At 42.8% G+C, this 45,855-nt stretch carries 40 protein-coding genes and 2 tRNA genes; 13 read left to right on the top strand and 29 right to left on the bottom strand.

Annotated elements, in window-relative coordinates; all coding sequences use genetic code 11:
* From AC37HE_RS00950 to AC37HE_RS01010, 13 genes are all read right to left on the bottom strand, one after another.
* The coding region (locus tag AC37HE_RS00950; protein WP_500780896.1) for an AMP-binding protein at positions 1 to 1,445 on the bottom strand (1,445 nt) is incomplete at its 3' end.
* Between the two features lie 27 nt (positions 1,446 to 1,472).
* A complete protein-coding gene (locus tag AC37HE_RS00955; RefSeq protein ID WP_500780897.1) occupies positions 1,473 to 2,048 on the bottom strand; it encodes a helix-turn-helix domain-containing protein in 576 nt (191 codons plus the stop codon).
* A gap of 138 nt (positions 2,049 to 2,186) precedes the next feature.
* A complete protein-coding gene (glgP, locus tag AC37HE_RS00960) occupies positions 2,187 to 4,724 on the bottom strand; it encodes an alpha-glucan family phosphorylase (protein ID WP_500780898.1) in 2,538 nt (845 codons plus the stop codon).
* Between the two features lie 136 nt (positions 4,725 to 4,860).
* A complete protein-coding gene (locus AC37HE_RS00965) occupies positions 4,861 to 6,231 on the bottom strand; it encodes a glycoside hydrolase family 57 protein (RefSeq protein ID WP_500780899.1) in 1,371 nt (456 codons plus the stop codon).
* Between the two features lie 2 nt (positions 6,232 to 6,233).
* The gene (locus AC37HE_RS00970; RefSeq protein ID WP_500780900.1) at positions 6,234 to 7,541 is read right to left on the bottom strand and encodes a glycosyltransferase family 4 protein; all 1,308 of its coding nucleotides are present in this window, start codon (positions 7,539 to 7,541) and stop codon (positions 6,234 to 6,236) included.
* A 32-nt stretch (positions 7,542 to 7,573) separates the two neighbouring features.
* Positions 7,574 to 9,520: an amylo-alpha-1,6-glucosidase gene (locus tag AC37HE_RS00975; RefSeq protein WP_500780901.1), complete on the bottom strand. Its 1,947-nt coding sequence runs from the start codon at positions 9,518 to 9,520 to the stop codon at positions 7,574 to 7,576.
* A gap of 106 nt (positions 9,521 to 9,626) precedes the next feature.
* On the bottom strand, positions 9,627 to 10,634 hold the full coding sequence (locus AC37HE_RS00980; protein WP_500780902.1) for a GSCFA domain-containing protein: 1,008 nt from the start codon (positions 10,632 to 10,634) through the stop codon (positions 9,627 to 9,629).
* A 13-nt stretch (positions 10,635 to 10,647) separates the two neighbouring features.
* Complete coding sequence (locus AC37HE_RS00985) at positions 10,648 to 12,660, bottom strand: alpha amylase C-terminal domain-containing protein (protein WP_500780903.1); 2,013 nt, start codon at positions 12,658 to 12,660, stop codon at positions 10,648 to 10,650.
* A 224-nt stretch (positions 12,661 to 12,884) separates the two neighbouring features.
* A tRNA-Gly gene (locus AC37HE_RS00990) sits at positions 12,885 to 12,956 on the bottom strand.
* Between the two features lie 113 nt (positions 12,957 to 13,069).
* Positions 13,070 to 13,519, bottom strand: a complete 450-nt coding sequence (locus AC37HE_RS00995) for a YdeI/OmpD-associated family protein (RefSeq protein WP_500780904.1) — start codon at positions 13,517 to 13,519, stop codon at positions 13,070 to 13,072.
* 37 nt (positions 13,520 to 13,556) lie between these two features.
* Positions 13,557 to 14,489, bottom strand: coding sequence for a tRNA epoxyqueuosine(34) reductase QueG (gene queG / locus AC37HE_RS01000; protein WP_500780905.1), 933 nt, complete (start codon positions 14,487 to 14,489; stop codon positions 13,557 to 13,559).
* Positions 14,490 to 14,556: 67 nt separating this feature from the next.
* On the bottom strand, positions 14,557 to 14,862 hold the full coding sequence (locus tag AC37HE_RS01005; RefSeq protein WP_500780906.1) for a metal-sulfur cluster assembly factor: 306 nt from the start codon (positions 14,860 to 14,862) through the stop codon (positions 14,557 to 14,559).
* 12 nt (positions 14,863 to 14,874) lie between these two features.
* On the bottom strand, positions 14,875 to 15,297 hold the full coding sequence (locus tag AC37HE_RS01010) for a SufE family protein (RefSeq protein WP_500780907.1): 423 nt from the start codon (positions 15,295 to 15,297) through the stop codon (positions 14,875 to 14,877).
* 216 nt (positions 15,298 to 15,513) lie between these two features.
* Between AC37HE_RS01010 and rbr the strand changes: the two genes are divergently transcribed.
* From rbr to AC37HE_RS01035, 5 genes are all read left to right on the top strand, one after another.
* The gene (rbr, locus tag AC37HE_RS01015; RefSeq protein WP_500780908.1) at positions 15,514 to 16,086 is read left to right on the top strand and encodes a rubrerythrin; all 573 of its coding nucleotides are present in this window, start codon (positions 15,514 to 15,516) and stop codon (positions 16,084 to 16,086) included.
* A gap of 211 nt (positions 16,087 to 16,297) precedes the next feature.
* Positions 16,298 to 16,951: a Crp/Fnr family transcriptional regulator gene (locus AC37HE_RS01020; protein WP_500780909.1), complete on the top strand. Its 654-nt coding sequence runs from the start codon at positions 16,298 to 16,300 to the stop codon at positions 16,949 to 16,951.
* A gap of 85 nt (positions 16,952 to 17,036) precedes the next feature.
* A complete protein-coding gene (locus AC37HE_RS01025; protein WP_500780910.1) occupies positions 17,037 to 17,267 on the top strand; it encodes a DUF6132 family protein in 231 nt (76 codons plus the stop codon).
* Positions 17,254 to 17,553 carry a thioredoxin gene (gene trxA / locus AC37HE_RS01030; protein ID WP_500780911.1) on the top strand — a complete coding sequence of 100 codons (300 nt, stop codon included), beginning with the start codon at positions 17,254 to 17,256 and terminating at the stop codon, positions 17,551 to 17,553. Before AC37HE_RS01025 ends, trxA begins: the two co-directional genes overlap by 14 nt.
* Positions 17,554 to 18,079: 526 nt before the next feature.
* Positions 18,080 to 18,727, top strand: coding sequence for a hypothetical protein (locus AC37HE_RS01035; protein WP_500780912.1), 648 nt, complete (start codon positions 18,080 to 18,082; stop codon positions 18,725 to 18,727).
* A gap of 102 nt (positions 18,728 to 18,829) precedes the next feature.
* Here the strand turns inward: AC37HE_RS01035 and AC37HE_RS01040 are convergent, their stop codons facing one another.
* From AC37HE_RS01040 to sufB, 4 genes are all read right to left on the bottom strand, one after another.
* Positions 18,830 to 20,050: an aminotransferase class V-fold PLP-dependent enzyme gene (locus AC37HE_RS01040; RefSeq protein ID WP_500780913.1), complete on the bottom strand. Its 1,221-nt coding sequence runs from the start codon at positions 20,048 to 20,050 to the stop codon at positions 18,830 to 18,832.
* A gap of 174 nt (positions 20,051 to 20,224) precedes the next feature.
* The gene (gene sufD, locus AC37HE_RS01045; protein ID WP_500780914.1) at positions 20,225 to 21,586 is read right to left on the bottom strand and encodes a Fe-S cluster assembly protein SufD; all 1,362 of its coding nucleotides are present in this window, start codon (positions 21,584 to 21,586) and stop codon (positions 20,225 to 20,227) included.
* 2 nt (positions 21,587 to 21,588) lie between these two features.
* On the bottom strand, positions 21,589 to 22,338 hold the full coding sequence (gene sufC, locus AC37HE_RS01050) for a Fe-S cluster assembly ATPase SufC (protein ID WP_500780915.1): 750 nt from the start codon (positions 22,336 to 22,338) through the stop codon (positions 21,589 to 21,591).
* A 57-nt stretch (positions 22,339 to 22,395) separates the two neighbouring features.
* Positions 22,396 to 23,841 (bottom strand): Fe-S cluster assembly protein SufB, encoded by a 1,446-nt coding sequence (sufB, locus tag AC37HE_RS01055; RefSeq protein ID WP_500780916.1) that lies wholly within the window; start codon positions 23,839 to 23,841, stop codon positions 22,396 to 22,398.
* A gap of 138 nt (positions 23,842 to 23,979) precedes the next feature.
* Here sufB and thiL point away from each other — a divergent pair, with 138 nt between their 5' ends.
* Positions 23,980 to 25,026, top strand: coding sequence for a thiamine-phosphate kinase (gene thiL / locus AC37HE_RS01060; RefSeq protein WP_500780917.1), 1,047 nt, complete (start codon positions 23,980 to 23,982; stop codon positions 25,024 to 25,026).
* 135 nt (positions 25,027 to 25,161) lie between these two features.
* Here thiL and lpxA read toward each other — a convergent pair whose 3' ends face one another.
* Genes lpxA through AC37HE_RS01080 form a run of 4 tightly spaced genes read right to left on the bottom strand, consistent with a single transcriptional unit; the run spans position 25,162 to position 29,704 of the window.
* Positions 25,162 to 25,944, bottom strand: coding sequence for an acyl-ACP--UDP-N-acetylglucosamine O-acyltransferase (gene lpxA / locus AC37HE_RS01065; protein ID WP_500780918.1), 783 nt, complete (start codon positions 25,942 to 25,944; stop codon positions 25,162 to 25,164).
* A 22-nt stretch (positions 25,945 to 25,966) separates the two neighbouring features.
* Positions 25,967 to 27,355 carry a bifunctional UDP-3-O-[3-hydroxymyristoyl] N-acetylglucosamine deacetylase/3-hydroxyacyl-ACP dehydratase gene (locus tag AC37HE_RS01070; RefSeq protein WP_500780919.1) on the bottom strand — a complete coding sequence of 463 codons (1,389 nt, stop codon included), beginning with the start codon at positions 27,353 to 27,355 and terminating at the stop codon, positions 25,967 to 25,969.
* A gap of 14 nt (positions 27,356 to 27,369) precedes the next feature.
* A complete protein-coding gene (gene lpxD / locus AC37HE_RS01075) occupies positions 27,370 to 28,416 on the bottom strand; it encodes a UDP-3-O-(3-hydroxymyristoyl)glucosamine N-acyltransferase (protein ID WP_500780920.1) in 1,047 nt (348 codons plus the stop codon).
* Positions 28,417 to 28,453: 37 nt separating this feature from the next.
* Positions 28,454 to 29,704, bottom strand: coding sequence for an HD domain-containing protein (locus AC37HE_RS01080; protein WP_500780921.1), 1,251 nt, complete (start codon positions 29,702 to 29,704; stop codon positions 28,454 to 28,456).
* A gap of 208 nt (positions 29,705 to 29,912) precedes the next feature.
* Here AC37HE_RS01080 and rimP point away from each other — a divergent pair, with 208 nt between their 5' ends.
* From rimP to infB, 3 genes are all read left to right on the top strand, one after another.
* On the top strand, positions 29,913 to 30,374 hold the full coding sequence (gene rimP, locus AC37HE_RS01085; protein ID WP_500780922.1) for a ribosome assembly cofactor RimP: 462 nt from the start codon (positions 29,913 to 29,915) through the stop codon (positions 30,372 to 30,374).
* 12 nt (positions 30,375 to 30,386) lie between these two features.
* Positions 30,387 to 31,622 (top strand): transcription termination factor NusA, encoded by a 1,236-nt coding sequence (nusA, locus tag AC37HE_RS01090; RefSeq protein WP_500780923.1) that lies wholly within the window; start codon positions 30,387 to 30,389, stop codon positions 31,620 to 31,622.
* 112 nt (positions 31,623 to 31,734) lie between these two features.
* Positions 31,735 to 34,782: a translation initiation factor IF-2 gene (infB, locus tag AC37HE_RS01095; RefSeq protein WP_500780924.1), complete on the top strand. Its 3,048-nt coding sequence runs from the start codon at positions 31,735 to 31,737 to the stop codon at positions 34,780 to 34,782.
* 143 nt (positions 34,783 to 34,925) lie between these two features.
* On the opposite strand, the gene gcvH is transcribed toward infB, so the two are convergent.
* Positions 34,926 to 35,321, bottom strand: coding sequence for a glycine cleavage system protein GcvH (gene gcvH / locus AC37HE_RS01100; RefSeq protein ID WP_500780925.1), 396 nt, complete (start codon positions 35,319 to 35,321; stop codon positions 34,926 to 34,928).
* A gap of 201 nt (positions 35,322 to 35,522) precedes the next feature.
* Between gcvH and tsaE the strand changes: the two genes are divergently transcribed.
* Together tsaE and AC37HE_RS01110 are read left to right on the top strand one after the other, a co-directional pair.
* Entirely contained in the window at positions 35,523 to 35,945 is a 423-nt protein-coding gene (gene tsaE / locus AC37HE_RS01105; RefSeq protein WP_500780926.1) for a tRNA (adenosine(37)-N6)-threonylcarbamoyltransferase complex ATPase subunit type 1 TsaE, read from the top strand.
* A gap of 54 nt (positions 35,946 to 35,999) precedes the next feature.
* On the top strand, positions 36,000 to 37,208 hold the full coding sequence (locus tag AC37HE_RS01110) for an alanine dehydrogenase (protein ID WP_500780927.1): 1,209 nt from the start codon (positions 36,000 to 36,002) through the stop codon (positions 37,206 to 37,208).
* Positions 37,209 to 37,216: 8 nt separating this feature from the next.
* Here AC37HE_RS01110 and pulA read toward each other — a convergent pair whose 3' ends face one another.
* From pulA to AC37HE_RS01145, 7 genes are all read right to left on the bottom strand, one after another.
* Complete coding sequence (pulA, locus tag AC37HE_RS01115) at positions 37,217 to 39,160, bottom strand: type I pullulanase (RefSeq protein WP_500780928.1); 1,944 nt, start codon at positions 39,158 to 39,160, stop codon at positions 37,217 to 37,219.
* A 5-nt stretch (positions 39,161 to 39,165) separates the two neighbouring features.
* Positions 39,166 to 39,684 carry a hypothetical protein gene (locus AC37HE_RS01120; protein WP_500780929.1) on the bottom strand — a complete coding sequence of 173 codons (519 nt, stop codon included), beginning with the start codon at positions 39,682 to 39,684 and terminating at the stop codon, positions 39,166 to 39,168.
* 92 nt (positions 39,685 to 39,776) lie between these two features.
* Positions 39,777 to 40,526, bottom strand: a complete 750-nt coding sequence (locus AC37HE_RS01125; protein ID WP_500780930.1) for a LytR/AlgR family response regulator transcription factor — start codon at positions 40,524 to 40,526, stop codon at positions 39,777 to 39,779.
* Between the two features lie 6 nt (positions 40,527 to 40,532).
* Positions 40,533 to 41,573 (bottom strand): sensor histidine kinase, encoded by a 1,041-nt coding sequence (locus AC37HE_RS01130; RefSeq protein ID WP_500780931.1) that lies wholly within the window; start codon positions 41,571 to 41,573, stop codon positions 40,533 to 40,535.
* Positions 41,574 to 41,578: 5 nt separating this feature from the next.
* The gene (locus AC37HE_RS01135; protein ID WP_500780932.1) at positions 41,579 to 42,280 is read right to left on the bottom strand and encodes a LiaF transmembrane domain-containing protein; all 702 of its coding nucleotides are present in this window, start codon (positions 42,278 to 42,280) and stop codon (positions 41,579 to 41,581) included.
* 44 nt (positions 42,281 to 42,324) lie between these two features.
* A complete protein-coding gene (locus AC37HE_RS01140; RefSeq protein WP_500780933.1) occupies positions 42,325 to 42,726 on the bottom strand; it encodes a hypothetical protein in 402 nt (133 codons plus the stop codon).
* A gap of 476 nt (positions 42,727 to 43,202) precedes the next feature.
* On the bottom strand, positions 43,203 to 44,900 hold the full coding sequence (locus AC37HE_RS01145; protein ID WP_500780934.1) for a glutamine--tRNA ligase/YqeY domain fusion protein: 1,698 nt from the start codon (positions 44,898 to 44,900) through the stop codon (positions 43,203 to 43,205).
* Between the two features lie 261 nt (positions 44,901 to 45,161).
* On the opposite strand from AC37HE_RS01145, the gene folB reads away from it, so the two are divergent.
* Together folB and AC37HE_RS01155 are read left to right on the top strand one after the other, a co-directional pair.
* Positions 45,162 to 45,515, top strand: a complete 354-nt coding sequence (gene folB / locus AC37HE_RS01150) for a dihydroneopterin aldolase (protein ID WP_500780935.1) — start codon at positions 45,162 to 45,164, stop codon at positions 45,513 to 45,515.
* Between the two features lie 65 nt (positions 45,516 to 45,580).
* Positions 45,581 to 45,651, top strand: a tRNA-Cys gene (locus AC37HE_RS01155).
* Positions 45,652 to 45,855: the final 204 nt, after the last annotated feature.

Below are 45,855 nucleotides of genomic sequence, written 5' to 3' on the forward strand. Positions count from 1 at the left end.
CCAACTTGCTCGCCATATTTCGGACTAGGAATGCCGGCTACCTCAACAGCTTCAATTTGCGGCATTTTAAACAAGTAGTTCTCGATTTCCCGAGGGTAAATATTCTCACCACCACGGATAATCATATCCTTGATACGCCCCGTGATCCGGAAAAAGCCATCATCACCACGTATACCCAAATCGCCCGAGTGCAGCCAGCCCTCTTTATCAATGGCATGGCGGGTAGCCTCTTCATTCTTGTAGTAGCCTTTCATAACATTGTAGCCACGGCAACACATTTCGCCTTGTACATTATCCGGACATTCTTCACCCGTTTCCGGATCAATAACAGCAACTTCAACATTCGGAAATTCGAAGCCCACTGTTGTTGCCCGAACCTCCGGCGAGTTATGGGTGCGGGTAGCCGTCATACCGGGTGACGATTCAGTCAGGCCATACACACTGATGACGTCTTTCATATGCATTTTCTCCATCACCTGTTTCATCGTCTCAATCGGACAAAGTGCTCCGGCCATAATACCGGTCCTCAGGCTCGACAGATCAAACATATCGAACATGGGGTGATGCAGCTCGGCAATAAACATGGTTGGCACTCCGTAAAGTGCTGTACACTTCTCTTTCTCGACAGAAGCCAAAACCATCAAAGGATTGAAATCCTCCGTGATAACCATCGTTGCCCCGTGGGTTACAACGGCGCACAAAGCCAGCACACATCCAAAGCAATGGAAAAACGGCACACAAATCAACAAACGCTCAGCAGCTGTATAACGCATACACTCGCCGGTTGCTTTTCCGTTATTCAGAATATTATGATGCGAGAGCATAACTCCCTTTGGGAAACCTGTTGTCCCCGATGTATACTGCATGTTCACAACATCGTGACAGTTGACACGCTCTTTTACCTCCTCGAGTTCCAAATCATCCAGGTGACCTCCCAAAAGGATTAACTCGGCCGTATTGAACATACCACGATGTTTCTCCGGCCCGATAAAAACGATGTTCTTCAGTTCAGGAAAATTCGCAGAATGTAACTCACCACGTGGTTGACTTTTCAGCTCGGGAACAAGGTCAAAGATCATATTCACATAATCGCTGTCCCGGTAATTACCAATCAGACATAGGGTATGAATATCGGCATCCTTCAGCAAATATTCCAGTTCGGAGAGTTTATAGTTCGTGTTGATTGTAACCAAAACCGCTCCAATCTTGGCAGATGCAAACATAAAGGTTAACCAATCGGGCACATTATTTGCCCAAATACCAACTTTATCGCCCTCACCTACACCAATGTACATCAAGCCTTTAGCCAACTGATCAACTCGCTGGTTAAACTCGCTGTAAGTAAATCGCAGGTTCCGATCCGGATAAACCATAAACTCCTGATCGGGTGTTTCGAATGCATATTTCTCGAGGATGCCTCCTAACGTATAATCGATTAACTGCATGCTAATAATTTGAAGATTCAGCTAATATCAAAAAGGGGTATATAAAACGACCAATACACGTGCTTTTTCCCGCGTTTTAGCATGCACATTGTGCATAACAATTGAGTCGATGTAAATACTGTCGCCCGCACTTAGTTGATACAAATCTTTCCCGTAATTAATCTCAACTTCACCCTCAAGAACATAAATAAATTCTTCGCCCTCGTGGGTCGATAGTTTGTAGTCCGACTGTTCAGAAGGCTCAATCTCCACAATGAACGGTTCCATATTTCGTCCCGCTTTATCAGCGGCCAACGAGAGAAAATTCAAGTGTTCCCGCGACCCGTTTTCTTCTGATGTAAAACGAACGCCGTCCGCAGGTTTACCATTACGCACAACAACCGGCCCCAAATGATCCGAATCATCCAGGAAAGTTCCTAAGCGTACACCTAATGCCCTTGCAATTTTAATCAGTGGGGATAAGGAAGGAATTATTGCTTCTTTTTCAATTTTTTCGATTTGCGCTGCAAGCAAGCCACTACGTTCTGCCAACTCCTCCAGACTTAAATTTTGAGTTGATCGTAGCTGTTTAATCTTCGATCCAAGGTTTTTTTCTCCAGCCATAACTTGGTTTTTCAATATAGTAAGCAACAAAATTAGCTTTATTTTGAAAGTGCCCAAACCTCACCCCTGTCTTTTCACCGGATAAAAAAAAGAGGCTACTTTTCAGCAGCCTCTTGTCCTCAATTATATTCGGTTTTATTACAACCATTTTAAATACTTGAAATCCTGACGATGGGGAAGGTCATCATTCTTCGGATACATGCGTAGTCCATAATTATAGGACCCCGGATCCATAATTGTGATATCCAACTTATAAGTTGTTTTGGAGCCTTCAGCAGGAACAGCCTCAAACTGAAGTGTTTCCACCAACTCCATCTGTCCGTTAGTGCCCGATGATGTAATCAACATCTCCAGACCAATATCATCAGAAGAAAGTCCTTTCAGATCGAGTACAACCTTGGCCGGATAGCTTTCACCAATCTTTAAAGCGTTGGTAATTCCATCAGAAAGTTGAACATTAAGCACCTGGATATCATTCCAAACTCCGGCAACTTTGTCTTTCCATGCAGCCAGTTCTTTAGCGACCTTAAAGTCACTGTCAACCAAATGAAGGTAACGACTTGCCTGCGGTTGATAAAAACGTTCCTGGTAATCCCGGATCATCCGGGTCGTTGTAAAATTAGGAGCTACCTGTCCAATCGTATTCTTCACTACTTTAACCCATTCTTCGGAATAGCCTTTTTCATTCCGGTCGTAATAAGTCGGGATAATCTCGTGATCAAAGATGTTGTAGATGGTATCAGCATCCAATTCATCCTGAAGATCCTGAACATCATAAGTGCGTTCCATCGGTAATGCCCAGCCGGCATTCTCCTTGTATCCTTCAACCCACCAACCATCAAGTACTGAGAAGTGGATTGTACCGTTCATCACACCTTTTTCACCACTGGTACCCGATGCTTCTAACGGGCGGGTTGGTGTATTTAACCAAATATCAACGCCTTGCAACAATACTTTTGCCAGGTTAATATCGTAGTTCTGAACGAAAATGATTTTCCCAAGGAACTCAGGTCTCTTCGATATTTCGATAATATACTTGATCAAGTCCTGACCTGCTTTATCCGCAGGGTGAGCTTTACCGGCAAAGATAAATTGCACCGGTCGATCCGGATCATTTACAATCTTTGATAAACGGTCGAGGTTGCGGAACAACAAGTGAGCACGCTTGTAAGTTGCAAATCGACGAGCAAAACCAATCGTCAGTGCATTAGGATTCAGCTTGCTTAACACCTCCGAAATTAACTTCGGATTTTCGTGACGTTGAATCCAGTTATCTGCAAAACGCTCCTTGATATAATCGATCATTTTCAGCTTCAGATCGCGCTTCACGTTCCAAACATCCTCATCGGGAACTTTGTAAACCTTCTCCCACAAATCGAAATCCAGTTGCTCTTCAACAAATGTATCTCCAAAATATTTCAGATGAAGTTCCTTCCATTCTTTGGCTGTCCAGGTGGGATAGTGTACCCCATTAGTTACATAGCCAATATTGAGTTCTTCCGGTAAGAACCCTTCATACAGATCTTTTAAAATATCTTTTGACACTTCACCATGCAACCAACTTACACCGTTAATTCCCTGCGACATGTTCGCTGCCAGGAAACTCATATTGAAGTGGTCCTCTTCCGGCTTGGCTTTTCCCAGCATGATAAAGTCATCCCAGTTTAAACCAATTTTCTCGGCAAAGTAATTCATATAACCGCGGAATAAATCCTGGTGAAAAGCATCGTGTCCTGCCGGAACCGGTGTATGTGTCGTAAAAAGCGTAGACGCACGAACGACCTCTTTGGCTTGTTTAAAGGTTAATCCTTTTTCATTCATGAAATCTTTCACCCGTTCCAGACCGATCATGGCTGCATGACCTTCGTTACAGTGGTACAATTGCGATTGGTATCCCAATTTACGCAGAGCACGAATACCTCCCAAGCCAAGTAACATCTCTTGTTTCAGTCGGTTTTCATTATCTCCGCCATACAGGTGATGAGTCACAAAACGATCGTCTTCACGATTGGCATCAAAGTCGGAATCAAGCAGATAAAGGCTTACGCTACCAACTTTTGCTTCCCACACGCGGGCTTTCAGCATGCGTCCCGGATATTCAACCTCAATTTCAATCCAGTTGCCATCGGCATCCAATGCCGGCTGAACCGGCACCTTATTAAACTGTTGTGCGTCATAGTTGGCCATCTGATCTCCATGAATAGAGATTGTTTGTTTGAAATATCCAAAACGATACAACAAACCAACAGCCACTAAATTCACTTTTGAGTCACTGGCTTCTTTCAGGTAGTCACCGGCCAAGATACCTAAACCTCCGGAAAAGATTTTCAAACTATCGTGTAAGCCGTATTCCATACTGAAGTAGGCAATTTCCGGGCCATCAAGATCTTCTCGCTCTGCCAGATATTTATGCAAATGCTTGAGTGCAGCTTGCATTTTACCCATAAAAAGATCATCACCTTCTAACTCCAGAAAGCGTTGATAACTGACCTTATCCAACAAATCGATTGGATTATGAGCCGTTTCTTCCCATATCTCGGGATCTATTTCTTCAAAAAGTTCACGGGCATCGGTATTCCAAGCCCACCATAAGTTTTTGCTCAACTCTTTCAGAGGAGCTAACTTTTCCGGGATGTTTGATTCAACAAACAGTTTTTTCCATTTCGGTATTTCCACAACATGTCGTTTTTAAACATTCAACACAACTCCACCAAACGTTATCCGGCGTAATAGCTTAATACAACTATACACCCCAAATAGTTCAGTGACCCCTGCCTCAGGTTTTGAGTCATGCTAAAAACGGGTTTAACATCTAATCTTTTTTAGCAGATTTAGTTGCGGTCTTCTTCTTTTTAATGGTTACCGGCTTCGTGGTCCTGTCTTTTTTCACTTTGCCGGTTGTTAAATTCTTTAATTCTAATTCATATTTCTTGAGTTTATCTTCTTTCTCCTCAAGTAATTTATTTAGAGCCGCAATTTCTTTTTCAATCTTATTTTCAGGAACAAAACTATTCAAACGAAGTTCGAAATCACTTAAAACATTCATATAATTAATAAATGCCTCATACGGACTTTCAAACGGATTATAGTTCCGTTGCGCATGTCCATCGATAAAGAATCTCGTGTTCATATAGTAAAAATGATTGCTTACCTGTAGGTACTCCCAATCTTTTACGAGTTCCGGTTCGGTTACATTGATCATCTTTTGTTGTAACCGGTATAACTTATCAAAAGCCTCTTGCTGTAACTCATTCCCCAACCAAACCGAAAGATCGCGTTCTTCATTCGACCATGATATCGGATGCGAGACACTTACCGGGGCAATTGGTTGAAGATCATCAGCCAGCTCCGAGGGTGTCGCAAACTTCATACCAGCCGTTTTCAAAACCATCTTCGGCAATTCCTCCAAAAACTTAAAAATCCCCGAGGACTCCGGTTGATAGACACCAAATACCTCGTAATCCATAAACAGGTTGATCACCTCGTTCTTTTTATCATCGTTGAGCCAATCGACAAATTTGCCAGGGGTAAGCGGATATTCGCTCCAGGCCTGATTCGAGAACCGAAAAGACAAGTCGTCGCTCAACTGAAAGTTACGCATCAGCAATTTGAGCCTTGGGTTTGACGCGCTGCAATAAAGGTAGTTTGGCGATTTCCATCCAAGGATATGTTTAGCCCCCTCTGTTAGCATTGCCTTAAAGCCCATTTCTGCTGCAATATCACCGATCTCATCCGAGTAAACTTTCTCCGAATTACACAAAACTGACGGACGTTGACCAAAGTACTTTTCAATCATGTCCATATGCTTTTCAACTTGTGATTTAAACACCTCCGGGCTTTTCAATGCCACTAAGGAATGAGCATATGGCTCGGCTACAAACTCAACCTGTCCTGTTTCGGCTAAGTCAATAAATGAATCGAGCACTTCAGGGGCATAAAGCTCAAGTTGCTCCAAAGCAATTCCAGAGATCGTAAAACTGACCTTAAATTTATCTTTGTATTTCTTAATTAAATCAAGTAATATCTGGTTTGCCGGTAAATAGGCATGATCAGCCATTTTTCGCAAGATTGTTTCATTGGAATAGTCATCGTAGTAGTAATGATCATTACCAATATCGAAAAAACGATAACGGCGAAAGCGAAAAGGTTGATGAATTTGAAAGTTTAGACAAATGGCTCTCATATTTATCTCGTTTTAATCTTTGTTAATCCAATACTCTTTTGGTAGACATCACGTACATCTTTTGCCGACTGCCGCCATTGCAGGCTGTCCACCTCTTCTTTTCCGTATTTTTTGAACGTATTCCACAAGGCCGGGTAATTCAACAAGCCATAAATGGCATCAGCCATAGCATGTGTATCCCAATAATCAATTTTAATCGCATATTTCAGGATCTCGGACACACCAGATTGATTCGAGATGATAACCGGCACATTCGACTGCATAGCCTCAAGCGGAACAATTCCAAACGGTTCAGAGACCGAAGGCATAACAAACACATCGCTCATTCTGAACATATCAAACACATCATCCCCCTTTAGGAAGCCTGTAAAATGGAACCGATCCGAGATCTTCAAAGCAGCGGCCCGTCTTACCATAGCATCCATCATATCGCCACTTCCTGCCATCACAAACCGAACATTATTCATTTTCTTCAACACCAGATTGGCTGCTTCCACAAAATATTCCGGTCCTTTCTGCATTGTAATACGTCCCAAAAAGGTAACGATCTTTTCATCGACCCCTTTTTTCAGCTTCACCTTTTCCTGCTCACTTACCGGCTCAACAGCATTATAAACGGTTGTTACTTTCTCGGGATTGATACCATACTTTTCAATCACAATCTTCCGGGTAAGGTTACTAACTGTAATAATTTGATCAGCAGCATCCATTCCCCGTTTTTCTATTTCGTACACCTGCGGGTTTACGCTCCCACCGCTACGGTCGAAGTCGGTCGCATGAACGTGAATTACCAAAGGTTTACCGCTAATTTCTTTAGCAGCAATACCAGCCGGATATGCCAACCAATCGTGTGCATGTATCAGATCAAACTCGTTATCGCGTGCAATAATTTTTGCTACCACCGAATACTTGTAAATTTCGTGTAGCAAGTCGGCTCCGTATTTCCCGGTAAACTCCAGTTTCCCTTCTTCAGAAGTCTCAACAAAGCGAGTTTTCTCGGCATATTTTTTACTGCTTAGCTTCCAAAACTCTTCCGGATCCATATAAGGAACCATTCCGGATTCTACTTCATAATAATCAATTTTCTTTTGAAGGTCTTTGAAATGCACTTTTTTACGGGTTATTGAAACATTATTTGCCCCGATCAACTCCATGCTTGATTGATCTTCATCGCCGTACGCCTTTGGAACAACAAACGTTACATCAACATCTTTCAGTTCGGCTAACCCCTTTGTTAGCCCGTAACAAGCTGTTCCTAACCCCCCGGAAATATGCGGAGGAAATTCCCAACCAAACATTAAAATTTTCATACGCCTATAAGAACTAGTAAGTTAAACATTTTCTACTCTTCAAAATCAACAAGTAACCCAATAGAACGAGTTATTGAGGCAACGCTCCATGCCTGAGAAACAGCACCTTTCGCCAAATGCGGTGGGTTTCCATTGTACATTTCAGATATTGAACCAACACAGTGTTCTGTCATATCGCTTTCAAAATCCTCCAACATCCGTTTAATAACATGGACTCCACCACGCTTATGTACATTAAGATAGGCCTCGACAAAGAACTGTACCAACCAGGGCCATGCAGCCCCCTGGTAGATAACCCGGTTACGCTGATCAACACTCCCGTTAACGATTCCCTCATATTCAGGACTCTCGGGACTTAACGACCGTAAACCACGGGGAGTCAACAATTGCTGTTTTGCAATGCTAAGTACTGACTTTTGTTTCTCCCGATCGAGCGGTGTATATTCCATTGCCGCGGCAATAACCATATTCGGACGCACAGTCCAGTCTTTATCTGTATCACTAACTGAATCGGCCAAATAACCTTTCTCGTCACTCCAAAATTCTTCGGTGAATGACTTGGCTATAAGTGCCGGCAGCTGTTCCCATTCTTTCAAAAATTCTTTATCACGTGCAACACCAGCCAGTTCTAATGCATGGCATACAGCATTATACCAAAGTGCATTAACCTCAACCGGCGAGGCTAATCGTTTCACAACGGGTTTTCCGTCCACAACCGATTCCATCCATGTCATTGGCTGGTCGGTTTGATCAGATCCAATCAACCCATTTGAATACATTTTTATTCCAAAACCAGCTCCATTCTTATAGGCCTCCAAAATATCCTTCATCACTTTTCCGTACTTCAGCCAGATAGAACTGCCACATTTATCATTTCGACAGAGTTGCTGAATTGCCCAAAAAAACCACAACGAAACATCTAATGTATCATACCCACATTCCGGTTTATTGAAGACTTTCGGAAAGAGTCCGTTTTTAATTCCTTTCAGTTGGGTATCAATAACCTGTTCAAATGTTTCTCGATCATTATTTGCGAGCGTTAATCCCGGCAATGCAATAAATGTTTGACGGGTTAGGCCGGGATACCAAGGGAAACCGGCAATAATATCTACATCTTTTTTATTTCGAACGATAAACTGTTGGGCCGAATTCTTCAAACAATTTAAAAATGAAGTTCGGGGAACACGTTTACCTGTTTCTTTCGTAAATTTTGTTTTCAACGCCCCGGTTTTCGATTCTTTTGTAGAAGCCGAAAAGATTACACTTTCTCCTTTTTTAATCGGGATCTCAAAGTAACCGGGAACATAAAGGTCTTCCTGATAATCAAAGCCTCTTTCCTTCTCCTTATAATATTCAATGTTATTATACCAGTGAGGGACTGCCACAAACTCGCCTTTCTTCGACAACTGCATATGAAGGAAAGGATAGCCTTCGTAGAGGCGAATCTTGATACCATTATCAATAGAAGAAAATTTAGTATTGGCATACAGATTCGCTTTACTCAGCTGATGAATGCTGCGGAAAGCCAAAAAAGGTTTCAACCTTAATGTTGTAGGTGAGTTCGCTTCCACCAAGGTGTAACGAATTAAAGCTTGCTCTTCATTTTCGACCAAAAGCCTTTCTTTGGTTAATACAACACCCCCAACCCGCCAGGTCGTTTTCGGCACAAACTCAGCATCAAAATCCCGAATATATTTATGTCCTTTGGGTTCATAGTGATCACCCTCGTATTTATGAATACCGAGATTAAATTCTGCACCGTGTTGAATAACCGTTTCATCAAGGGAACTTAGCAAAAGGTGCTTGTCGCCCTCGAAATCTTCAATAGGCGAGATAAGGATCCCATGGTACTTACGGGTATTACAACCAGCAATTGTTGTACTCATATACGAACCGGACCTGTTGGAGCGAATAACTTCTCTATTAAGAGAATACTCCAAATTAACCAAATTACTTTTATCAAATTTTAGATAACTCATACGTTTCAGACTTTAGGCCTAAAATAATTTCAATCATTGCTATTATCAGGAAATAACAGGGGATGATACCATACAAACATACTGAAACATTTCCTATTGAATCTGTTCATTGTTGTTCACATCCGTTCATTTCCGTTTGAAAATATTCTTTCTCTCTGTCTAGGTTAAGATTAGGAAAACTATTTGTTAACTGCTCTATCTTATTTATAATCTGTGTTAAAAATTTTGCATACTCGGGTGTATCTTTCCGAAACGGTTTATGAGCCGCAGCTTTCTTCAGTTTTTCAATTTGAGTCATCAAACCACGAGCTTCTTTATTCACTAAAACATCACAAAATTTACCCCAAATATGTTCCACGGCTACTGCCGACAAATGAACCAAATCCGGCGCATAGAAACGGTAATCGCGCAATTCGTCCATCACAATTTCATAGGATGGGAAATACGTCAAACGACTTTTCTCATTTTCAGAAGCCAACTGATCGAGTGCCAGCAAAAGCGTTGATTTGCTTAGCTGATTACCATGAGCCGTATCTTTAAGATGTCGAATCGGGCTAACCGTTGACAAAATCCTTAATTTTGGGTTAATTTCAAATAATTGCGTTAACAAATTACTAAATTCTATAACTATCTGTTCCTGGCTCAGCCGATAGCGCAAAAAATCCGAAGCCGGAAACTTATGACAGTTAGCCACTAAAGTGCCGGTTGCTTTCAAATCGTACACCCAAGCTGTTCCCAAAGTCAGAACCAGGTAGTTTGCTTCCTTCAGAAACTGATGACCAGCCTGAACTTGCTCATTCATCTTCGACAAAGCCTCATCTGCTGATGATGCTGAATAACGGCTATGAAAGTCGAAACTACCCCAAACACCGTTATGATGAAACAAATCTTGCCGTGTGTACTTCTGCTGATCCATCAACCGACGCAAGCTGGCTGCAATCGACATCGGATTGTATAATATGCCGAAAGGATTTATAAGGGTTTGAAATTTGAGTTCTTCCATCATTCCACCAATATTCTCGGTAAAACATGAACCCATAAACAAAAGCTTGTCGTCATAGCCAATCTTCCATTCATAGTCTTCAAACTCAATTTCCGTATAATACCTATTCATCCGAATCGCTTTTTTATCGAACCTTTCTAAAAGCTTGTTTTTTTAACACCAGTGCTGTTCTTGCCGGAAGATACAAGTTCAGGTAATGCTGACTTGTTAACCCACCCGAAGGTTTTGTATAATATGTTATTCCATGCTCAATTCGACCTTGTCCTCCAAAGCGTTCCTCATCCGTGTCAAAGACAATCTTCCATTTAGAGGCCTCCAATGGAATTCCATAGCCTGTAAATGAATTAACCGGATTAAAATTGAACACCAGCAAGTAGTCTCCTCTTTGAAATGCAAGAATTTCGTCTCCTCTATTATCAAATCGCCAGTAGACTTCAGGAACATTGAGTAAGCGATTATCTCTGATCCACTGAATCATCTCCCTGTCAAAATCGGCCAACCAGTGAAAACGCAGTTCCGGATTTTCAGCAATACTCCATAACCTGCGCGCATGTTTAAACGACCAATTATTTCCCTCGCGCGGGAAATCAATCCATTCGGGATGTCCAAACTCGTTTCCCATGAAGTTGAGATAAGCACCACCGGCAGAAGCCGCTGTAGCCAGCCGGATCATTTTATGCAAGGCAATACCACGATCAACGGTCATGTTTGGTTGATCTTTCCGCATGCTGAAATACATTTCTTTATCAATCAAACGGAAAATAATTGTTTTATCCCCCACCAAAGCCTGGTCATGCGACTCAGCATAACTCACCACTTTCTCATCCATCCGCTTCGAGGTCAGCTCGAAAAAAATTTGACCAACATCCCAGTTTTCATCAGAAACCTCTTTTATCAGCTTAATCCAGTAGTCTGGAACTCCCATCGCCATCCGGTAATCAAAGCCCAATCCACCATCTTCGAGCGGACTTGCCAACCCCGGCATGCCACTCATCTCCTCAGCAATAGACAAGGCATTCGGATTGATCTCATGAATAAGTTTATTCGCCAAATAGAAGTAAGTTGTTGCCTCAACATCAACGTTTCCATTATAATAATCATCATATCCTGTAAAGGCCTTACCTAACCCATGATCAAAATACAGCATGCTGGTAACGCCATCGAAGCGAAAACCGTCGAACTTAAATTCTTCAAGCCACCAGCTTATATTGGAGAGCAAAAAGTGCAGGACCGCATTTTTGCCATAATCGAAACAATAGGAATCCCATGCAGGATGTTCACCTTTACCGTCACTGTGAAAGAACTGATATCGGGTGCCATCGTAACGGCCTAAACCTTCATTTTCATTTTTGACTGCATGCGAATGCACTAAGTCCATAATGACTGAAAGTCCCATTCCATGTGCTTCATCTATCAGTGCCTTCAACTCGTCCGGAGTACCAAAGCGCGACGATGGAGCAAAAAAACTGGAGACGTGATAACCAAAGCTCCCGTAATAGGGGTGTTCCGGAACAGCCATCAGCTGCACTGTATTATACCCGGCTGCTTTAATGCGCGGCAAAACATGAATCCGAAATTCATTATAGGTATGCACCCGCTCTTCCTCGCCTGCCATTCCGACATGGCTCTCATAAATCAACGGAGCTTCTTGTCCCCTGTTAAAATCAGGATACTTCCATTCATAAGGTTTTTCCGGGCTCCAAACCTGAGCACTAAAAATTTTGGTATTATCATCTTGTACAGCCCGGCTCACCCAACTGGGGATCCGTTTTCCTTCGCCACCATTCCACTCAATATGAAAGGCATATAAGTCACCATGGCTTAACTGAGAAGCATCCAATTCTAACTCCCAATTCCCATCACCGACAGCGACAAAACGGTAATCATCATTTTTCGCCCAATTATTACATTCTCCGATTAAGTAAATCGAAGTGGCATTGGGGGCCCAATCCCTCAAAACCCAGCCTTGCTCGGTTCTGTGTAATCCATAATAATGATAGCCATTGGCAAATTCCCGCAAGCCTCTTCCTTGCGTTAATTCAGCCTCTTTATTTTGTGCTTCGTGATATCGTGATAGGATGACCGGAGCGTGAACGCTTAACCAAGGATCATTTTCGATTAGTTTTAAGGTATCCATAGTCGTTTGCTTTTTTTCTAAAGATAAGCAATTACTGCTTTCAATCCATGTTCGAAATACTCATTTTCGATAGATTTCATCACATGTTTAGAGAAAGTTCATATTCGCTACTTAATGTATTTTACACATATTACGGAACGGAACACACCAGAATATCAGGATATTCAGAAGGCCTTAAAACAAAAAAATCAGGTTTTCGGGAATCCGAAAACCTGATTTTTCTGAGCGGGAAACGGGGGTCGAACCCGCGGCCCTTGGCTTGGGAAGCCAATGCTCTACCACTGAGCTACTCCCGCCTTTTATTACAACATATGTTCTAATTATTACAGAGTCAACACAAAGTCACTTCAGTAATGGCAAGCCAAATGTAGTGTATTTTTTAATTTGTTATTCGTCTCTCTCTAAAATCTTAAACTTTCTGTCCGGGGAAGAAGCCTAACTTAATGCGCTGAATAAAGTTTTCGATCCGCTTGGCGCGAGTATCGGGGCGTTTAGCCTGATTGATGTAATCGACAATTGCTGTCTTGTATGAAAAAGCCAGTGCTTCAAATTTTGCTTTCAGTTCCTGATCCTCATCCAGCAACCACTGAAAATCCTCGGGAACGACCAAAACCGGTGGCTCCAGATTTGGCTCAACAACCATGCGTACTTCATCGCCTTCCTGTTTACCAATCTGCTTCAAAATTTCCTTTCGGATATGGATTGCATGCTCGCCGTTCCCAATAGGTACCAGACTTCCGGTTTTATATATACCATCAATCCAGCAATTGATGCGAACCGGACCACCTGTACCAAATTCCCTTCGAACATCGTAGGGGAAACCAGCGAAAGTTCCGGGAATTCCCCGGGTTCGGGGCATTAAGATCGTGCTATATTCAAATCGCTTCCCCATCAAACTAATCTATCGATTCCAGAAACCTTAGGTTACGCATGAGCCCACTGTATTTGGTTCGCTTAACGGCCGATTTACGAAACAACTCTGAAAATTGCTCTTCATCCATATTCTGCCATTCCGACCTGGTTAACGCCATCAACTTCGGGTGCGGATCGAAAGCAGGTTCTTCGTGGGGCTCAGCCTTCAAGTTCCAGGGACACACATCCTGGCAAATATCGCAACCAAACACGCGATCCTTAAATTGGCCTTTCAAATCCGGATCAATCTCACCACGCTGCTCAATCGTTTGGTAAGAAATACAGCGGCGAGCATCAACGACATAAGGTGCAACAATGGCGGTTGTCGGACAAGCATCGATGCAACGGGTACAATTACCACAATGATTACTAACAATCCGCTCATCCGGCTCAAGTTCCAAATCGACCAATAACTCGCCTATAAAAAAGAAGCTGCCATGTTCCACCGAAATCAGGTTGGTGTTTTTACCAATCCAGCCCATACCGGCACGCACTGCCCAAGCTTTATCCAGCACGGGAGCTGAATCGACAAAAGCACGTGCATTACAGGGGGCAATCTCCGCATTAATAAATTTCAGCAACTCTTTCAGTTTATCCTTCAGCACAAAATGATAATCGGTACCATAAGCATACTTTGAAAGAACCGGTGCATCCGGGTCCTGCTGTTTCTCATTTGGATAATAATTCAGCAAAACCGAGATCACCGACTTTGTACCTTCGTGCAACAAGCGCGGATCGAGGCGTTTTTCAACATTTCGGGCCATGTATTCCATCTCGCCATTCATTTCACCGGCCAACCATTGCTCAAGACGAGATTTTTCATCCGCCAAATAATCAGCCTTAGAAATACCGCAAGCCAGGAAACCCAGCTCAAGAGCCTTTTGCTTTATCCGTTCTCGTTGTTCTCGCTTATTCATCTGTCAACAAGGTATAAAAAAACCCGGATTGTCCGGGTTTGTATCTGAAAGCTTTCAGGTGTCTTGGTTAAAAGAATCCCAACTCAAGGCGGGCTTCTTCACTCATCATCGACTTGTCCCAAGGTGGTTCGAAAGTCAACTCAACGTTGGCATCTTCAACACCTTCAGCAGCCAAGGCAGCCTGACGGGTATCTTCCACCAACATATCGGCAACCGGGCAACCAGGGGCAGTCAGCGTCATTACAATGTTTGCTTTGTTATTTTCATCAACGTCCACATTGTAAACCAAGCCCAGATCGTATATATTAACCGGAATCTCCGGGTCATAAACATCTTTCAGTTTCTCAATAATCAGATCAATTCTGTTATCCATTGCATCTTCCTCCTATTCTGAAATCTTCTTATAAGCAACAGCGTACAACTTAATTTGTTTGATCATCGCCACCAAGCCATTGGAACGGGTTGGCGACAAATGCTGTTTCAAACCAATATCGTCGACAAAGTGTAATTCACTCTCAATAATTTCGTCCGGGGTGTGACCCGAGACAACCCGCAGTAACAAAGCTACCAGCCCTTTTACAATCACGGCATCACTCTCTCCCTGGAAATAAATTTTCCCATCCTTCAATTCCGGAATCAGCCACACACGACTTTGGCAACCTTTAATTACATACTGGTCGTTTTTCTGTTTTGCATCCAGTTCGGGCAAATCGTTACCCAACTCAATCAGGTAACTATATTTATCCATCCAGTCTTCATAGATCGAAAACTCCTCGTTTATTTCCTGCTGGATTTGGTCAATCGTCATAATTCAAAATTTTTCTTCTAATGCGAAGGTAAATGTCGTAAAAATTTCAGGGCGACAAAACTTTCAGCCTCAAACGAAGTGAAGAATTAAAGTTAACGCAAGAAAAACATCCAACGTTGAATAATTCTAAATAAAGCCAAACCGAAAATAATGCTCCTTATTTTTCTTAATTTTGATAGTGTAGAGAACCAAGAATTAACTATTAAATAAGTACAAATGAGTATAAAAGGAACAAAAACTGAACAAAACCTTTTAAAAGCTTTTGCCGGTGAATCGCAAGCAAAAAACCGCTACGAGTTTTTTGCCAAACAAGCACGCAAAGAGGGTCTGCAACAAATTGCTGCACTTTTTGAAGAAACTGCCATTAACGAACAAGCCCATGCAAAACGTTTCTTCCGCTTTTTGGAAGGCGGAATGGTTGAAATTACGGCTTCATACCCAGCCGGTGTTATCGGCACAACTATGGAAAACCTGAAAGCTGCTGCCGATGGTGAAAACGAAGAATGGACTGAACTGTACCCTGAGTTCGCCCGCATTGCTGAAGAAGAAGGATTTAAGCAAATTGCAACCGTATTTAAAACAATTGCAAAAATTGAAAAACATCACGAAGAACGCTACCGCCAGCTATGCAAAAACCTGGAAGAAGGTAAAGTATTCGAGCGCGAAGGCAAAGTAACCTGGAAATGTCGTGTTTGCGGATTCCTGCACGAATCAGCTCGCCCACCGAAGAAATGTCCGGCTTGCGAACACGATCAAGCTTACTTCGAAATTGAAGCAACAAACTATTAATATAGCGTGAAACCGGGAACAAAAAGCCCGGTTTCTTTTTGCTGAGAATCTCTCCTGAGTTCCAGGTTTCAAGTTCCAAGTTTTAAGTTTCAACACAACCCGACAACTTCAGATAACAAGGACAACCTGAATCCAGGAAAACTTTCCACCTTCATCTCTATTGGTGATTCCCTGTTATCAGGTAGGTTTTATAACTGGAAAAGCTTTTGCTATGTACAATATAAAGGACGCCATTGACAAGCGACTCCCGTTTTTAGAGCCGGAATTGCAACAGGAAATGGAGCAACAGGCAACACTCGTTGAACTGGCACCGGGAGAAAAACTCATTCGCGAAGGTCAATACATCAAGTCGTTTCCCATCCTGCTTGAAGGCAACATTCGTGTTAGCCGCCACGATGCCGAAGGTCGCGAGCTACTCCTGTACTTCCTCCATCCCGGCGAAACCTGCAGCATGGCTCTCACCTGCTGTATGGGCCAACAGCAAAGCAACATCCAGGCCATCGCCGAACAACAATCGACCTTAATCCGAATTCCCGTTGAATGCCTCGACCAATGGATGAGCCGCTACCCCTCGTGGAAAAACTATATGATGTGGGCCTACCGAAAACGTTTCGACGAATTACTGGAAACGATCGATGCGATTGCCTTCATGGAGCTCGACCAACGGTTAATCCGCTTCCTGATGGCCCGCTTTAAAGCCACCGGTGAAAAACAATTCATCGGAACCCACCACGAAATAGCCCTCCACCTCAATACATCGCGCGAAGTGATCTCCCGCCTCCTCAAGCAAATGGAACAAAAAGGTCTGGTTGGCCTCGGACGAGGAATCATCGACTTTTCAGCCTTGATTGAACACCAGGCTTAGAAAATCACCTTCTTTTTACTTTTGTGACTCAAGTCACTGACAAATGAACCGCCTTCCGTTTTCTTTGTCAGGAAATGGAACGATCATGAAACTGAAACAATTTTTATTAAAACATAAATGGAATGTGGTCGGCATCAGTGTTGGGCTGCTTGCCGGATACCTGTACTGGTATTTCATTGGTTGTACCTCGGGCACCTGCCCCATCCAGGCCAACTGGCACACCAGCACCCTTTATGGTGGTGTACTCGGCTACCTGGTAAGCGACCTGAGGAAGAAACCCAAAGCAAAGGAGGAAGACAGCAATGGAACAGTTTAACCAGCTCATTAGCAGCAACACCCCCGTATTAGTCGACTTTTTTGCGACTTGGTGCGGCCCTTGTAAAATGATGGCTCCGATATTGCAACAAGTGAAAGGACAACTGGGTGAAAACGTTCGGATCATCAAAGTTGATGTGGATAAGAATCCGGCATTAGCTCAACAATTTCAAATTAGAAGCGTACCAACATTGAAACTGTTTCAGGGCGGACAGGTGAAATGGACCGGTGCCGGCGTGATGCAAGCCGATCAGCTAAGCTCAATCATCCGATCGGTAGTCCGTTAACAGAACATAAATACATTCCGATGACAAGATATAGCGCTTAACCGTTGGAGTTAGGTTGTGAAAATGGGAAGACGGAAGGAACTCTGTAATGGGGTTCCTTCTTTTATTTTGAATTAAACAACAACCGCTCGATGCACAACAATAACCGCTCAACGGGAAACAATAACCTCTCGATGCTAAGCAAAGCCAGCTCGATGGACAACAATAACCTCTCGATGCTAAGCAACAACCTCTCAATGGACAACATTAACCGCTCAACGTTAAGCAATAATCGCTCAATGCTATGCAATAACCTCCCGACGCTAAGCAAGAGCCGCTCGATGCTAAGCAAAAACCGCTAAACGGACAACAAGAACCGCTCGACGCACAGCAGATTTTTTTATCACCATAAACGTAGGTATAACACCGAAATCAGCAACTTATCATTAGAAATCAGCAAGCGCTGAGCCGATAAAAATCGGCCAAAAACTTGACTTTGGATAAAAATTGTGTTAACTAGTATAAGTCAAACCAAAAACCTTAACCAATGAATAAGTCACAAATAAACAGGAAAGAAATGTTCGATACCACGAACTCGTATCTGGACGATAACTCTGCCGTGTGGACCTCGATCCCTAAATTCATTGAACTGAAAACTAAATTCTCGGGCCTGATTACACTCGTAGAACAAGCTGCAGGCGATCAACAAAAAGCGCAAATGTTTCTGGGCAAAAACAAAACCCAGCTAAAGAAAACAGTGGCAACAAAAACTGATATCCTGAATGACGCACTGGAAGCCATGGCCCTGATTAATGGAGATGAAACGCTCGCAGCACGAATGTCGGATAATTTTTCCGAGCTATACCGACTTCGAAATCTGGATTTTATGCCTAAAGTAGCCGAGGTAATTCAAGCAGTCGACAACAATACGTTAGAGCTAACCACCAACTATGGAATAACCCAGGAGCAAATAGACGATCTGAAAGCCGATGCTGATCATTTCGCCGAGCTAAACGGAATGCCCCGCGCCTACCAGGTTGCTTCGGTACAGGCAAGCAAAGAGCTGGATAGTCTGTTTGCCGAAATTAACGAGGTTCTGACTAACGGGCTCGACAAGATGGTTTCCATATTCCGCCGCCGTAATGCCAACTTTTACAATGGCTACCAGGCTGCCCGCATCGTTGTTGATAATTAAGAATGAAAATAAGGTTGATTTAAATTTAATGTTTTACAAACCCGGTTGGCTTCGGCTGCCGGGTTTTCTTGTCCTTTGCAGATCTGAACTGCTATTTCAGAGTTAGCTCAACATCATCACCAGCTTCTTCAAAGCTGCAATGAATTGATCGATCTCTTCAGTTGTATTGTAAACAGCAAATGAAATACGAATGGTTCCCGAAACATCGTAATGTTGCATCACCGTATCGGCACACAAACGCCCCGAGCGTACAGCGATCCCCATTTTATCGAGCATAGTGCTGATATCGAACGAGTGGATACCATCGACATTAAAGGTAATAACACCCGATTTTTCGGTTTGGGTTCCATAAATGATCATACCTGGAATTTCCATTAGCTTTTCAGTGGCATAGACCAACAGCTGGTGCTCGTAATCGGCGACAGCCTCAACGGTCAGATCCTCCAGGTAACGAATCGCTTCACCAAAAGCAATCACCCCGGTAATATGCGGCGTACCTGCTTCAAACTTGTAGGGAATTTCGTTGTAAGTTGTACCGGCAAAGCTCACTTCCGAAATCATTTCGCCCCCTCCCTGGTATGGTGGCATTGCTTCCAGCAACTCCTTCTTCCCGTAAAGCACACCAACGCCATTGGGACCAAACATTTTGTGAGCTGAGAAAACATAAAAATCAGCATCCAGCTCAACCACATTCACAGCCACATGATTCACAGCCTGTGCGCCGTCGACCAATACTTTAATACCACTGGCATGAGCTTTATCAATGATTGATTTCACCGGATTAATAGTACCAAGCGTATTTGCAACATGGCAAACAGCGATTAATTTCGTTTTGGGGTTAATTAGCTCATCCAGCTTTTCCACCATCAGCCGACCATTATCTTCAAATGGAATCACCCGAATTGTTGCACCCTTACGGGCAGCCATCATCTGCCAGGGTACAATATTGGCATGATGCTCCATCTCTGAAACAATGATCTCGTCACCGGCGTTAATGAAAGCTTCGCCAAACGAAAAGGCCACCAGGTTGATGCTTTCGGTAGTTCCTTTTGTGAAGATGATTTCCTCACGATTAGCCGCTTTTATGAAAGCCTGAACCTGATCGCGCACACCTTCAAAATCGAGGGTCGCTTTGTCGGCCATGAAGTGGGCTCCGCGGTGAATATTGCCGTAATACTCCAGATGTAACTGTTCCTCCTTCTTCAACACCGCCAGCGGTTTTTGCGACGAGGCGGCACTATCCAGGTAAATCAACGGTTTGTTATAAACCTGCTGTTTCAACACCGGGAAATCTTCACGTATACGGGCAATATCTAAAGTCATCTTCTCTTCATTTAAGCTGAAATACAAAATTAGCAATTTTTCATGGAGCAGTTTGATTTCTTATCCTCCCGCTGATCGGGTTAACAATACTGCAACATTAAGCCGGGCATCTATAAGAAACAAGGGAACCTGCCAAGCAGATCCCCTTGTTTTATATCTATTGTCATTAATTCTTTATTGACCACAAGAACTGCATTGGCCTAATTCGCCTTTCAGTCGTTTTTCAACCAGCTCATCAAGCCGGTCGCGAAGCGGTTCAATCCGGATCTCCTGAACAACTTCATGAGCGAAAGCATTCATCAGCATCATTCGGGCATCAGCCTCACCAATACCACGCTGACGCATATAGAACAGTGCATCCATATCGATTTGTCCGACAGTGGCACCGTGGCTACACTTCACATCGTCAGCATCAATAATCAACTGAGGTTTGGTATTCATTTTGGCCGTATCAGTCAACAAAACATTGTTGTTACGCTGGAATGCATTTGTTTTTTGTGCATCACGAGCCACATGAATACGTCCGGTAAAGCCGCCAACTGAATCTTCATCCAGTACGTTTTTATACAACTGATTACTCAAACAATTCGCTTTATTATGCAGGATGTTTGTAAAGTTGTCGACATGCTGGCGCTTATCCGTGAAAGATACGCCAAACACATGAGCCTCTGCATTTTCACCATCCATGCTTACGATGAGATTATTGCGAATCAATCCGCCATGCAAGGTTGCAACGCCAGACATCAAATTCGACTTTTCTCCCAGTTTGAAGAAGGTTGAATTGACTGCATTGGATTTATTATTCTGGTTTTGCACCGAATAAACATCAACAACAGCTTCATCACCAACAAAAACTTCTGTTACGCTATTACCCAGGCAATCACTTGAAGTTAATGTATGATCACAGAAAATAACTTTGGCTTCACTGTTGGCTTCTGAAATGATCAGGTTGCGTTGTGTTGAGAAAACAGCTTCCTCTGCACGTGTCAGGTTAATCACCTGAATAGGCTTTTCAAACTTAACACCTTCCGGAACATACATGAAGAAACCATCTTTGGCAAAAGCAGCATTCAAAGCAACCAGCGGATCGTTTGACAAAGCAGCCTGACGGTTCAGGTGGTTTTCAACCAATTCAGGTTTATCATTCGCAATTTCCTTTAAACTGCCAACAACAACACCCTCAGGTAACCCTTCAAGCTCCTTATTGCGTGCATAATACCAGCCATTCACCAATAAAATGGTGTATGTGTCAAGTTGTGGTACATCACAACGAAATACCTCGTTTAAATCCACATCAACGGTCTCGTAGGCGAAAATATGTCGATATTCTTTTCCGAAAACGCGTTCAAGATTGGTGTATTTGTAGTCCTCGTTTTTAAAACCAGGGACCCCCACCTGCTCAAAGCGTTTCATGGAGATATCACGCATCCGGTTCAGCAGGGCCGAAGAGCCTTCGTCCAACATGCTGCGGCTTGCCTGATACAGCTCGCTGTATTTTTCACTTACAGCTTTTTTATTGATTAACGTTTGAGTCATGTTTAAGCAAATTCTTTTTTAATCCAGTCGTAACCTTTTTCTTCCAACTCCAGAGCCAGCTCTTTACCGGCTGACATTACAATTTGTCCTTTGTAAAGTACATGTACAAAATCAGGAACAATGTAATCGAGCAAGCGTTGGTAGTGCGTAATTACGATTGCTGAACGTTCCGGGCTTTTCAAGGCATTCACCCCTTCGGCAACAACGCGAAGAGCATCGATATCCAAACCAGAATCGGTTTCATCCAAAATAGCCAGTTTAGGTTCCAGCATAGCCATCTGGAAGATTTCATTTTTCTTTTTCTCACCACCTGAGAAACCTTCATTTACCGAACGGTTTGTCAACTGAGAATCTAAATGAAGCAATTCTTTTTTCTCACGCATCAATTTCAGGAATTCACCGGCAGTAAGCGGCTCCAAACCTTTAAATTTACGATGCTCGTTTACTGAAGCTTTCAGGAAGTTCACCATCGGTACTCCCGGAATTTCAACCGGATACTGGAAACTCAGGAACAAGCCCATGCGAGCACGATCTTCCGGAGACATATCCATCAAGTTTTCACCAAGGAATGTTACTTCACCGTCAATAATTTCGTACCCGTCGCGACCGGTTAACACATTACCCAAAGTACTTTTTCCTGCACCATTGGGCCCCATGATCGCGTGGATCTCACCCGGCTTGATTTCCAGGTTAACCCCGTTCAATATTTGTTTTCCCTCAACTGAGGCTTTTAAATTCTTTATTGTTAGCATATCGTATAAATTCCTAGTTTCAAGTTTAAAAATCCAAATTCTTTTCGGGTTCCCGGATTAACCGACACTACCCTCTAAACTAATCTGAAGCAGTTTTTGTGCCTCAACAGCAAACTCCATCGGCAGTTTATTCAACACCTCTTTGGCATACCCATTTACAATCATACCAATAGCATCCTCTGTTGAAATACCACGCTGGTTACAATAGAAAATTTGGTCTTCACCAATTTTCGAAGTTGTTGCTTCGTGTTCAATAATCGATGACTTGTTAGCCACTTCAATATAAGGGAAGGTGTGTGCACCGCAGGTTGAACCTAACAGCAAGGAGTCACACTGTGAGAAGTTGCGGGCATTGGTTGCACCCGGCATTACTTTCACCAGACCACGGTAGGCATTATCGCTTCGTCCGGCTGAAATACCTTTCGAAACAATGGTGCTCTTCGTATTTTTACCAATGTGAATCATCTTGGTACCTGTATCGGCTTGCTGAAAGTTATTGGTTACAGCAACCGAATTGAACTCGCCCACTGAGTTATCACCCATCAAGATACAACTTGGATATTTCCAGGTAATTGCAGAACCTGTTTCAACCTGAGTCCAGCTGATTTTAGATGATTCGCCGCGACAAACACCACGCTTGGTAACAAAGTTGTAAACCCCGCCTTTTCCGTTTTTATCACCCGGATACCAATTTTGAACGGTTGAATATTTCACGTCAGCCCGATCCATAGCGATGATCTCAACAACTGCGGCGTGCAGCTGATTTTCGTCGCGCATAGGAGCGGTACATCCTTCCAGGTAACTTACTTTACTATCATCATCAGCCACAATCAGGGTACGTTCAAACTGTCCCGTTCCGGCTGCATTGATCCGGAAATAAGTTGACAATTCCATCGGACATTTAACGCCCTTAGGAATGTAACAAAACGAACCATCAGAGAAAACAGCTGAATTCAGTGCAGCAAAAAAGTTATCCGTTACAGGAACCGACATCCCCAGGTACTTTTGTACCAAATCCGGATGTTCTTTCACTGCCTCCGAGAACGAACAGAAAATAATTCCTTTCTCGGCCAGTGTTTCCTTGAATGTTGTTTTCACCGACACACTATCAATTACCGCGTCGACAGCCACACCCGACAATATCTTTTGTTCATCAAGCGGAATACCCAGTTTATTAAAAGTTTCCAGCAATTCCGGATCAACTTCATCCAGACTTGTTAGTTCCTTTTTCTTTTTGGGTGCCGCATAATAAATGATATCCTGAAAGTCAATCTCCGGAATTTTCAAGTAGGCCCAATCCGGCATTGGCATTTTCTGCCATTTACGGAATGCCTCCAGTCGAAAATTCAGCATAAATTCAGGCTCTTCCTTCTTCGCAGAAATAGCCCGGATGATATCTTCATTCAACCCTTTGGGCAGGGTATCCATGTCGAACTCAGACACAAAGCCGAACTCATACTCCTTCGACGTAACCTCGTGTAAAATCTTATCTTGTTCTTCCATATTCTTTTCCTCAATTTCTGTGACTGTATAACAATCAAGTATTCGGCATGTTTAAACTATTATTGCAAAGATAGCTAAGTAAGCTTATTTTTGCATTTTGATTGCATAATTGACACTTCAACATCTGATAATTAAAAAATGGATAATAAAAAAGCAACACCTGTCTCAAATCTGGGTGAATTTGGATTAATCCACCACCTAACGGATAAAATCGAACTAAAGAACGAGAGCACTTTAAAAGGTGTTGGCGACGACGCTGCCGTGCTAAACTACAAAGGCAAACAACAGGTTGTAACCACCGACCTACTGGTTGAAGGCATCCATTTCAACTTGATGTATGTACCACTGAAGCATCTGGGCTACAAGTCGGTTGTTGTTAACTTATCGGATGTATATGCGATGAATGCAACTCCTAAGCAAGTCACTGTTTCAATCGCCATATCGAATAAATTTTCGGTTGAAGCGATCGACGAGCTTTACGATGGCATTAAACTGGCTTGCGATAAATACGGAGTCGATTTAATTGGCGGTGACACCACCAGTTCACTTACAGGTTTGGTGATTAGTGTAACGGCTTTAGGTGAAATTGATGAAGGACAAACAGTGTACCGCAATGGAGCTAAACTAAACGACCTGATTTGCGTTTCGGGAGATCTTGGCGGAGCCTATATGGGACTACAATTGCTGGAACGCGAAAATGAAGTTTACAAGGTGAATCCCAAGGAGCAGCCTCAGCTTGAAGGTTACGATTACATTCTGGAACGTCAACTAAAACCGGAAGCCCGACCCGATATCCTTCAGGCGCTGAAGAAACTGGAAATCATCCCATCCGCGATGATCGACTTATCAGACGGACTATCGTCGGATATCATGCACATTTGCACCCAATCGGGTGTGGGATGCATGATTTACGAGGAGAAAATCCCGCTCGACTATCAAACCAAGCGCTTTGCCGATGAGTTGAGCATTAACCCGCTGGTTGCCGCGCTAAATGGTGGGGAGGATTATGAACTGCTATTTACGGTTCCTCTTGCCGACCATGACAAAATTAAGAACGACCCGGACATCACTGTTATCGGTCACATCTGCGAAGCCGACAAAGGCATGAATCTGGTCACTGGAATGGGATCGACCATTGCTTTACAAGCGCAAGGCTGGAACCATCTCAAAAAGGACAAAGAGTAGTAACCGGAGTTCGGTTTTAAAAGAAAACGGCTTTCAACAAAATGTTGAAAGCCGTTTTCTTTTTCGATCTAATATCAACAAAAAAGAGGTCACCAAACGGCAACCTCTTCTTCATTTCATATTTTCAGCGGGCAATTAATCCGGGAAATAACCACGGATGATACCACGTTTTGAGTCTTTTACGAACAACAAAATTTCGTCACGCTCCGGAGTAGCCGACATTTCCGCTTCAATAATCTCGATTGCCTGAGTTGTATTCAAGCCCTTTTGATAGATGTAGCGATAAATATCCTGCACCTCGCGAATTTTATCGTTGTTGAATTCACGACGACGCAAACCAATTGAGTTGATACCAACGTATGAAAGTGGCTCACGACCAGCTTTAATAAACGGAGGTACATCTTTACGAACCAAAGATCCACCAGAGATCATGACATGCGTACCGATGTGAACAAATTGGTGAACAGCAGACATACCACCAATAATTGCCCAGTCATCAACAGTAACCTCACCAGCCAGCTGTGTGCTGTTTACAAGGATTACATGATCTCCAACCAAACAATCGTGTGCAACGTGCACATAAGCCATAATCAAACAGCTATTACCAATAACTGTTTTTCCACGTGCCGTAGTACCACGGTTTACAGTAACGCATTCGCGGATTGTCGTATTGTCGCCGATTTCAACAGTCGTATATTCTCCTTTGAATTTTAAGTCTTGAGGTACGGCTCCGATTACAGCACCGGGGAAAATCCGACAGTTTTTTCCAATACGTGTTCCGGGTAAAATCGTAACATTGGAGCCGATGCGTGTGCCTTCTCCAATAACAACATCCTTATCAACGGTAACGAATGGTTCAATCACCACGTTATCTGCCACCTGTGCTTCGGGATGTACGTAAGATAATGGTTGTTTCATTTTCTATTGTTTCAGTCTTTTTTTAGTTTTTCACAATCTGGGCCATAAACTCACCCTCTGCAACTAAAGTTTTGCCAACATAGCATAAACCTTTCATATTTGCAATACCTCTTCTAATTGGGCTCGTGAGTGTTATCTTAAATACCAATGTATCTCCAGGCACTACTTTTTTCCGGAACTTAACGTTGTCCACCCGAATGAAGTAGGTTGAATATTTCTCTTCTTTACTATGTAATACATAAAGCCCTCCACATTGCGCCATCGCTTCAATGATCAAAACCCCCGGCATAACCGGCTCTTCCGGAAAATGTCCGGTAAAGAATGGTTCATTTACGGTGACATTTTTAACACCAATGATTGAATCGTCCGAAATGCAGGTGATTTTATCAATCAACAGGAACGGGAAACGATGAGGAAGTGCTTCTTTGATTTGGTTTACATCCATCACCGGCTGAACCTCAGGATCATAAACCGGAATTTGATTTCGCTTACTGTTCAGGTATTCCTTTTTCAACAATTTGGCAAACTCGGTGTTGGCACCATGTCCCGGTTTTGTGGCAAGAATGCGACCTTTAATCCGTACACCCGCCAAAGCCAGGTCTCCGACGATATCCAGCAGCTTATGACGAGCACACTCGTTTTCAAACTGAAGATCGAGGTTATTGAGGATACCAGTTTCTTTTTGCACCTCAACGCGCTCGTGGTTAAACAAGTCAGCCAAACGGTCTAACTCTTCCTGCGACACGTGACGGTCCATAATCACGATTGCATTTTCCAAATCGCCACCTTTCACAAGATTATGTTGAAGCAGGAATTCCAGCTCACGTAAAAACACGAAGGTACGGCACGGTGCAATCTCCTTTGCGAAATCGGACAGATTATCCATCGACGCGAATTGATTGTTCAGTACGCTCGAATTGAAGGCAATCATGGCATTTACCCGATAGTCATCATCCGGTAAGGCAATCAACTCCGACCCGGTTTTCGGATCTTTATAAACAATTTTTTCTTTAATTTCGAAATACTCGCGTTCAGCATTTTGCTCAACAACTCCGGCTTTTTCAATGGCTTCAACAAACGGACGGGCACTTCCATCCATAATCGGCATTTCCTGATTATCGATTTCAATCAGTACATTATCCAAATCCATACCAACCAAAGCAGCCAAAGCATGCTCAATTGTACTTAAACGGGCATCATCTTTAACCAACACCGTTCCGCGAGAGGTATCACCAACCAAAGCAGCGTCAGCATCCAATATGAGTTGATTTTCTAGATCAACCCGTTTAAACTTGAACCCAAAATTTTCGGGTGCCGGCTTGAAAACCGCAGTGACCACACAGCTTGTATGCAGGCCTTTCCCGCTAATCGTAAATTCGTTAGCGAGGGTCTTTTGTTTCTGTATCATCATTCTTTATTCGAAGTCTACTCTTCGTTTAATTTAGCTTTCAATGCTTTTATCTCTTTCTGAAGCTCGTCAACAGTTGTTTTCAACTCAGGCAACCTGCGGGTAACCACAAAAGCTTTCAGTGCACGATCGTGATCCATTGCCGGCGATCCCAGCAAGGTCTTTCCTTCTTTTACATTATTCGTAATACCGGCCATCGCACCAAGGGTGACATGATCGCCAATATTAAGGTGACCTGCAATACCTACGTGACCTGCAACAATACAGTTTTTACCAATTTTTGTTGAACCGGCAACACCGGTCATCGCAGCCATCACGGTATTTTCACCAACCTCACAGTTGTGGGCAATCTGGATTTGGTTATCCAACTTAGCACCTTTACGAATGATGGTTGAGCCCATGGTTGAACAATCGATCGTTGTGTTAGCACCAATCTCAACATCATCTTCAACAATCACATTTCCGACCTGTGCGATTTTCTTGTATGATCCGTCGGGTGTTGGAGCAAATCCAAATCCGTCAGCACCGATTACCGCACCGGCATGTATGATACAGTTATCACCGATCACACAATCATCATAAATCTTCGCACCCGGGAAGATGATGGTATTACTACCAACTTTGACGTTGTTTCCTATAAAAACCTGAGGATAAATTTTCGATCCGTCACCAACAATCGCATTTACACCAATGTAGGCAAATGCACCTATATATATATTGTCTCCAACTTTAGCCGAAGGATCGACAAAAGCAGGTTGCTCAATACCAAATTTTTGAGGTTTCGTCTGCTGGTAGAGTTCCAGTAAAGCAGCCATCGACTGGTAAGGATCTTCCACCCGGATGAGTGTACACTTAACCGGCTTTTCCGGTTTGAATTCATTTCGCACTAATACAATTGAAGCATTCGTGTCGTAAATGTATTTTTCATACTTAGGGTTAGCTAAAAAAGCCAGTGTTCCCGGCTTCCCATCCTCAATTTTTGAGACATTATTTACGCTAACATTTTCATCGCCTTCGATTGTACCTTGCAGAAAATCAGCGATGGTGATTGCTTTAAATTCCATATCTTTTTTCTTGGAGCGGTGCAAAAATAGGTTTAATTTACCTAATGTCCAATTCTTTCGGGTAACACACAAAATATTTCCTCACTGTGTGCGCCAACCCTGATAAATTAATATCAGAAGCCTCATTTATCTCACAAATTTTACCATTCTTTTGCAGAATATTAATCCGATTATCATCCGACATGTAAGCACTGTTTGTAATTGAATCATGCACCAGGAAATATCCCATCTCTTCCTCACCAACCCTAAATTTATCTGCAATTTTCTCCTGTATATTTCGAATCTGGTTGACTCTAAACTCTTTGTCTTGCAATTTTATTCGATACAACTTCCGATTAATCAAACAAGAGGCCAAATAAGCCAAAATAGAATCCTCATGAAACTGCCACTCTTTAATTGAGGCAATCACATCATCATCCTCCAGACTCGCAAAGATAGAAAGTAAGGTTCGCCCCCGAAATTCATCGCCGTGCTTAAGCTGTTCCAGCGAAATTTTATTCTCCAGAAAGATTGACAAACTGGGGGTGGCAAATAATTGCACACCACGCAAAGCAAGTTCTTTAGCACGCTTCAGCACATTGACCAGCAAAAACTCGGCCGATAGCACTGTTTTGTGCAGATAAACCTGCCAGTACATCAACCGACGGGCAATCAAAAATTTCTCTATCGAATATATTCCTTTGGCTTCAACCACCAACTCATCGTTGCGCACATTCAGCATTCTAATAATCCGGTCCGAGCCAATAACACCTTCAATAACACCGGTAAAGAAACTATCGCGACGCAGATAATCCAACCGGTCAACATCCAACTGACTGGCAACTAACTGATGCAAAAACTTTTTTGGATATTCATCTTTAAAGATTTCAATGGCCATGGAAAGTCGCCCATTAAACTGACGATTCAGATCTTCCATCAACAGCACTGAAATATCTTCGTGCACCAATCCTTCCACAATCGAATATTCCAAGGCATGCGAAAAAGGCCCATGACCAATATCGTGTAATAAAATAGCAACAGTCACTGCTTCGGCTTCTTCATCGGTAATTTTCACACCTTTAATGCGCAAGTCTGAAATGGCCGACCGCATTAAAAACACAGCTCCAATCGCGTGTTCAAAGCGGGTATGGTTGGCACCGGGAAAAACGATACACGACAGCCCAAGCTGCTTAATCCGTCGTAATCGTTGAAAGTAGGGATGTTCAATCAGATCAAAAATCACCTCCGACTGAATCGTGATAAATCCGAATACCGGATCATTGATAATCTTCTTCTTGTTTGTTTTCAATCTACTGAGGTATTCATGGATAAAATATGGATCAAAAATAAAAAAACTTTTGAATCTGATTCCCAGTGCGATCAGGCTAAAGACAATCCTGAAAATCATAAACTTCCATATTTTGTAGTTTCGAAGCTTTTTCTTACTTTTGCGTCGACAAATGAAATCATCCACAGGATAGGGGACCGAAAGTCCCCTATTTTATTAGCCATACAAAATGATTGACAAGGGGAAGATCATTAAACTAATCGAAGAAAAGCTGACTGAAGACCAGTTCATTGTCGAAGTTGAAGTTAGCCCGGCTAACCAGATTTCAGTTCAAATAGACAGCGAAAAGGGTATTTCAATTGACGACTGCGTTGCAATTAGCCGGCAGATTGAAGGCAATCTGGATCGCGAGGAAGAGGACTTCGAACTTCAGGTTTCTTCGGCAGGGCTTGGACAACCTTTCAAAGTTTTGCGCCAATACACCAAGAACATCGAACAAGAAATTGAGGTTGTACTAAAAGACGGGCAAAAAATAGCAGGTATTTTAAAAGCCGTTCAGGAAACATCCTTCGACCTTGAAACGTCAAAGAAGGAGAAAGTCGAAGGCAAGAAGAAAAAAGAACTTGTAACCAGAGTTCATACGATTGCGTTTGAAGATGCAAAAACAGTAAAAAACATTATAAAATTTTAAAACCGGGGCAAGATGGATACGATTAATCTTATCGATACCTTTTCCGAATTTAAAGACCTGAAAAACATTGATCGGGTCACAATGATGAGTGTTCTCGAAGACGTTTTCCGCAACGTTTTACAAAAAACCTACGGAACAGACGAAAACTTCGACATCATTATTAACATTGATAAAGGTGACTTCGAAATTTGGAGAAACCGGACCGTCGTGGCTGACGACGAGATTACCGAACCAAATCTTCAAATTACATTGACTGCTGCCAAAAAAATTGATGCAGATTACGAAATCGGTGAAGAAGTAACCGATGAAGTAAAACTTCATGACTTTGGCCGTCGTGCTATCTTAAACCTCCGTCAGAATTTGGCTAGCCGTATTCTGGAATTGGAAAAAGATCACATCTATAATAAATATAAGAGCAAAATCGGTGACATTGTTACCGGCGAAGTATACCAGGTTTGGAAAAAAGAAATCTTGATTTTGGATGACGAAGGCAACGAGTTGCTGTTACCGAAGCAAGAACAAATCCCATCTGATTATTTCCGCAAAGGCGACACCTTGCGTGCTGTGGTTTACAAAGTAGATTTGCGCAACAACAACCCGGTTATCATCCTTTCAAGAACATCTCCGGTATTCCTCGAACGCTTATTCGAACTGGAAGTACCAGAAATCTTCGACGGACTGATCACAATTAAAAAGATTGTTCGCATCCCTGGTGAACGCGCAAAAGTTGCTGTTGAATCTTATGACGAACGCATCGACCCGGTTGGAGCATGTGTTGGGATGAAAGGTTCCCGTATTCACGGAATCGTTCGCGAATTGAGAAATGAAAACATCGACGTTATCAACTTTTCGAACAACCTTCAGCTGTATATTCAGCGTGCACTGAACCCGGCAAAGATCTCTTCAACCAAAATTCACGAAGATATTAAACGTGCAGATGTGTACCTGAAACCGGAGGAAGTATCCCTGGCAATTGGTAAAGGTGGTTTAAACATTCGTTTAGCGAGTCAGCTTACCGGTTACGAAATTGACGTTTACCGGGAAATGGCTGCAGATGAAGAAGATGTGAACCTGGATGAATTTGCAGACGAAATTGAAGGCTGGATCCTTGATCAGTTAAAATCGATTGGATGTGACACAGCGAAAAACGTGTTAAGCATTAGTCGTAACGACTTGATTAAGCGCACGGATCTGGAAGAAGAAACCATCGACGAGGTGCTGAGGATTCTGCGAACTGAGTTCGAGTAAGAGTTGATGTAAAATTCACCTTTTGCCTGTCAGGTTTTAAATAAATTGAGTAAAATTGCAGTGTTTTTGAGTTATTTACTCGAAACCGCTTTTAAAAATAGAGATTGGGTTTATGACAATTGGCAATAAAAATACGCGACTTAACAAGGTAGCAAGAGAGTTTAACGTGGGTATTCACACCATTGTTGAGTTCCTTCATAAGAAGGGATTTGAAGTGGATAATAACCCCAATACAAAGATCTCGGAAGAGGCTTACCATCTCTTGGAAAAAGAATACAAGAATGATATCTCTTTGAAGAAAGAAGCTGATAACATTAACTTGAGAAGCCAGCGCAATAAAAAAGAAACCATTACTCTGGAGGATATGCAGGATGAAGAGGGAGCAGAAACTTCTGACGAAGAAGAAGACTTCCAACAAGATGAGATTCGCATTACCGACCATAGCAGTTCAAAACAAGATTTGCCAATTAACAAACCCAAGAAAACTGAACCGCAACCAGAGAAACCCAAGACATATTCAACTCCTTTGGAGCAACCCAAGGTGCTGGGTAAAATTGATCTGGACGCTGCGAAGAAGCCAAAAGAGCAAGAAAAACCGAAAGAGCAGGAACCGGTAAAGGCCAAAGAAGAACCCAAACCGGTTGTAACTCCGAAAGAGGAAATAAAAGAAACTCCTGTCATTGAAAAACAGGAAAAACCTGTAGCTGAAAAGGCTCCTGAAAAAACAGAGGAACCGGAAAAACCGGCGAAGGCTGAAGCGCCTAAAGCTGAGGAAACTCAACCAAAACCGGCAGAAAAGGAACAAATGCCAACGAATATCCCAAAAGTAGAAGAAGTAAAAGTTGTCGGAAAGATTGATCTTTCCAGCATCAATCAAAAAACACGACCAGCTAAGAAGTCGAAAAAACAAAAAGAAGATGAACGCCGCGAGCGCGAAAAACAAAAGCGTCAGGCTCAAGGAGGATCTTCCAACCAAGGTGGCGATTCAAACGCACCGGAGCATCGCTCAAATGTAAACCGACTTAGCGGTCCAACAGTTGTTGGGAAAATAGATTTACCCGACAAACAAAATAAAGGTAACCAAGGTCAGGGTCAGAATCAAAATGCCGACCCAAAGAAAAAACGTCGCCGGATACAGAAAGACAGTCAAGGGCGTATCTCCGTTGGCAATAAGCCACAACAAGGGGGACATCCAAGACCTGGAGGAAACCAACAAGGCAGACTCAAGAAAAGACCTATTAAAAATGAGGTTAGCGAAGAAGATGTACAAAAGCAAATTAAAGATACATTAGCTCGCCTTACTTCCGGAAAAGGAAAATCAAAAGGTTCAAAATACCGCCGCGACAAACGTCATGCAGCCAGTGAAAAAGCTGCTGCCGAGATTGAAAAGCAATCAGCGGAAAAAAATATTCTGAAGGTAACCGAATTCGTATCAGTTGCTGAATTAGCAACCATGATGGACGTAGGTGTTACTGAAGTTATCTCAACCTGTATGAGTCTTGGTTTGTTCGTATCGATCAACCAACGTCTGGATGCAGAAACCATGTCAGTTGTTGCTGACGAGTTTGGCTATAAAGTTGAATTCGTAAGTGCCGATATTATTGAAGCAATTGAAGAAGACGATAACGAACCGGATGAGGTTCACTCAAGAGCACCAATTGTAACGGTTATGGGACACGTTGACCACGGTAAAACATCCCTACTCGACTACATTCGTAGCGCCAACGTTATTGCCGGTGAAGCCGGGGGTATTACCCAGCACATTGGTGCCTATAATGTAACTTTGGAAGACGGACGCAGAATCACCTTCCTGGATACACCAGGTCACGAGGCCTTTACAGCGATGCGTGCTCGCGGTGCTCAGGTAACCGATATTGCGATCATCATTGTAGCGGCCGACGACGACATCATGCCTCAAACAAAAGAGGCCATCAACCACGCTCAGGCAGCAGGTGTACCAATCGTATTTGCAATCAACAAAATTGATAAACCTGGAGCAAATCCGGAAAAGATTAAAGAAGGATTGGCCCAGTTGAACTTCCTGGTTGAAGAATGGGGTGGGAAGTACCAATCGCAAGATATTTCAGCAAAAAAAGGTAGCAATGTTTCTGAACTATTGGAAAAAGTATTGCTGGAAGCTGAGATGCTTGATTTGAAAGCAAACAAGGATAAACGTGCTACCGGTGCAATCATCGAATCATCGTTAGACAAGGGTCGTGGTTATGTTGCAACCTTGCTGGTACAAAACGGAACCTTGCATCAGGGGGACATTGTATTGGCGGGACAATATCACGGTCACGTAAAAGCGATGTTCAACGAACGTAACCAACGGATTGAGGAAGCAGGTCCTGCAGAACCGGTAATTATCTTAGGTTTGGACGGAGCACCACAGGCTGGTGATAAGTTCAACGTCATGGAAAATGAGCGTGAAGCACGACAAATTGCCAACAAACGTGAACAGCTGGCTCGTGAACAAGGCTTACGTACACAAAAACATATTACTCTTGACGAGATTGGTCGTCGTATTGCAATCGGTAACTTCCAGGAATTGAACCTGATTGTTAAAGGTGACGTGGATGGATCAATTGAAGCACTTTCTGACTCATTAATCAAGCTTTCAACTGAAGAAATTCAGGTGAATGTGATCCACAAAGCAGTAGGTGCTATTTCCGAATCAGATGTTATGCTTGCTACGGCTTCCGATGCAATCATCGTCGGCTTCCAGGTACGACCTTCAGTACAGGCCCGCCGTGTAGCAGAGAAAGAAGAGGTTGATATTCGCCTTTACTCGATCATCTACGATGCAATCGACGAGATCAAATCGGCCATGGAAGGTATGCTTTCACCGGAGATCAAAGAAGAGATTATGGGTACTGCCGAAGTACAGGAAACCTTCAAGATCACCAAAGTTGGTACTGTTGCCGGATGTATCGTCCGCGACGGCAAGATCATTCGTACAGCAGCCCACAAAATTCGGGTTATCCGCGATGGTATCGTAATCTACACCGGAACCCTTGGTTCACTGAAACGTTTCAAAGACGATGTGAAAGAAGTTGCTAAAGGTTACGAATGTGGTTTGAACGTTGATGGTTACAACGACATTAAAATTGGCGATATGATTGAAACCTTCCAGGAGGTTGAAGTTGCCAAGAAATTGTAAAAAAAATCAATCAATATATCAATCCGGTTCCTGTTTGGGAATCGGATTTTTTTTGCCCTTCTTTTTCAAAGATCTTCCCGAAGGCATAAAAAAACCCCGAAGGAAAACCTCCGGGGATCATTCATATCTTAAATAAAACGAAGTTACGCTTCCAACATAGCTTGATAAGCCGCAGCATCCATCAGTTCATCCAACTGAGAGGCATCTTCGATTTTCACTTTGATCATCCAGCCTTCTCCGTAAGCATCTTTATTGATCAACTCAGGGCCATCTTCCAAAGACTCATTAAATTCGATCACTTCACCGCCAACAGGCATAAACAAATCAGAAACTGTTTTTACTGCCTCAACGGTTCCGAAGGTTTCACCCACAGCCAATGTTTCGCCAACTGTTTCAATTTCAACAAAAACAATATCACCCAACTCACCTTGAGCAAAGTCAGTAATACCAACAACCGCGATATCACCTTCAACGCGAACCCATTCGTGTTCTTTTGTATACTTCAAATTTTCAGGAAGATTCATAATTGCAAATTTCATTGTTTAGTTCAAAAGTAACACATTTTTCTGAAAAAAACCTGTATCAAAATCAGCTGTAAAGAAAACCATTCAAATAAGATTAATTTTTCAAATTAGACTAAACCGAATTGACATTTGTGTGTTGATGCTCAGAAATCCGGAACAGAGATCTGACATTATTAGAGAGAACTTTATTATTTTGCAACGTTTAATTTACAATCTATGTTTTCAATCGAAATAAACTCACTGGACGACCTGCCGAAAGTTGCTAAAACGTTCATCGAAACCTTTAAAGACGAACGATTATTCGCCTTTTACGGGAAAATGGGTGCCGGCAAAACAACTTTTATCAAAGCACTTTGCCGAGCTATGGGTTCAACCGATAACATTACCAGTCCGACCTTTGCCCTGGTAAACGAATATGACACAGACCTTCCGGAGAAAATTTATCATTTTGACTTTTACCGGGTGAAAGATATTTCGGAGGCAATGGATCTGGGCTTCGACGATTATGTGGAGAGCGGAAATTATTGTTTTATGGAATGGCCAGAGCGTATTGAACGACTTTTACCGGACCATTTGGTTGAAGTACACATTGAAGAAACGAGCCCAAGTACCAGACAACTGACAGCCAATATTATCTGACAATTTGGCGATCTAAAACAGAAAACCTAACTTGGAAAAATAAGTGAATAAAAGATGACAGATCAAGAGCACAAAAGCGGGTTGACGAGTTGGTACATGCCACAGGAAGAAATGCTGGAAATCCGACGAAAAGGGAAAAAAATCACAATTGGTATTCCTTCCGATTTTGGTAAAGTTGAATCACGCGTACCGCTCACCCCGGAAGCTGTTGAGTTGCTGGTTTCCTACGGCCACGAAATTTACATGGAAACCAATGCCGGGAAAGCCTCCAGTTACACCGACGAGGAATATCGGAAAGCCGGCGCTCTTGTGCTTGAAAAACGGGAAGATGTTTTTCAGTGTGACATCATCTTGCGGGTTTCCCCCTTCGACGACAAGGACATAGACCTACTAAAAGGAAATCAAACGCTGATCTCGAATATGCAACTTAGCACGCATTGTACCGAATCGGTTCAAAAGTTAATGCGTAAAAAGGTGACTGCCATTGCGTATGAATACCTGGAAAATGAAGATCACTGCTTGCCGGTTGTCCAACTGATGAGCCAACTATCGGGATCAACATCCATTATGGTTGCCAGCGAATATCTTAGTAATTCTCGACATGGGAAAGGTGTTTTGCTGGGTGGCGTAACCGGAATTTCCCCAACTGAACTCCTTATTCTGGGAGCTACAACAGCCGGAGAGTTTGCGGCCCGTGCCGCTATAGGCCTCGGTGCTCATGTCAAGATTTTCGACAATAATATTTCAAAACTTCGCAAGCTTGAGGAGCAACTCGGTCACCAGGTATTTACGTCGGTATTGTATCCTAATGTACTCAAAAAGGCTCTAAAGTCAGCCGATGTTGTACTTGGAGCTATGTCGATGAACTCAGCTCCCACATTCCGGGTTTCCAAAGAAATGGTGGCCAAAATGAAAAAGGGCTCTGTAATCATCGACCTGAATGTGAGTCAGGGTGGTTGTTTCGAAACCAGTCGCTGTACCGACCTCAACCATCCGACCTATATTGAAAATGATATTGTACACTTTTGTGTCCCAAACATTTCATCGTTGGTTGCCAGAACAGCGTCTATTGCGCTGAGTAACGTCTTAGCGCCAATCATCATCTCGATTGGTGAAATCGGAGGAATTCCCAACTACATCAAATCAACCAAAGGATTCCGAAAAGGAATTTACATTTACAACGGTATTCTCACCAATGCAGATCTGGGCGAAAAACTCAATATGCCATCGAAGGATATCGACTTGCTTTTGGCTGTTTTCTAGTTTATCGATTACTGTACCAGGATCATCATCGAGATTGGAGGCACAATTACAGCTTGCCGCTTTACCTTTCGGATACCATCCAGGTTGATCTGTTCTTTTTCGGCAACGACGGTCCAGCCCTGGTCATTGATTAAATCGAATTGAAAATCTTCTTTTCGGGCATTGAATATCAACTGGATCATCCTCCATCGTTTTTCACCCGGAAAATCTTCAATCCGGTAAGACACAACGCCCATATGATAATCGCTGGAAAATACCAGGTGATGGCGAATCAGATCGGAACTATCCATCCGTAAAGCAGGCAACTCCTTCCTTAGCTGAATCAAATTACAGAAATAACGATAGACATCTTCATATTCTTTCTTGCGTGTCCAATCCAACTGATTAATGCTATCGGACGATTTATAAGAGTTGTGCTCACCATTTTTTGTTCGGCAGAATTCTGAGCCGGCATGAATAAACGGAACACCTTGAGAAGTTAGCACCAAGGCTGTTGCCAGCATCTGCATTTTTCGAATCTCCTCATCTGAAGCATCCGGACAAGAGTTCTTCAGTTTATCGTAAAGGGTAAAATTATCGTGACACGACACATAATTAACCGTTTGCCAAGGATGCCGGGCCCAGGCAAAGCCGGAGCCTCCCACATAACTGTACACAATTTGCGGATGATAACAGGCTGCGACAATCCCAAATTTAATGGCTTCCTCGTGAAAAACCTTTCCACTAACAAAGCCCTGTTCCGAACCATCAAAATTGTTTCCTTTTAACGCATCCCTAAAGTCGTCGTTGAAACAGGCCACCCGCTCCAATTGTGAAATATTCCGCTTAACAGCCCGCATGTTTTCATCCATTGGGCTTCGATCGGCCGTCCATCCTTCACCATACATTAAGACTCCCGGGCGTAATTTATCCAATGCCAAACGAATAGCATACATGGTTTCCAAATCATGGACACCCATCAAATCAAAACGAAAGCCATCCAGGTGAAACTCTTTAGCCCAATACAACAAGGAGTCGATCATATATTTGCGGGCCATCGCCCGCTCCGATGCAAATTCGTTTCCACAACCGGAAGCATTCGAGAATGAGCCGGACCGGTTTTGTCGGTAGAAGTAACCGGGCACAGTCTGATTAAACCAGGAACGGCGAGTTAAACCAGTATGGTTATAAACAACATCCATCACAACTCCAATTCCGGCTTTATGCAGCGCCATCACCAATTGTTTTAGCTCAAGGATCCGGGAGATTGTATCAGGATCGGTAGCATAACTACCTTCCGGAGTATTATAGTTCAGCGGATCGTAGCCCCAGTTATATTTTCGAAATGGTTTTGTTTCGCCGACCGTCCAGAAATCGAAAATCGGGAGTAAATGAACATGTGTAACACCCAGCTCCTTCAGGTGATCGACTCCTGAAGCCAAACCATCCGGCGTCAAACAACCTTCTTCCGTGAAAGCCAAATATTTGCCTTTATGCTCCATCCCCGAATTTGGGTCAACCGAAAAATCACGAACGTGTAACTCGTACAAAACAGCATTGACGGCATTATTATACGGAATGGGAAGATCATCAGACCAACCTTCCGGATGAGTCTCCGCCGGATCGAAAAACAAACCACGTCTTCCGTTGATTCCGACTGCCCGAACATCAACACCGGGGCTCTCATTCAACCATTCCCCATCATTCACCCGGATTGTGTAGTACAAACCTTTGAATTTGCCCTCTTCAGCCACCTGCCAACATCCATGTTCTACGGACTTCATCCAATATTTGCGAATGGCCTTCCCTCCATGGCTTTGTCTATACACCAAAAGTTCAACCTTATGAGCAGTTGGAGCCCAAACCTTAGCTTGGAAACCGTCCTCCGTTAAATGAACTCCCAAGTCATCTCCACCATACCACGGATAGGTAGAAAAGTCGATATGATTGAATCGCCAATTTCTCATAGTCATTATCGTCAATTTTGTAAGCGAATACACTTACTGGTATATCGTTGTCCTGCTGTACTCTCAATTACAATCCGTCCTTTCGGGTACGAACTTAATGATGAATCATGCTTATAAAAAACATCCAATTTAATTTGAAGTTCATGCTCCCTCCCACTTTCCAGATGAAAAGGATAAGTTTTATCACCTTGGGGCCCCTTCAGCTTAAACTTACGGGCTTTAAAGAACTTCTTAAATTCCAGTACCGGTGAATTCAAATCAATTGCTTTTCCGGTCTGGTTCGCAATAAACAAGGTCAAAACCTCCGGGTTTAGCGATTTATTTCCGATCAGGTAAACCTCGGGCTTCCGTTTTCGGGAAACACTTCTCGCTGATCTTCTTTGATAATAAATACTTCCAATTACAAGTACCGGTATCATCATGGCAAACGCGAAAAAGACATATAACATAAAGCCATCCGGTTCAACGTAACTTTGCCCGAAACTAATTGCCGGCAGGAGCACCAAAGCTGTTAGTAGTAATTTTCGCATGCTTGTTTTTGTACAAAGAACAAAAATAAAAAAAAGTCCCGCATGCCATGCAGAACTTCTACAACAAGAGAGATTTACAATACAATCCCCGCTTAAAAATCGAGGACTTCCTTTAAATTTTTATAGCCTGATTTACTCACCTTAAGTTTCGTTTGATCTTTTAAGATCACAACATACGATTCCTTTTCGTATTGTTGAATTTCTCCAATCTGCGAAACACAAACAATGTACGACCGGTGAATGCGAATAAACTCATGAGGATCGAGGTGCGTTTCAAAAAACTTCATCGTATTCTGTTTCATATGTCTTCCTTCACTGGTGTAGATCAATACATAATCGTCCATCGATTCGATGTAACGAATATGTTCGGTGGGGATAATGTGAATGCGATGTCGGTCTTTAACCACCACCCGATCGATATATTCACCTGTAGAGTACTCACTGAGCTTACTCAGCTGATCTTCTGATTCCTCCTGCCTACCACGTCTTTCCAACGCTTTATCAATAGCCGAGAACATCCGGTCTTTCGAGAATGGTTTCAACAAATAATCAACTGCATTAATCTCGAAAGCTTTCAATGCATATTGGTCATACGCTGTTGTGAAAATAATATCGGGTTTATGATCAAGCAGCTGTAGCATTTCAAAGCCGGTAATTTTAGGCATTTGAATATCTAAGAAAACCAGATCCGGCTTCAGCTCGTTAATCTTTTGAACACCTTCAAACCCATTTTCACATTCACCAATCAGGTTCACCTCCGGGTGGTCTTTCAAATAGGATTTCAGGAGATCTCTAGCCAATTCTTCATCTTCAACAAGCAGTACGTTTAGTTTCTCATTCATAGCAGGTTATTTTTGAGGAAGCATTAATTCTACTTTAAAACTCGTTTTCAAATCCGTTATCCGCAGTAAACCAGGATTACCATAAATCAGTTCCAGTCGCTGGCGGATGTTTCGCAAACCAATGCCTTCACCTTTATTTTTCTTTGTTAGCGGGTCGTATTCATTTTCGATGGTTATCCGAAAAAAATTAGGTTCCGGATCACAAGTCATAAAGATACTCACCGGCTCGGTTGCTTCGTATACCCCGTATTTTATCGCATTCTCGAACAAGGGTTGCAAAATCATATTCGGAATTTTAGCTTTCAGACAAACATCGTCAATATTAAAAACAGGGTTCAGTTTCTTTCCGAAACGTATTTTTTCGATTCCAAGATACAGTTTAATGTGATCCAATTCCTCCTTGAGTGTTACCCTTTCCTCGCGGCTATGTTGTAAGGAATAACGCATAAACGATGATAAATTGATCACCATTTCCTGCGCTTTCTCGGGCTTACTCATGGTCAACGATGAAATGCTGTTCAGACTGTTAAACAAGAAGTGTGGATTGATCTGCGATTTTAAGGCATTCAGCTCGGCATCGCGAACCAACATTTTCATTTCAGCCTCCCGGTTAATTTTCTCTTTCAGCGAATTGTAATAATTAACCGCATAAAAGAACACCACATAACCGGCATAAAGCAAATAGCCGGTCAAGACTTTCGACGGTAAGGATGCCTGAATAAAATCGACATGATCTTGCTCGATCATCTTAATAAAAATGTAGCCCAGGTAAAGCCAGATTACATTCATGATGGTCGCCGCTACAAGGTGAAAAAGAATATTTTTCATCCAGTCATTTTCATCCAGCCGGTTATACTGAATGATAAACCAGATACTGGAGCCCATAATCGGATAAAGGATGAAAATGACAAAAGAATCGATCAGAGCCAGACTGTAATTGATGTCGTACCAAAAAGCCTGAATCAGGAAATTCAGGAAGCCAATGATCAACCAAAATACCACATAGTAAAGGCTAAGAAGACGGTTATTGATGAAAGGATGTTTCATGCCGGTTAAACATGTTTGATTTCAACACCTCCAAACAGCGTTATCCCTTTTATTACAACGGTTTTCGACGGATCCAGTTGTCCGTGCTGAAACGTATCGCCCCGCTTATCGGTAAAAGCACCAAAGATGGTGGTTATTTCGTTGCGCACATTCCAGTCGAGCGGCACCTTCATTCCGGTTCCTCCAAATAAACAAGTACAATCAATTACAGCTCCTTCAGGCGATAAGCTTGCTTGCCGGAAATCGTATTCAATACCTCCAAAAACAGACGTACTGCGACCTCCTTTTAGTTGTTTCGAGGTGATAAATATTTCACGGCCACCAAAAATGACAAAGTCATCAAACTCATCGAAGGTTTTCCCTTCAACGCCGTGATACAACTGAGAATGCCCACCGCGCTGCCTGTACACCAGCGCAACACCGATTAACACGAGCAAAGCCGGCCAGTAAACCCGCCGAACTTCGTATGGCACATCAAATATCTCGGGGAGTATGAAAAAAGTACCAATACCAACGAGAATAATTCCCTTTACCTGGCTTCCGTTACGCAATAAGATTGCACCAATTACAATCAATAACATTTGCCAGGAGATCAGGATATCCGACAAACTCCAGGGGATAATATTTAAGCGCTGTAATATCAAAATAGCACCTATTGCAATGAATATCATCCCTACATAAAAGCCTTTATTCCCTCTTCTTTCCATGTCTTTCAGATTTATAGATCTCTCACTCTCTACAACAATCAAAATTATAACAAACTCTTAATCAGCATTACCCCGATAATAATCAACACGACCGGGAAGAAAATAACCATGAATACACCGGGGATTCCTATTCCCGGCAGAAAAACCAACAAGGCCATCAATGCGATTAACCCACCGACTTTACGGTGTCCCGTTATCATCAAGACACCGGTAATGACCAGCAATACAGGCAATAGAAAATCCCCAAGGTTCACCTTCATAAAGTCATAAATACTCCATAAGGCATCGCGAAAGAATTCCCATCCAGGCAGGTATGCACCTAAGCCTGTCTCTTTAACAATCCAATAAAGACCAACAACGATGAAGATAATACCGATTACCGATCCTCCATGCTTTCTATCTTTATTCTCTCCTTGTTCCGGTTGTTTCCAGTCTTGATGATTCATAATGTCTCATTTTAATTCCATTTCAAAAGTAGGCCATTTTCCAAAGCATCCTTTAAGTTGATCGGTTAATGGGAGCAGACAATCGGTAAACAGTGCCTTGTTCTTCAGAGTAACGGATTGTTGGACTGATGGACTGAAGGATTGAAAGGAAGATTTCCTTAACATCACGTTGTCCCTGTTATCCAAAGTTGTCGGGTTGCCTTGGAACTTGGAACTTGGAACGTGAAACTCGGAACTCGGAAGGGACTTCCCGAAAAAACATTCATGATTCGTAGGAAATCACCAACAGGAATGAAAGTGGATTCTTTTGAATCAGATTGACCCTCCCATTCCGACAAAGTCGGAATTTCCCTCCCTCGCGAGGGAGGGCCAGGGTGGGTACATTAGATACAAAGTAAAAACAAGAGCTACTTCCCGAAAAAAAAGAACGAAGCCTGTACGGACCTCGTTCCTTCTATATCTTTATAAACTGCTGATTATTTGCCTTTCATTTTCGCCCAGTTGTCGCGTAATTGCGCTGTCCGGTTGAAGACAATTTGATCTTCTGTCGTATCCGGATCCACATTGAAATAGCCCAAGCGTTCGAACTGGAATGAATCCAGTGCTTTAGCATCTTTCACAAATGGCTCCACATAGCAATTATCCAACACCTGTAACGAATCCGGATTCAAAAATTCCAGGAAGTCTTTATCCTTATGTCCATCCGGCTCTTCATCGTTGAACAAACGATCGTACAAGCGAACTTCAGCTTTTACATTTTCGGTAACCGACACCCAGTGCAAGGTTGCTTTAACCTTCCGTCCATCAGGGGAGTTACCTCCGCGTGAGGCAGGATCGTAAGTACAGTGAAGCTCAATAATTTCGCCATTTTCATCCTTAATGACTTCGTTACATTTAATGAAATAAGCGTAACGCATACGTACTTCTGTTCCCGGCGATAAACGGAAGAACTTCTTCGGAGGGTTCTCCATAAAGTCGTCACGTTCAATGTAAATCTCACGGGTAAAAGGCACTTTGCGCATTCCGGCTTCCGGGTCCTCCGGATTATTCACCGCATCCAGCAATTCAACTTGCCCTTCCGGGTAGTTGGTAATAACAACTTTCAGCGGATTCAAAACCCCCATAACACGCTGTGCATGCTTATTCAAATCCTCCCGAACGCTATGTTCCAGCAAAGCTACATCAATAATCCCGTCGACCTTAGTAACACCAATTCGCTCGGCAAAATTACGAATGGATACCGGCGTATAACCACGACGACGCAAACCGGAAATAGTCGGCATCCGTGGATCGTCCCAGCCATTCACATAGTTTTCTTTAACCAACTGCAACAGTTTCCGCTTACTCATGACCGTATAGGTTAGGTTTAAGCGGGCAAACTCAATTTGGCGCGGACGATAATCCGAGTCTTTCAATTGATCAACAAACCAATCGTATAGCGGGCGGTGAACTTCAAATTCCAGGGTACAGATTGAATGGGTGATACCTTCCCAATAGTCGCACTGGCCATGCGCAAAATCGTACATGGGGTAAACATTCCATTTATCTCCGGTGCGGTGGTGAGGCGTTTTCATGATCCGGTAAATAATCGGATCGCGCATGTGCATATTAGGCGATGCCATATCGATTTTAGCCCGAAGTACACGTTCTCCTTCGTTAAACTCCCCTTCTTTCATGCGCATAAACAAGTCCAAACTTTCCTCGGCACTCCGATTACGGAAAGGACTTTCAGCTCCCGGGCGTGTTGGTGTTCCTTTCTGGCTACTGATCTCTTCAGCCCCTTGATCATCCACATAAGCTTTTCCTTCTTTGATCAGCTTAACGGCGAAATCGAATAACTTCTCGAAATAATCCGAAGCATAAAACAAGCGATCTCCCCAATCGAAACCTAACCAACGCACATCTTCCATGATCGAATCAACATACTCCGTATCTTCTTTGGACGGGTTTGTATCATCGAATCGCAGGTTTGTAATTCCGTTGTATTTCTGAGCAGTCCCAAAATTCAGGCAAATGGACTTAGCATGTCCAATATGCAAATACCCATTGGGTTCGGGCGGGAAACGAGTATGTACCAATCCTCCGTTTTTCCCCGTTTTAATTTCTTCTTCAACAATTTGGTGGATAAAATTTTTCTTTACTACCACCTCTTTTTCAGGACTATTCTCACTCATATATTAGACTTATCTATGTTCTACCATAATACCGTAACTTCCGACATGTAAGCCGGCCGTTTTTTCCCGAATGAAACCGGATTGTAAAAAATCAGCCAATCGTCGCAACTATCTACAGAGGGTACCCCTGAAGATAAATGACAAAAGTATAAAATGATTCCGCACAAATGCTTTTAGCACTGTGTAAAATAAACATCTAAAAAAGAAAAATTAATTTTACCCACCAAATAGAAAAATCATAACGAACAAGAATACAAAAAGATGGCAGATATAATCGAACTGGAAGGCCTGGAGTTTTATGCTTACCACGGACATTACGATTTTGAAAAACAGGTAGGTGCCCGATTTATGGTCTCGGCAACCATTCAGACCGATTGCACCAAGGCAGGGAAAACCGACAAGCTGGAGGATGCACTCAACTATCAAAAAATATACGATATTATTCGGGAAGAAATGGAAATCCCCTCCGCTTTGCTCGAACATGTTTGCACCCGAATCCTGGATCACATATATCGTTCATTTCCAACGATTGAAAAGGCGAGCATCAAACTTTCGAAAATGAATCCTCCGATGGGTGGCGAAATCGAAAAGGTAAGTGTTCGACTTACGCGCTGATAAATTCCGGCATTAGCTGTTGCATCGCAATTTTTTTTGCATATATTTGCAATCCGAAAAACAAAGGTCGGTTGGCCGAGTGGCTAGGCAACGGTCTGCAAAACCGTGTACGGCGGTTCGAATCCGCCACTGACCTCAACCGATGACAGACTCTCAGTTTTTACTGGGGGTCTTTTTCGTTTATGGCTAATTTGGAGGCAAATAGATCCTTGAGACGCGGAGAGGTTGAGCACTAAGAGGGAGAGCATGCCCCAAGGTGCTTAGCATTGATGCTTAGCACCAACCAGCCGTAAAAAAAACTCTGCGACTTCTCTGCGTTCTCTGCGGTTAAAAAAATACG

This window comes from Mangrovibacterium sp. (assembly GCF_059905295.1).

Bases quoted from the DNA above. Each gene is read 5' to 3' on its own strand.
- AC37HE_RS00955 (WP_500780897.1), bottom strand. From the start codon at position 2,048: ATGGCTGGAGAAAAAAACCTTGGATCGAAGATTAAACAGCTACGATCA.
- AC37HE_RS00965 (WP_500780899.1), bottom strand. From the start codon at position 6,231: ATGAGAGCCATTTGTCTAAACTTTCAAATTCATCAACCTTTTCGCTTT.
- AC37HE_RS00970 (WP_500780900.1), bottom strand. From the start codon at position 7,541: ATGAAAATTTTAATGTTTGGTTGGGAATTTCCTCCGCATATTTCCGGG.
- AC37HE_RS00975 (WP_500780901.1), bottom strand. From the start codon at position 9,520: ATGAGTTATCTAAAATTTGATAAAAGTAATTTGGTTAATTTGGAGTAT.
- AC37HE_RS00980 (WP_500780902.1), bottom strand. From the start codon at position 10,634: ATGAATAGGTATTATACGGAAATTGAGTTTGAAGACTATGAATGGAAG.
- AC37HE_RS00985 (WP_500780903.1), bottom strand. From the start codon at position 12,660: ATGGATACCTTAAAACTAATCGAAAATGATCCTTGGTTAAGCGTTCAC.
- AC37HE_RS00995 (WP_500780904.1), bottom strand. From the start codon at position 13,519: ATGCCCCGAACCCGGGGAATTCCCGGAACTTTCGCTGGTTTCCCCTAC.
- queG (WP_500780905.1), bottom strand. From the start codon at position 14,489: ATGAATAAGCGAGAACAACGAGAACGGATAAAGCAAAAGGCTCTTGAG.
- AC37HE_RS01005 (WP_500780906.1), bottom strand. From the start codon at position 14,862: ATGGATAACAGAATTGATCTGATTATTGAGAAACTGAAAGATGTTTAT.
- AC37HE_RS01010 (WP_500780907.1), bottom strand. From the start codon at position 15,297: ATGACGATTGACCAAATCCAGCAGGAAATAAACGAGGAGTTTTCGATC.
- rbr (WP_500780908.1), top strand. From the start codon at position 15,514: ATGAGTATAAAAGGAACAAAAACTGAACAAAACCTTTTAAAAGCTTTT.
- AC37HE_RS01020 (WP_500780909.1), top strand. From the start codon at position 16,298: ATGTACAATATAAAGGACGCCATTGACAAGCGACTCCCGTTTTTAGAG.
- AC37HE_RS01025 (WP_500780910.1), top strand. From the start codon at position 17,037: ATGAAACTGAAACAATTTTTATTAAAACATAAATGGAATGTGGTCGGC.
- trxA (WP_500780911.1), top strand. From the start codon at position 17,254: ATGGAACAGTTTAACCAGCTCATTAGCAGCAACACCCCCGTATTAGTC.
- AC37HE_RS01035 (WP_500780912.1), top strand. From the start codon at position 18,080: ATGAATAAGTCACAAATAAACAGGAAAGAAATGTTCGATACCACGAAC.
- AC37HE_RS01040 (WP_500780913.1), bottom strand. From the start codon at position 20,050: ATGACTTTAGATATTGCCCGTATACGTGAAGATTTCCCGGTGTTGAAA.
- sufD (WP_500780914.1), bottom strand. From the start codon at position 21,586: ATGACTCAAACGTTAATCAATAAAAAAGCTGTAAGTGAAAAATACAGC.
- sufC (WP_500780915.1), bottom strand. From the start codon at position 22,338: ATGCTAACAATAAAGAATTTAAAAGCCTCAGTTGAGGGAAAACAAATA.
- sufB (WP_500780916.1), bottom strand. From the start codon at position 23,841: ATGGAAGAACAAGATAAGATTTTACACGAGGTTACGTCGAAGGAGTAT.
- thiL (WP_500780917.1), top strand. From the start codon at position 23,980: ATGGATAATAAAAAAGCAACACCTGTCTCAAATCTGGGTGAATTTGGA.
- lpxA (WP_500780918.1), bottom strand. From the start codon at position 25,944: ATGAAACAACCATTATCTTACGTACATCCCGAAGCACAGGTGGCAGAT.
- AC37HE_RS01070 (WP_500780919.1), bottom strand. From the start codon at position 27,355: ATGATGATACAGAAACAAAAGACCCTCGCTAACGAATTTACGATTAGC.
- lpxD (WP_500780920.1), bottom strand. From the start codon at position 28,416: ATGGAATTTAAAGCAATCACCATCGCTGATTTTCTGCAAGGTACAATC.
- rimP (WP_500780922.1), top strand. From the start codon at position 29,913: ATGATTGACAAGGGGAAGATCATTAAACTAATCGAAGAAAAGCTGACT.
- nusA (WP_500780923.1), top strand. From the start codon at position 30,387: ATGGATACGATTAATCTTATCGATACCTTTTCCGAATTTAAAGACCTG.
- infB (WP_500780924.1), top strand. From the start codon at position 31,735: ATGACAATTGGCAATAAAAATACGCGACTTAACAAGGTAGCAAGAGAG.
- gcvH (WP_500780925.1), bottom strand. From the start codon at position 35,321: ATGAAATTTGCAATTATGAATCTTCCTGAAAATTTGAAGTATACAAAA.
- tsaE (WP_500780926.1), top strand. From the start codon at position 35,523: ATGTTTTCAATCGAAATAAACTCACTGGACGACCTGCCGAAAGTTGCT.
- AC37HE_RS01110 (WP_500780927.1), top strand. From the start codon at position 36,000: ATGACAGATCAAGAGCACAAAAGCGGGTTGACGAGTTGGTACATGCCA.
- pulA (WP_500780928.1), bottom strand. From the start codon at position 39,160: ATGACTATGAGAAATTGGCGATTCAATCATATCGACTTTTCTACCTAT.
- AC37HE_RS01120 (WP_500780929.1), bottom strand. From the start codon at position 39,684: ATGCGAAAATTACTACTAACAGCTTTGGTGCTCCTGCCGGCAATTAGT.
- AC37HE_RS01125 (WP_500780930.1), bottom strand. From the start codon at position 40,526: ATGAATGAGAAACTAAACGTACTGCTTGTTGAAGATGAAGAATTGGCT.
- AC37HE_RS01130 (WP_500780931.1), bottom strand. From the start codon at position 41,573: ATGAAACATCCTTTCATCAATAACCGTCTTCTTAGCCTTTACTATGTG.
- AC37HE_RS01135 (WP_500780932.1), bottom strand. From the start codon at position 42,280: ATGGAAAGAAGAGGGAATAAAGGCTTTTATGTAGGGATGATATTCATT.
- AC37HE_RS01140 (WP_500780933.1), bottom strand. From the start codon at position 42,726: ATGAATCATCAAGACTGGAAACAACCGGAACAAGGAGAGAATAAAGAT.
- AC37HE_RS01145 (WP_500780934.1), bottom strand. From the start codon at position 44,900: ATGAGTGAGAATAGTCCTGAAAAAGAGGTGGTAGTAAAGAAAAATTTT.
- folB (WP_500780935.1), top strand. From the start codon at position 45,162: ATGGCAGATATAATCGAACTGGAAGGCCTGGAGTTTTATGCTTACCAC.